Here is a 41,303-nt window from a genome sequence, read left to right as displayed (position 1 = left end):
GGTTCCGGTCCTCGCCTCCTGTCGTGCCGTGTGCGCGGGCCCGCCGGACGGCGGGCCCGTCAGCCGCGCGGGTCCGTCAGAACGGCTCGAAGCCGTCGAACTCCCGCTGCGCCTCGTCCCGTTCGGCGTCCCGGTCCCGGCGCCGCTGGGCGGCCGGGCGGGGTGCCTCGAAGCGGTGGTCCTCGCCGCGGCGGCCGAGCATCTCGGCGCCCGCCGTCATCGACGGCTCCCAGTCGAAGACGACCGCGTTCTCCTCGGGGCCGATGGCCACGCCGTCGCCGCCGCGGGCGCCCGCCTTGACCAGCTTCTCCTCGACACCGAGGCGGTTGAGCCGGTCCGAGAGGTAGCCGACGGCCTCGTCGTTGTTGAAGTCGGTCTGGCGCACCCAGCGCTCGGGCTTCTCGCCCCGCACGCGGAACAGACCGTCCTCCTCGCGGGTGACGGTGAAGCCCGCGTCGTCCACGGCCTTGGGCCGGATGACGATCCGCGTGGCCTCCTCCTTCGGCCGGGCGGCACGCGACTTCGCCACCAGCTCGGCCAGCGCGAAGGACAGCTCCCGCAACCCCATGTGGGCCACCGCCGACGCCTCGAAGACGCGGTAGCCGCGCGCCTCCAGGTCCGGCCGGACCATCTCCGCGAGGTCCTTGCCGTCGGGCACGTCGATCTTGTTGAGGACGACGATCCGGGGCCGGTTGTCGAGGCCGCCGTACTCCCGCAGCTCCGCCTCGATGATGTCCAGGTCGGAGACCGGGTCGCGGTCGGACTCCAGCGTCGCCGTGTCCAGGACGTGCACCAGCACGCTGCACCGCTCCACGTGCCGCAGGAACTCCAGGCCGAGGCCCTTGCCCTGGCTGGCGCCGGGGATGAGGCCGGGGACGTCCGCGATGGTGTAGACGGTCTCGCCGGCCGTCACCACGCCCAGGTTCGGCACGAGCGTCGTGAAGGGGTAGTCGGCGATCTTCGGCTTGGCCGCGCTCAGCACGGAGATCAGTGAGGACTTGCCGGCGCTCGGGTAGCCGACCAGCGCCACGTCCGCGACGGTCTTCAGCTCCAGGTGGATGTCCTGGAGGTCACCGGGCTCGCCGAGCAGCGCGAAGCCGGGGGCCTTGCGCCGCGCCGAGGCCAGCGCCGCGTTGCCGAGGCCGCCCCGGCCGCCCTGTGCGGCGACGTAGGACGTGCCGTGGCCGACCAGGTCGGCGAGGACGTTGCCCGCCCTGTCGAGGACCACGGTGCCGTCGGGGACCGGCAGGACGAGGTCCTGGCCGTCCTTGCCGGAGCGGTTGCCGCCCTCGCCGGGCTTGCCGTTGGTGGCCTTGCGGTGCGGGGAGTGGTGGTAGTCGAGGAGCGTGGTCACCGACTGGTCGACCGTGAGGATCACGTCGCCGCCACGGCCGCCGTTGCCGCCGTCCGGGCCGCCGAGCGGCTTGAACTTCTCACGGTGGACGGAGGCACAGCCGTGGCCTCCGTTACCCGCGGCGACATGCAGCTCGACGCGGTCCACGAAGGTGGTCATGGGATGTGCCTCCAGTTACTACGGGGTTGTCTCTTGGGTAACACGCGAAAGGCGGACCCGCTTCCCGTCCGGGAAGTGAGGTCCGCCTCGCGAAAGCTTCCGATCAGGCGACCGGAACGATGTTCACGACCTTGCGGCCACGGTGGGTGCCGAACTGCACCGCACCGGCCTGGAGGGCGAACAGCGTGTCGTCGCCGCCACGGCCGACGCCCGCACCCGGGTGGAAGTGGGTGCCGCGCTGGCGGACCAGGATCTCGCCCGCGTTGACGGCCTGACCACCGAAGCGCTTCACGCCGAGGCGCTGAGCGTTGGAGTCACGACCGTTACGGGTGGACGATGCGCCCTTCTTGTGTGCCATCTCTCCTCAGTCCCTTACTTCGCAGCCGCGGGGATCTCAGTGACCTTGATCGCCGTGTACTGCTGGCGGTGGCCCTGACGACGGCGGTAGCCGGTCTTGTTCTTGTAGCGCAGAATGTCGATCTTCTGGCCCTTGTGGTGGTCCACGACCTCGGCCTGGACCTTGATGCCGGCCAGCACCCACGGGTCGCTGGTCACAGCGTCGCCGTCGACCACGAGCAGGGTCGAGAGCTCGACCGTGTCGCCGACCTTGGCGGTGGAAATCTTGTCAACCTCAACGATGTCGCCGACAGCAACCTTGTGCTGGCGGCCACCGCTGCGCACGATGGCGTACACGCGGATCTCACTCTCTCGCTCGGGAACGGCACCCCCGCAGTCCAGCCGCCCGGCAGGAAGCCGGAGACGGCCTCTCCCGGTCGTGGCCCATCACGGCCGCATCCGGAAGGAAGAGGTTTACGGGGATGTGACGCGTCAGTCGACACGCCGACGGTCAAGATTACGGGGACACGCGACAGGGGTCAAACCGGGCCCGGCCACCGGCGCGAGGCCCCCGGAGCGGGGCCGGCCGCGGCGGTGCGCGACGGCCCGGCGGGCCCCCGCGCAGGCGTGTGGCCCCGCCCGGGACGGGCGGGGCCACACGTGGTGCGACAGGGACGGGATCAGCCCTCGTCGGTGGCGGCCGTGACCGAGGACGGCGACGCCTGCTCGGCCGCCGCGGTCTTCTTCGACGCCGTCTTCTTGGCCGTGGCCTTCTTGGCGGTCGTCGTCTTCGCCGCCTTCTTGGCCGTGGTCTTCTTGGCGGTCGTCGTCTTCTTGGCCGCGGTCTTCTTGGTGGCGGCCTTCTTCGCCGTCGCCTTCTTGGCCGTCTTGCGCGCCGCCGCCTTCTTGGCCGGGGCGGCCTCCTCCTCGCCGGACGCGTCCGCGGCCGGGGCACCGGCCGCCTCCGTCTCCGGCTCCGCCGGGGCCGACGGGACGACCACGACGGCCGCCTCCTCGGACGCGGTCGAGGTGGTGGGCTTGCGCACGGCGCGACGGCGCGGACGGGCCGGGGCGGCGCTCTCGGCGGCCGGCGCGGCCTCCGGTGCCTCCTCGGCCGGTGCCTCGGCCTGCGGGGCGGCCTGCGGGGCGGCCTGCGGCGCCTGCTCGGCCTGCGGGGTCTCCGGGACCGTCAGCACGGCCGCCTCGGCACCCGCAGGCGAACCGGCCGGTGCGGACACCTTCCGGGTGGCCCGACGGCGCGTACGGCCCTTGGGTGCCGCGTCGTCGACGGCCGGGGCCGCCTCGGTCACGGCCGGGGCCGGGGCGCCGGACATCGCGTCCTCGACGGCCGCGGGCTCGGCCAGCACCTCGGCGGCCGGCTGCTGCACGACGGGGCGCTCGACCTCTTCCGCGGCCGTGACGTCCTGCGCGGTCGGGGCCTCGGCCGCTGCCTGGGCCTCGGCGCGCACGGTCTCGCCCTTCGCCGCCTTCGGGGCGCCCGCCGGGGCGGAGGCCCGCCGGCTCGCCCGGCGCCGGCCACGACCGCGCGTGGCGGCGGCCTCGGCCTCGGCGGCGCTGCTGTACAGCTCCTCGTCCGGGGTGAACTCGGGCGCGGGCAGGGCGACCGGCTCGGCCACCTCAGCGGCGACCTCGGACTCGGACTCGGTGTCCGCCTCCTGCTCCGCCGTCGGCGCCGTCTCGACGCCGGCCACCGCCTCGTGCTCGTGCTCACCGGCGCCCGCACGCGCCCGCTTGCGGCGCTTGCCACCGCCGCCACCGGCGGAGGACGGCTGGTCGAGGTGGACGATGACGCCACGGCCGTTGCAGTGGACGCAGGTCTCCGAGAAGGACTCCAGCAGGCCCTGGCCGACCCGCTTGCGGGTCATCTGGACCAGGCCCAGCGAGGTCACCTCGGCGACCTGGTGCTTGGTCCGGTCCCGGCCCAGGCACTCCAGCAGGCGCCGCAGCACCAGGTCCCGGTTGGACTCGAGCACCATGTCGATGAAGTCGATGACGATGATGCCGCCGAGGTCGCGCAGCCGGAGCTGGCGCACGATCTCCTCGGCCGCCTCCAGGTTGTTCCTGGTGACCGTCTCCTCGAGGTTGCCGCCCTGGCCGGTGAACTTGCCGGTGTTGACGTCGACGACGATCATCGCCTCGGTCCGGTCGATCACCAGCGAACCGCCGCTGGGCAGCCAGACCTTGCGGTCCAGCGCCTTGGCGAGCTGCTCGTCGATCCGGTAGGTGGCGAAGACGTCGACCTCGGAGGTCCACCTGGACAGCCGGTCGGAGAGGTCCGGGGCCACGTGGGACACGTAGCCGTGGATCGTCTGCCAGGCGTCGTCGCCACTGACGACGACCTTGGAGAAGTCCTCGTTGAAGATGTCCCGCACGACCCGGACGGTCATGTCGGGCTCGCCGTACAGCAGCGTCGGCGCGTTGCCGTTCTTGGCCTTCTTCTGGATCTCCTCCCACTGCGCCTGGAGCCGCTCGACGTCGCGGCGCAGCTCGTCCTCGCTGGCGCCCTCGGCGGCGGTGCGCACGATGACGCCCGCGTCCTCGGGGACGATCCGCTTGAGGATGGTCTTGAGCCGGGACCGCTCGGTGTCGGGCAGCTTGCGGCTGATGCCGGTCATCGAGCCCTCGGGCACGTAGACCAGGTAACGGCCGGGGAGGGAGACCTGGCTGGTCAGCCGGGCGCCCTTGTGGCCGATCGGGTCCTTGGTGACCTGCACGAGGACGGACTGCCCGGACTTGAGGGCGGACTCGATGCGGCGGGGGCCGTGGCCCATGCCCAGCGCCTCGAAGTTGACCTCGCCGGCGTACAGGACGGCGTTGCGGCCCTTGCCGATGTCGATGAAGGCGGCCTCCATCGACGGCAGCACGTTCTGCACCTTGCCGAGGTAGACGTTGCCGACGTAGGAGGTGGCCTGCTCCTTGTTGACGTAGTGCTCGACGAGCACCCCGTCCTCGAGGACGCCGATCTGGGTGCGCTCGCCGTGCTGGCGGACGACCATGACGCGCTCGACGGCCTCGCGGCGGGCCAGGAACTCGGCCTCGGTGATGATCGGCACGCGCCGGCGGCCCTGCTCGCGGCCCTCGCGGCGGCGCTGCTTCTTGGCCTCCAGGCGGGTGGAGCCCTTGATGGACTGCACCTCGTCGGACGGCTCGGTGCCCTTCTCCCGCGCGGGACGGGGCTCGCGGACCTTGACGACGGTGCGCTCGGGGTCGTCGGCGGACGTCTCGCCGTCCCCGGAGGCGTCCCCGGCGCGGCGGCGACGGCGACGGCGGCGACGGCTGCTGCTGGAGCCGCCGGTCTCGCCGGTGGCGTCCTCGCCCTCCTCGGCGTCCTCCTCCGCCTGCTCGGCGGTGTCCTCGGCGTCCTGGGCGGCCTGCTCGGCGGCGGTGTGCTCGGTGTCGCCGCCGGCGGAGTCCTCGGCGCCCTCGGCCAGGTCGCCCCGGCGGCGGCGACGGCCGCCCCGGCGGCGACGGCGGCGGGAGCCGTACTCCTCGGAGCCCTCGGCGTCGTCACCGTGGTCGTCGCCGGTCTCGTCGGCCTCGGTCTCGGCCTCGGCGTCGGCCTCCGGCTCCTCGTCGGCGGCGGCGCGGGCGGGCGTGCGGTCCTCGGTGGTCTCCTCCGGGCCCGCGGCGCGGCGCCGGCGGCGGCGACGCGAACCGGCGGCCTCCTCCGGGGTCTCCTCGGCCGGCTCGGCCGGGCGGGCCGCCTGCTCCGGCTCGGCCCCGGCGGCCTCGGCGGCGGCTTCCGCCGCGGCCCGCTCGGGCGTCTGGAACTGGGGCTCCGCGAACACGGGCGCCTGGAACACGGCGACGGCGGGGCGCGCCGGACGCTTCGGGGCGTCCGCCTCGTCGGACGCCGCGGCATCGCGCGCGGGCTCGGCGAAGCCACCGGCGGCCTTGCGGGTGGACCGACGGCGGGCGCGGCGCGGAGCGGCCTCCTCGACGGGGGCGGCGGGCTCGGCCTCCGGTGCGGCGGCCTCGGCGGCGGGGGCGGCCTCGGCCTGCGGCGCGGCGGGCTCGGTCACGGTCTCGGCCGGCTCGGCGGCGGCGGGCTCACCGGCCGGGGCGGACACGCGCCGGGTGGCACGCCGACGCGTACGACGCGGAGCCGCGTCCTCGGCGCTCTCGGCGGCCTCCTCGGGAGCGGCGGCGACCGGCGTGGCCTCGACGGCCTCGGTCTCCGGCTCGGCGGCGGGGGCGGTGGCGGCCGGCGAGGTCACCGTGCGCGTGGCGCGCCGCCGGGTACGGCGGGGAGCGGCGTCCTCGGTGGTCTCGGCGCTCGCGACGGGCTCGGGCTCGGCGGGCGTCTCGGCGGCGGGCGCCACGGGGACGACGGTCTCGGCGGCCTCGGCCGACGTCGGGGACCCGGCGGGCGCGGAGGCGCGGCGCACGGCACGGCGTCGCGGACGGCCCGCGGACACCGGTTCGGCGACGGGCTCGGGCGTGTCGGTCGCCTCGGCGGCGGTCTCCTCCGGCTCCTCGGCCGGGGCGGCCGTCTCGGCCTGCGCGCCGGAGCCGCCGGCCGGGGGTCCCGCCGGGCGGGACGCGGCCCTGCGCCGACGGCGCGGCGGCAGGGTGTCGCTGGGGGTGTTCGGCTCGGAGTCCGTCGAGGACGTCGCGGACTCTGCGGATTCGGTCGGTTCGAGCATGCGGGGGTTTCTCCCGTCAGGCTCCCGGGCGCCGCGCCCGGTCCGGGATCGACCGTGTCGACCGCCGGTGACGTCCGCGGCTCGCGCGATGCGCGGTCGCCGCCGTCCGGGGCGCGGGCGCCGCTCGGGAGCTCTCCGTGTCTTGTATCGCCGGTTCCCTACCCCTTGTCGGGCACGGCCTGGCGAAAGTCTTGTGGTCGGTGCGCTGCCCGACCCAGGTGGCTCCCGAGTTCCAGGGCGGCGCTACGACGCTCGTCCTACGTGGGACCTTCCTTACGCCGGCGCCTTCGCGGCGGCAGCGGCGGCGGCCGATTGCGGCTCGGGCGCTGCTGCCTCGCGGTCGGGCGCGAGCGGGTCGGTCACCGCGCCGGTCTCTTCATCGAACAGCCCCTGCGCCAGCCTGGTCACCGCTGCGGGGACCGGCGGCGCCAGGTCGGCCACGGCGCGAAGACCGGACAGGACGTCGTCGGGTCGTACGGCAGGCGTCACGTGCCGAACAACCAGCCGCAGTATCGCACAGGGCCGGTCGGTCGGCCTATCAGCCGGCGTATCACTGGTGGTGGTCGCGTTCTCGAGGGTCACGACGGCGGAGCGTGCGTCGAAGGTCCGGACGCCGTTCTTGGTCCGGCGCTGGACCTCGACGGTCTCGGCCGAGGTGAAGGCCGCCACGGCGCGCTCGGCGTCGGCGGGCTCCACGCCGTCCAGCCGCAGCTCCCACACGGAGGCCGTCAGCCGGTCGGCGAGCCCGGAGGTCCGGGCCTCGACCGCGTCGATCACGTCGAGCCCGGCGGGCAGCGACTCGTCCAGGAGCAGCCTCAGCCGCTCCGGGTCGCGCGCCTCGGTGAGCGCGATCTCCAGGTATTCCGCTTCACTGCCCGTGCCGGTGGGTGCGGCATTGGCGTACGACACCTTCGGGTGCGGTGTGAACCCCGCCGAGTACGCCATGGGTACCTCGGCGCGGCGCAGCGCACGCTCGAAGGCGCGCTGGAAGTCACGGTGGCTGGTGAACCGGAGGCGGCCGCGCTTGGTGTAACGCAGTCGGATGCGCTGCACCGCGGGTACGGGCGGCGGGCCTTCGGGCTGTCGCTTGCCCAGTGTCGTTCAGTCCTTCGTGAGAGCGGTCGTACTGCTACCAAGAGTACGTGCACGAGCCGCGGATGGTTCCCGCCGGGCCACCGGCCGCTCCTTCACCGGCTCCCCGAACAGTGCCCGCCGCACGTCGGCCCGGGCCCGCCGGACGGATCCGCGGACATCGGCCAGCGCCTTCCGCGCGGCCCGGCCCACACCGCGCGAGGCCTCGGCGACGGGCCGCCAGACCGCGTCCCGCACGACGTGCCCGACCGGTGTCAGGAGGGTCCGGTACACCCACCGCGCCGGGTCCCCGACGAGCAGACGGAAGACGGCCGCGAGGAACCGGCCGACGGCGAGCGAGACATGGCCCGCGATCCGCCAGGCGTGCCCGAGCGCGACCGCGGCCTCCCGTCCGACGACGGCGAGGCCCCGGCCGACGGGCGCCAGCACCCACCGCCACAGGACGACGGCGGGCAGCACCAGCAGGATCCGCGCGGTCCAGTACAGCGCGGTGCCGGCTCCGGTGGCGACCATGCGCAGGCACCAGGCGATCCCCCTGCCGCACCAGGCGAGCGCGTGCCCGACGGGAGTGAGGACCCACGAGTACAGCCAGGTCGCGGGTACGACGAGGAGGTACCGGCCGACCAGGGCGCCGGCGGCGTACAGGCCGCGCCCCACCGCGGCGAGCACCGCGCCCACGCCCCCGGCCACCCACAGGACCGCGTGCCCGGCGGGCGCCAGCACCCACCGGTACAGCCACACCGCCGGTACGACGAGGAGGTACCGCCCGAGCCAGGCGACGCCGCGGGCCGCCGGCACGACGACGTACCTCCACAGGCCGACGGCCGGCCACACGATCAGGGCCCGCCCGAGCAGGGCCAGCGCCCGCCCGAAGGGCCGCAGCACGGTGTCCCGCAGGAAGCGCCCGCCGACGACGAGCGCGTCCCACACCAGGCGGACCGGCACGACCAGGAGCAGGACGACGATCCGGAGCGGGATCCGGATCGCCACGGTGAGACACCCTTCGGCGTCCGATCGCCGGGGCGGCTCCTGCGGGCCGCTGCCGGGGGGCCGTTTCTCGAGGTCCATACCTCTAGGGACACCGAAAGGGCGGGGTTGGATCCCGGTCAGGTCAGATCGCTGCGCGCCCAGGTCCAGCTGCTGCCGCCGTCCGCGCTGTCCCAGACCTTGACCTGCCTGCCGAAGCCCGAGCCCGTGCTCGTGAACGTCCACAGGCCGGTGCGGTTCCCTGTGCCGTCCGCCCGCGTGCCGTAGTCGTACAGCACACCGACATCGGTGCGGCCGTCACCGTCGAAGTCACCGGACACCGGCTTCGAGTTGCCCCACGTCCAGCTCCCGCTGTCCGCGCTGTCCCAGGCCAGGACCGGCTTGCCGAAGCCCGAGCCCGTACTCGTGAACGTCCACAGACCCGTGCGGTTCCCGCCGCCGTCCGCCCGCGTGCCGTAGTCGTACAGCACACCGACGTCGGTGCGGCCGTCACCGTCGAAGTCACCCGACACCGGCTTCGAACTCGCCCACCTCCAACTGCCGCTGTCCGCGCTGTCCCACACCTTGGCCGGCTTGCCGAAGCCCGCACCGTTGCTCGTCAGCGTCCACAGGGCCGTGCGGTTGCCACCGCCGTCCGCCCGCACGCCGTAGTCGTACAGCACACCGACGTCGCCGCGCCCGTCACCGTTGAAGTCACCCGACACCGGCTTCGAACTCGCCCACGTCCAACTGCCGCCGTCCGCGCTGTCCCAGGCCAGGACCGGCTTGCCGAAGCCCGAGCCCGTGCTCGTGAAGGTCAGCAGGCCCGTGCGGTTGCCGCCGCCGTCCGCCCGCGCGCCGTAGTCGTACAGCACACCGACGTCGTCGCGGCCGTCACCGTCGAAGTCCCCGGTGACCACCTCGGAACGGCTCCACGTCCAGCTCCCGCTGTCCGCGCTGTCCCACACCTTGACCGGCTTGCCGAAGCCAGAGCCGGTGCTGGTGAACGTCCACAGGGCCGTGCGGTTGCCGGTGCCGTCCGCCCGCGCGCCGTTGTCGTACAGCACACCGACGTCGGTGCGGCCGTCGCCGTCGAAGTCGCCCGAGAACGCCTTCGAGCGGCTCGCGTTCCAGCTTCCGAAGTCGGCGCTGTCCCACTTCCGTTGCGGCCCGCCGAAGCCCGCGCCCGTGCTGGTGAACGACCACAGCGACGCACTGAAGCCGCCGGTGGCGGTCGCGCCGTTGTCGTACAGCACACCGACATCGCTGCGGCCGTCGCCGTCGAAGTCGGAGGCGGGGGTCCGCACGGCGTGGGCGGTGATCCAGTCGCGCACGTCGTCGACCCGGGCGCCGATGGCGCTGCCTGCGGTCCCCTCCGGGGTGTCGACGCCGAAGCAGCCCACCTGGTTCGACCGGCTGCTGACGGCGACGAGCTCCGGCCGGCCGTCGACGGTACGGACGACCGGGCCGCCGGCGTCGCCCTGGCAGACCGCGGCGCCGCTCTTCCCGCTCAGGCCGAGGTCCCCGCCGTCGACGGAGGACACGGAGAAGGTTCCGGTGTGCGCGACGAGGGGCGCCCACTCGCGCGCCGTACGGCCGTGACCGGCCACGGTGAGGTCCTGGCCGACGGCGGGTGCGGCGCCGGCGACGCCGACCGGGGTCACACCGGTCACGGGCTGCGCGAGACGGGCCAGTACGAGATCGCGGTCGCCGTGGGGAACGAGTTCCACCACGTCACGGGTCTGCCCGCCGCCCACGGTCGCGACGGTCCTCAGCCGGGGCGGTCCGGCCGGGACGGAGAGGTCGGCGGCCGGATCGTCGGCGAAGCAGCTGGCGGCCGTGAGCATCCACTCGGGCGAGATCAGGGAGCCCGAGCAGCCTCGCTGGTGGTCGCCCACCAGCAGCCGGGCGGTGAAGCCGTAGTCGGCTCCCTCCGTGGGGGTGCCGACGACCGAGTGGGCCGGGGCGGCGGTGAGGAGAAGCAGCGGCGCCGCGCCCAGCAGCGCCGCGGCCCTGACCGCGGCGGCGCGCAGGGCGCCGCCGCGTCTTGGACGATTCGGGAGTGAGGCGGTCTCGCGAGGTGACTTCATCGCAGTCGCAGTCCTAGGGATCGGTCCGGCCGGTATGACACACGGCTGCGGTCCGCCGACCGCTCGCCGATGGCCGAAGGACCGCACCCGTGATCATCCAAGGGCGCGCCCCGTGATCCCGCCACAGGCTCAAACAGCGCAAACTGACTGTACGTCACACTTCCACCGTGACGTACGTCACCTCACCTCACCCCGGGGGCGGGGCCCTACTTGACCGTCAGCGGCAGCAGCTTCTTGCCGGTCGGGCCGATCTGGATCTCGGTGTCCATCGCGGGGCACACGCCGCAGTCGAAGCACGGCGTCCAGCGGCAGTCCTCGACCTCGGTCTCGTCGAGGGCGTCCTGCCAGTCCTCCCAGAGCCAGTCCTTGTCCAGGCCCGAGTCGAGGTGGTCCCAGGGCAGGACCTCTTCGTAGGAGCGCTCGCGGGTGGTGTACCAGTCGACGTCCACGCCGAAGGGCTCCAGGGCCTTGCCGGCGCACGCCATCCAGCGGTCGTAGGAGAAGTGCTCGCGCCAGCCGTCGAAGCGGCCGCCGTCGTCGTAGACGGCGCGGATGATCGCGCCGGTGCGACGGTCGCCGCGGGACAGGAGGCCCTCGACGATGCCGGGCTTGCCGTCGTGGTAGCGGAAGCCGATGGAGCGGCCGTACTTCTTGTCGCCGCGGATCTTGTCGCGCAGCTTGGCCAGGCGCTCGTCCGTCTCCTCGGCCGAGAGCTGCGGCGCCCACTGGAAGGGGGTGTGGGGCTTGGGGACGAAGCCGCCGATCGAGACCGTGCAGCGGATGTCGTTGGAGCCGGAGACCTCGCGGCCCTTGGCGATGACGCGGGTGGCCATGTCGGCGATCTGGAGGACGTCGTCGTCGGTCTCGGTCGGCAGGCCGCACATGAAGTACAGCTTCACCTGGCGCCAGCCGTTGCCGTAGGCCGTGGCGACGGTGCGGATCAGGTCCTCCTCCGAGACCATCTTGTTGATGACCTTGCGCATGCGCTCGGAGCCGCCCTCGGGGGCGAAGGTGAGGCCGGAACGGCGGCCGTTCCTCGTCAGTTCGTTGGCCAGGTCGACGTTGAAGGCGTCCACGCGGGTCGACGGGAGGGACAGGCCGATCTTGTCCTCCTCGTAGCGGTCCGCGAGGCCCTTGGCGACGTCGCCGATCTCCGAGTGGTCCGCGGAGGACAGCGACAGCAGGCCGACCTCCTCGAAGCCGGTCGCCTTCAGGCCCTTCTCGACCATCTCGCCGATGCCGGTGATGGAGCGCTCGCGCACCGGGCGGGTGATCATGCCGGCCTGGCAGAAGCGGCAGCCGCGGGTGCAGCCGCGGAAGATCTCCACGGACATCCGCTCGTGGACCGTCTCGGCCAGCGGGACGAGGGGCTGCTTGGGGTAGGGCCACTCGTCGAGGTCCATCACCGTGTGCTTGGAGACGCGCCACGGCACGCCCGAGCGGTTCGGTACGACGCGGGCGATACGGCCGTCGGGCAGGTACTCGACGTCGTAGAAGCCGGGGACGTACACCCCGCCCGTCTTCGCCAGGCGCAGCAGGACTTCCTCGCGGCCGCCGGGGCGGCCCTCGGCCTTCCAGGCGCGGACGACCGCGGTGATCTCCAGGACGGCCTGCTCGCCGTCGCCGATGACGGCGCAGTCGATGAAGTCGGCGATCGGCTCCGGGTTGAACGCGGCGTGTCCGCCGGCCAGGACGATCGGGTCGTCGATGCCGCGGTCCCGGGCCTCCAGCGGGATGCCGGCCAGGTCGAGGGCGGCGAGCATGTTCGTGTAGCCGAGCTCGGTGGAGAAGGAGAGCCCGAACACGTCGAAGGCCTTGACCGGGCGGTGGCTGTCGACGGTGAACTGCGGGACGGAGTGCTCCCGCATCAGCGCCTCGAGGTCCGGCCACACGCTGTAGGTGCGCTCGGCGAGGACGCCCTGCTGTTCGTTCAGTACCTCGTAGAGGATCATGACGCCCTGGTTGGGCAGGCCGACCTCGTACGCGTCCGGGTACATCAGGGCCCAGCGGACGTCACAGCTGTCCCAGGGCTTGACCGTGGAGTTGAGCTCTCCGCCGACGTACTGGATCGGTTTCTGCACGTGCGGGAGCAGAGCTTCGAGCTGCGGAAACACAGACGACACAGACTCGGCGGCTTCGGCAGGCATCTCACGGAACCTTTGTGTGCTGGCAGGGGTGACCATTCAGCGTAACCCGGCCGGACGGGTACCCCGTACGCCCAGGTCCTGTCGTCGAACTCCCGTCGTTCGCCCGAAGGACGGGAGCTCGACGGCGTCAGGTGCGTGCTCTCGCCGCGCGGGGCCTAGAGGACCGCCTTGGCGCGGATCTTGCTCAGGCGCGCGGGCAGCCGCTCCTCGTCGGCCGTGGCCCGCTGCTCCTCCCTGCCGTACAGCAGTCCGTAGGGGAACGTGTCCTCCCCCGCCGCGTGGGCCACGGCGGACAGCTCCGGCAGGGCGCGGCGGGCCATGACGCTGTCCTGGTGGTCGCCGAGCAGCTGGGTGAGCGACTTCATGGACTTGGTCACGGAGCGGGCGGGCCCGCCGAGCGCCGGGGCCGCGGCCTCGGCCGCGTAGCGGGCGCGCTTGGCCTTCTTGCGGGCCTCGTGCAGCGCGACGTCGCGTTCCGGGCCGGGCGGCAGCTCCAGGGCCCCGGTGGCGCGGCGGCGGACCTTGGCCACGTCCTTGCGCAGGGCCGCGGTGAGCACCTTGCGCGGTTTGCGGGTGGCGGCGGGGCGCAGGGGCGGGTCGGCGAGGAGGGTGTCGACGGCGTCGAGGAGCGCGAGGTGGCGGGCGGAGTCGAGGACGGCGACGAGCCGGCCGTGGTCCCGGCGGTGCCGGGCGTCGGCCCAGGCGGCGAGCCGCCGGTGCGCCGGTCCGGTGGGGACGGTGGCCGGCAGTCCGTCGAGGGCGCCGGTCAGCCGCTCGGCCAGGACCTCCTGGTCGCGTTCGGCGCCCAGTTCGGCGGCCAGCCACTTGAGTTCGGCCGCGATCGGGTCGGTGACGGCGCGGTCCAGGACCTCGGGGAAGCTGCGGAAGGTGCCGCGCATCCGGCGGGTGGCCACGCGCATCCGGTGGACCGAGTCGGGGACGTCCCGGCGGACGGCGGGGTCGTGGGCGACGATCGCGTCGCGCTGGGCGCGCAGGTAGGCGAGGACGTGGTCGCCGGCGGTCGCGGGCTCGGCGCGCCCGGCGGCCCGCGGGCGGGCGCCGCCGGTCTCCGCCAGGGCCCGGGCCAGTTTCGACGGTGCCGCCGAGGGCCGGGCGCCGGCCGTGCGCAGCCGCTCCTCGACCTGGTCCAGGAGCGCCGGGTCGCCGCCCTCGGCCAGTTCCACCTCGATCTCGGTCCAGTGGGCGGTGGCGCCCGTCCGGCCGAGCCTTTCGGCGGTGACGGTGTCGCTGACGGCCTCGGCCAGCACCTCGCCGCGGGCGCCGACCAGTCGCCGTGCGTCGCGGGCGGAGCGCAGCCGGACGACGGGCAGCAGGGCGCTGCCGCGGACGCGCGAGCGGACCAGTGCGGCGAGGGCCTCGGGGACGTCGTCGCCGAGGGGTGCCTGGATCTCGTCGCGCACGCCGGGGGCGACGGGCAGCTTCAGGTGCCAGCCGGCGTCGCCGCCGCCGGTGCGCCGGCGCAGGGTGACGCCGTCGGCGGCGAGGCGTTCGTCGGCGGTGTCGTAGTAGGTGGCGTCGAGGTGGGTGACGCCCGCGTCGACCACGTCGGCGACGCCGGGGACGCCGGTGAGGTCGGGCAGCCCGTCGTGGTCCGCCTCGTACTTCCGCTCGATCTCCCGCAGCGTCTTCGTCATGTACGTCGTGTAGCCGCCACCGCGGGGCCGGAAACGGCTCGTCCCGTTCCGGCTCCGGGGGCCGCTATGCCGACATGGGCCGTTGCACGGTGATCGACTGGAGCAGCCCGACCGCTATCCACACGGCGAACATCGAGGAGCCGCCGTACGAGACGAAGGGCAGGGGCAGGCCGGTGACCGGCATGATCCCCAGGGTCATGCCGATGTTCTCGAAGGCCTGGAAGGCGAACCAGGCGACGATGCCGGCGGCGACGACCGTGCCGTACAGGTCGGTGGTGTCCCGGGCGATCCGGCAGGCGCGCCAGAGCACCACGCCGAGCAGGAGGACGATGAGGCCGGCGCCGAGGAAGCCCAGCTCCTCGCCGGCGACGGTGAAGACGAAGTCGGTCTGCTGTTCCGGCACGAAGCGGCCCGTGGTCTGCGAGCCGTGGAAGAGGCCGGAACCGGTGAGGCCGCCCGAGCCGATGGCGATGCGGGCCTGGTTGGTGTTGTAGCCGACGCCGGCGGGGTCGAGCTCGGGGTTGGCGAAGGCGGCGAACCGGGCGATCTGGTAGTCGTCCAGGATGCCGAGCTGCCACACGGCGAGCGCGCCGAGCGTGCCGGTGCCGAGCAGCCCGAAGACCCAGCGGTTGGAGGCGCCCGAGGCGAGCAGCACGCCCAGCACGATGATGACCATGACCATGACGGACCCGAGGTCGGGCATCAGCATCACGATCATCATCGGCACGGTGGCCAGGCCGAGGGCCTGGAGGACGGTCCGGTGGTCGGGATAGGGCCGGTCGCCCGCGTCCACCCGCGCGGCCAGCAGCATCGCCATGCCCAGGATGATCGTGATCTTCACGAACTCGGAGGGCTGGAGGGAGAAGCCGCCCGGGAGCTTGATCCAGGAGTGGGCGCCGTTGATGGTCGAACCGAGCGGCGTGAGCACCAGCAGGATCAGGAACAGGGAGGCGCCGTACAGGACCGGCACGGCCGTGCGCAGGGCGCGGTGGCCGAGCCAGACGGTGGCGACCATCAGGGCGAGCCCGATGCCGGTGTTCAGCAGGTGCCGGGTCAGGAAGTAGTACTGGTCGCCCTGGTTGAGCTCGGTGCGGTTGCGGGTGGCGGAGTAGACGAGCAGGGAGCCGAGCAGGGACAGCGCGACGCCCGCCAGCAGTATCGGCCAGTCGAGCCGCCGGGCGAGGGAGTCGCGGGCGAGCAGGCGGGTCCAGCCGGCCCGCTCGGGGCCGTATCCGGAGACCTGGAAGCTGTTGGCTCCGGTCATGGGCGTGTCCTCCGCTTCCGCCTGCGGGTCTGCCGGTTCCCGGTGTCGGGCGGGTTCACGGTCGCCTGCTGGTTCTGGTCCTGCTGTCCGGCGGGGGCGTCGCCGCCCTCCTCGGTGGCCTTCTCGGTGGGCTGGAGGTCCTTCACCGGGTCCTTGGAGACCTTCGGGGAGGTGATGGTGCCGTCCGCCTTGATCTTCGGCAGGCTCTTGGCCGGCTGGGGCAGCAGCGCCTTCCCGCCGTCGATCGTCCCGTCGTCCGAGACGCCGTACAGGGCGTCGTAGATGTTGCGGACGGCCGGGCCCGAGGCGCCGGAGCCGGTGCCGCCCTGGGAGATCGTCATGACGATCGAGTAGTCCTTGGTGTACGTGGCGAACCACGAGGTGGTCTGCTTGCCGTAGACCTCGGCGGTACCCGTCTTGGCGTGCATCGGGATCTCGTCCTGCGGCCAGCCGCCGAACCGCCAGGCGGCGGTACCGCGGGTGGCGACGCCGGCGAGGGCGTCGTCCATCTTGGCCAGCGTGGCCCTGCTTATGGGCAGTTTGCCGTGCGACGTGGGCCGGATCTCGTCGACCTGCTCGCCGTCGGGGCTGACGACGGCCTTGCCGATGGTCGGGTTCCACAGCGTGCCGCCGTTGGAGATGGCGGCGTAGATGGTGGCCATCTGGATGGGGGTGACGAGGGTGTCGCCCTGGCCGATGGAGTAGTTGATGGAGTCACCGGCGCGCATCTTGTTGCCCTCGAGGCAGTTCTCGTACGAGATCCGCTCGACGTAGGAGCCGTCCTTCTTGCCCGTCTTGCACCAGGCGTCCTTGTTGGCCTCCCAGTAGTCCTGCTTCCACTGGCGGTCGGGGACCCGGCCGGTGACCTCGTTCGGCAGGTCGATGCCGGTCTCCTTGCCGAGGCCGAACTGGTGGGCCGCCTTGTAGAAGTAGTCGTTGGGCTTCTTCGGGTTCATCCCGCCGTCCTTCTTCCACTGCTCGTGCGCGAGCCGGTAGTAGACGGTGTCGCAGGAGAGCTCGAGGGCGCGGCCGATGCTGATCGAGCCGTTGTCGGCGGACTCGAAGTTCTTGAAGACCTGTCCGCCCACGGAGTAGGAGCTGGAGCAGGCGTAGCTGCCGTCGAAGTCGTAGCCGGCCTCGACCGCGGCGGCCGAGGAGACCACCTTGAAGATCGAGCCGGGGGCGGCCTGCCCCTGGGTGGCCCGGTTCAGCAGCGGGTAGTTGGAGTCCTTGCCGGTGAGCTTCTTGTAGTCCTTGGCGGAGATGCCGCCGACCCAGGCGTTCGGGTCGTACGTCGGGTTGGAGGCCATGGCGACGACGCGGCCGGTCTTGGCCTCCATCACCACGACGGCACCGGCGTCGGCCTCGTAGGTGCGGCCGGTGTTGCGGTCCATCTCCTTGCGGGCGGTCTTCATGGCCTCGTTCAGCTCGTACTCGGCGACGCGCTGGACGCGGGAGTCGATGCTGGTGACGAGGTTGGAGCCGGGCACGCCCGAGTCGGACTCGGCCTCGCCGATGACGCGGCCGAGGTTGTCCACCTCGTAGCGGGTGACGCCGGCCTTGCCGCGCAGCGCCTTGTCGTACTGGCGCTCCAGTCCGGAGCGGCCGACCTGGTCCGAGCGCAGGAAGGGCGAGTCGGTGTCCTGGGCCTTCTGGATCTCCTCGTCGGTGACCGGGGAGAGGTACCCGAGGACCTGCGCGGTGTTGGACTTGCCGGGGGCCGTGTAGCGGCGTACGGCCATGGGCTCGGCGGTGATGCCGGGGAAGTCCTCGGCCCGCTCGCGGATCTGCAGGGCCTGCTTGGGGGTGGCCTCGTCGGTGACGGGGATCGGCTGGTAGGGCGAGCCGTTCCAGCAGGGCTGCGGCGTCTTGGCGTCGCACAGCCGGACCTTGTCCATGACCTCCTGGGGCTGCATGCCCAGGACCCCGGCGAGTTTGGTGAGGACCGCCTTGCCGTCGTCCTTCATCTTCAGCAGGTCGGTGCGGGAGGCGGAGACGACGAGCCGGGTCTCGTTGTCGGCGAGCGCCACACCGCGCGCGTCGAGGATGGAGCCGCGGGTGGCGGGCTGGACGACCTGCTGGACGTGGTTGCCCGAGGCCTCCTTGGCGTACTCGTCGCCCTGGCGGATCTGGAGGTACCAGAGCCGGCCGCCGAGGGTGCCGAGGAGGGAGAGGACGAGGATCTGGATGACGACGAGCCGGGTCTGGACGCGTGTGTTCCGCCCGGTCTCCGGAATGTTAGTCACGGGCGCGGCCCATTCCGTCGAGGTTGGTGGGCGACGGGCGGGAGTCGGTCACTGCCTGCCCCTCGCGAAGTGCGTGCTGTCCGTGGTGTGCTGCCGCGTCGTCACAGCCGCTTGACCCCCTTGATGCGTCCGGCCCGGGCCACCCGGGCCCGCGCCGCCTTCACGCGCAGCCCGCGCTGCTGCCCGATGCGCAGTCCGGTGCCCGAGGAGAGCCAGCCGGAGGAGATGTCGGCGGTCTGGGCGCTGGAGCCCGCGTCGGCCAGCGGATCGTTCTCGGCGCGGCGGGCGAGCGCCATGATGCCGGGCACCACGAAGGGCGCGAGCAGCAGGTCGTAGAGCGCCGCCGTGAACAGCAGGTTGGGCAGGCCCACATGGCGGGCGGCGGTGTCGCCGACGAGGGCGCCGACGCCGGCGTAGAGCAGGGTGGTGCCGACGGCGGCGACGACGACCACGACCATCGGGCCGGTGGCCGACCTGAGCCGGCCGTTGTCCGGCTTGGCGAGACCGGCGAGGTACCCGATGACGCACAGCACCAGGGCGTAGCGGCCGGCGGCGTGGTCGGCGGGCGGGGCGAGGTCGGCGAGGAGTCCGGCGCCGAAGCCGACGAGGGCGCCGCCGACGTGGCCGTAGACCAGGGCGAGGCCGAGGACGGTGAGCAGCATCAGGTCGGGGACCGCGCCGGGCAGGTGCAGCCGGGCGAGGACGCTGACCTGGATCACCAGGGCGACGACGACCAGGGAGACGGACAGCAGGATCCGGTTGACGCGCATGGGACGAAAGCTCCTACTGCTCGGTCTGTTCGGACTGCTCGGACTGTGCCTGGCCGTCGGGCGCCCCGGCGGACGGCGTCACGGTCACCGTCACGGTGGGCGTGGGTTTCGGCTGGGGCTTGGCCGGGAGCACCGTGTCGCGCGGGTCCTTCGCCGGGGCCTGGACGACGACGCCGACGATGTCGAGCTTGGTGAAGGAGGCGAACGGCGTGACGTAGAGGGTGCGGGTCAGGTCGCCGCCGGAGGGGTCGACGCGGGTGACGGTGCCGACCGGGACGCCGGGAACGAAGGGCTTGTCGGCCTGGGAGCCGAAGGTGACGAGGCGGTCGCCCTTCTTGACGTCGGCCTTGCCGTTGAGGAGCTCGACGCGCAGCGGGCGGTCGCCCTGCCCGGAGGCGAAGCCCAGCTCGTCGCCGGCCTCCATGCGGGTGCCGACGGTGAAGTCGGGGTCGTTGGCGAGGAGCACGGTGGCGGTGTGGGGACCGACGGTGGTCACGCGCCCGACCAGGCCGTCGCTGTTGAGGACGGTCATGTCGCGCTTGATGCCGTCGTTGGCCCCGGCGTCGATGGTGACGGTCCAGGAGAAGCCCTGGGCCGCTCCTATGGCGATGACCTGGGCGCCCTTGATGCCGTACTGGCCGGCGCCGGCCAGGCCCAGCATCTTGTCGAGCTGCTTGAGGCGGCTGCGGCCGCGTTCGTCGCTGCCGAGCTTCGCCTTGAGGGCCGCGTTCTGCGTCTCCAGTTCGGCGAGCCGGTCGTGCCGGTCGCCGGAGTCGCGGATCGCGGAGACCGCGTTGCCGACCGGGTCGACCGCGGACGACACCCCGTTCTCGATCGGACCGAAGACGGTGGCCGCCGCCTGCCGGGCACCGTCGACCGGTGAGTCCTCCCCACCGCGGATGTCCACCGTGATCAGCGCGAACGCGACGGCGATCAGCAGCACCAGGAGCAGCCGGCTCTCTTTCGTGTCCCTCACGTGCGGCGGCCGTGCCTTCCTCGTCGGAATTCGGGAATTACGTTGCGGTGTTCAGGAATTCGAGGGATCGAAGGCGGACGCCCGTCTCGTCCGGTGCGGGCACTGTGGGCGTCTCATGTCCCTTTGTCTTATGTCTCTATATCAACGATCCGCCGCACGAGAGGAGATCGTCTCGTACGGCGGAACCGAAGTGTTACGTCATCTGCGGGGCTGGGCGTCCAGCACCTGCTGGAGCGCCTCGAACTCCTCGACGCACTTTCCGGAGCCGAGCGCCACGCTGTCCAGCGGGTCCTCGGCGATGTGGATCGGCATGCCGGTCTCCCGGCGCAGCCGCTCGTCGAGACCGCGCAGCAGCGCACCGCCGCCGGTCAGCACGATGCCCCGGTCCATGATGTCGCCGGACAGCTCCGGCGGACACTTGTCGAGGGTCGTCTTGACCGCGTCGACGATCGCGTTGACGGGCTCCTCGATCGCCTTGCGCACTTCGGCGGCCGAGATGACGACGGTCTTGGGCAGTCCGGACACGAGGTCCCGGCCGCGGATTTCGGTGTGCTCGTCGGAGTCGAGGTCGTACGCCGATCCGATCGTGATCTTGATCTGTTCGGCCGTGCGCTCACCCAGCAGAAGGCTGTACTCCTTCTTCACGTGCTGGATGATCGCGTTGTCCAGCTCGTCACCCGCGACGCGGATGGACTGGGCGGTGACGATGCCGCCGAGCGAGATGACCGCGACCTCCGTGGTGCCGCCGCCGATGTCGACCACCATGTTGCCCGTGGCCTCGTGGACCGGCAGGCCGGAGCCGATGGCCGCGGCCATGGGCTCCTCGATGATGTGCACCTGACGGGCGCCGGCCTGGGACGACGCCTCGATGACGGCGCGGCGCTCGACGCCGGTGATGCCCGAGGGCACACAGACGACGACCCGCGGACGAGCCAGATAACGCCGCTTGTGGATCTTCAGGATGAAGTAGCGGAGCATCCGCTCGGTGATCTCGAAGTCGGCGATCACGCCGTCCTTCAGCGGACGCACGGCAACGATGTTGCCGGGCGTGCGCCCGATCATCTTCTTCGCTTCGGCGCCGACCGCCAGGATGCCACCGGTGTTGGTGTTGATCGCGACGACGGACGGCTCGTTGAGTACGATCCCGCGACCCCTGACGTACACCAGCGTGTTGGCGGTCCCGAGGTCGACAGCCATGTCACGGCCGATGAACGACATTGAGTTCCCCATCAGGATTCGACTGGCCTTCCCGGTGGCCTTTGAGGGCTTTTCAGGTCGGCGAGGTGGGCGCAGTGGCGCGTGGAGGCTTCCATCGTAGACGCGCTTTCGCGAACACTGCGCGAGGGTCTTCGCCATTGTCAGCAGATGGCGTATCGCCTCGCTTGTGGAGACGGGCCAACGGTGGCATCCGTTCCCCCGAACAGGCGCGCATATGCCACAGGGCGGTCGCTTTCACGCGACCGCCCCGGTCGGCCCGCGGCCATTCGGCTGACGTACCGTCAGAAAAAAAGTCGTCCGGTGTGTCCGGACCGGGCTCAGACGCGGCCCGGGAAGAAGATCTTCAGCTCGCGTTCGGCCGACTCCTCGGAGTCGGAGGCGTGGATCAGGTTCTCGCGGACGATGACGCCGAAGTCCCCGCGGATGGAACCCGGGGCCGCTGCGATCGGGTCGGTCGGGCCGGCCAGGGCGCGCACGCCCTCGACGACCCGCTCGCCCTCGACGACCAGGGCCACGACCGGGCCGGAGGACATGAACGCGACCAGCGGCTCGTAGAAGGGCTTGCCCTTGTGCTCGCCGTAGTGCTGCTCCAGCGTCTCGGTGTCCAGGGTGCGCAGCTCCAGCGCGGTGATCTGCCAGCCGGCCTTGCGTTCGATACGGCTGATGATCTCGCCGGTCAGGCCACGACGGACGGCGTCGGGCTTGAGGAGGACGAGGGTGCGCTGCGTCACGAGGGCTCCTTGGAATGTACGAGTGTGCGGTTGTAAGCGGTGATGACCGAGGTTACCGGGCGTGTCGCGGCGGCCGTCACGCAGCGTCAGGTGCGGGGGCGTCCGCCTGGGCCGCGAACCTGGCCTTCGCCTCGTCGATCTTGCGCCCGTAGTGCACCGACGCCCACCACAGGGCCGCGAAGACCGCGCCCATGAAGAACATCGTCGGCACGACGAAGCCGGAGGCGATCAGGGCGACCTGCAGGGCCCAGCCGAAGGCGACACCGCCCGGCCGGGTCACCAGCCCGCACAGCACCACGCACAGGAACATCGCGACACCGCTGACCGTCCACACGGTGCCCATGGACAGGTCGGGGTCCTTCATGGCGACCAGTCCGGCGAAGCCGATCAGGAGGAACTCGCCGATCAGGGTCGAAGCACAGAGCGTACGCATGTTTCTCAGCCCTTCCCCAGCAGCAGCCGGGCCTCGCCGACGGTGATGACGGAACCGGTGACCAGCACGCCGCCGCCGGCGAACTCGCCCTCCTCCTCGGCCAGCGTGATCGCGGCCTCCAGGGCGTCCGGCAGCCGCGGCTCGACCTGGACGCGGTCCTCGCCGAACACCTCGACGGCGATCGCCGCCAGCTCGTCGGCGTCCATGGCACGGTGGCTGGAGTTCTGCGTGACGACGACCTCGGCGAAGACCGGCTCGAACGCCTCCAGCAGTCCGCGCACGTTCTTGTCGCCGCTCGCGCCGACCACACCGATGAGCCGGCTGAACTGGAAGGCCTCCCCGACCGCCTCCGCCGTGACCCGGGCGCCCGCCGGATTGTGCGCGGCGTCCAGCACCACGGTGGGCGAGCGCCGCACGACCTCCAGCCGTCCGGGGGACGCGACGGCGGCGAACGCCTTGCGCACGGTGTCGATGTCGAGCGGCTCGGGACGCTGCGCGCCGACGCCGAAGAACGCCTCGACCGCGGCCAGCGCCACCGCCGCGTTGTGCGCCTGGTGGGCGCCGTGCAGGGGCAGGTAGACCTCGGCGTACTCGCCGCCCAGCCCGCGCAGGGTCACCAGCTGTCCGCCGACGGCGACCTGCCGGGCCACGACCCCGAACTCGAGCCCCTCGCGCGCCACCGTGGCGTTCACGTCCACGGCCTTCTTCAGCAGCACCTGGGCCGCGTCCACCGGCTGCTGGGCGAGGATCACGGTGGCGTCCCGCTTGACGATCCCGGCCTTCTCGGTCGCGATCTCCCCGTGCGTCTCGCCGAGCCGGTCGGTGTGGTCCAGGTCGATGGGGGTGACGACGGCGACGTCCCCGTCGATGACGTTGGTGGCGTCCCAGGAGCCGCCCATCCCGACCTCGACGACGGCCACGTCGACGGGTGCGTCGGCGAAGGCGGCGTACGCCATGCCGGTCAGCACCTCGAAGAAGGACAGCCGGTACTCCTGCTGGGCGTCCACCATCTCGACGTACGGCTTGATGTCCTCGTACGTCTCGACGAATCGCTCGGCGGAGATCGGCGCCCCGTCCAGGCTGATCCGCTCGGTGATCGACTGCACGTGCGGCGAGGTGTACCGCCCGGTGCGCAGGTCGAAGGCGCCGAGCAGCGCCTCGATCATGCGGGCGGTGGAGGTCTTGCCGTTGGTCCCGGTGATGTGGATGGAGGGGTACGACCGCTGCGGCTCGCCCAGCACGTCCATCAGCGCGGCGATCCGGGCGACGGACGGCTCCAGCTTGGTCTCGCCCCAGCGGGTCGCCAGCTCCGTCTCGACGCCGCGCAGCGCCGCGTCCACCTCGGGGTCCTCGGGGCGCCCGGGGATGTCGGCCTGCGGGGGGCCGCCCTGGGTGCGCAGGGTGCGGCTGCCGGCCTCGATGACGGCGAGGTCGGGGTCGCGGGTGGTCTCCGCGTCGATGATCTCGTCGAAGGAGTCGAGGGGGTCGGGCTGGTCGTTCTCGCCGGGGTTGTCGCTCACGGGAACAGTCTACGGAGGCCGACCGACAGGGCGCCCATGGAGTGGGGTGGCCCGGGTCTCGCGGCGAGTGCGGGTCGTTCGTGGCCGGTCGCGCAGTTCCCCGCGCCCCTGGGACACGCAGGCCTCCGGCGCGTGCATCGACAGCCGAGCAGCCCGTCCCCACCGTCGCCTCTCATCGCCGTAGCTGCGGGCAGACTTGCCTCCCCCAGGGCCTGAACGGCCTGGTAGGTGCCCCCAGAAACGGCACGGGTGGGCGTGGGGGTCTCCCCGCCCGAGCGAAGCCGAGAGTGGGGGAGGCACCCCGACCGCGCCGGGCCGCGCGACCCACCCGGCCGAAGGCCCCCGGCGCCGACACGGCACCGGGGGCCTTCACCTGCGTACGACCGGCACCTACGCCGACGGCAGCTTCTCCAGCTGCGCCTGGATGCGGGCGATGTCCTCGTCCGCCTTGGCCAGCCGCCCGCGGATCTTGTCCACGACGTGGTCCGGCGCCTTGGCCAGGAACGCCTCGTTGCCGAGCTTCCCGTTGGCCTGCGCCTTCTCCTTCTCCGCGGCGGCCAGGTCCTTCGCGAGCCGCTTCCGCTCCGCCGCGAAGTCGATCACGCCGGACAGGTCCAGCGCGACCTCGGCCCCCGCCACGGGCAGCGTCGCCGTCGCCGTGAAGGAGTCGCCCTCCGGCTGGAGGCGCAGCAGCTGCCTGATGGCCGCCTCGTGCGGCGCGAGAGCCGTACCGTCCAGCGTCAGCCGGGCCGGCACCCGCTGCCCCGGCTGCAGACCCTGGTCGGCGCGGAACCGGCGCACCTCGGTGATCACGGACTGGACCGTCTCGATCTCCCGCTCGGCGTCCGCGTCCCGGAAGCCGCCCGGCGCGTCAGCGCCAGGAACCAGCACAGCGCCCGGCCACTCGGCGACGACGACCGACTCGCCGCCCGTGAGGGTGGTCCACAGCGTCTCGGTGACGAAGGGGACGACCGGGTGCAGCAGCCGCAGCGTGACGTCCAGGACCTCGCCGAGGACCCGCTTGGAGACCTCGGCGGCCTCCCCGCCTGCCTGGAACGTGGTCTTGGACAGCTCGACGTACCAGTCGAAGACCTCGTCCCACGCGAAGTGGAACAGCGCGTCGGACAGCTTGGCGAACTGGAAGTCGTCGTAGTACGCGTCGACCTCGGCGACGACCGAGTTCAGCCGGGACAGGATCCACCGGTCGGCGGCGGACATCGCGGCCGGCTCCGGCAGCGGGCCGTCCACCGTCGCGCCGTTCATCAGCGCGAAGCGCGTCGCGTTCCAGATCTTGTTGGCGAAGTTCCGCGAGCCCTGGACCCAGTCCTCGCCGATCGGCACGTCGACGCCCGGGTTGGCGCCGCGCGCCAGGGTGAAGCGCAGGGCGTCGGAGCCGTACTTGTCCATCCAGTCCAGCGGGTTGACCGCGTTGCCGAAGGACTTCGACATCTTCTTGCCGAACTGGTCGCGAACCATGCCGTGCAGGGCGATGGTGTGGAACGGCGGGGTGCCGTCCATCGCGTAGAGGCCGAACATCATCATCCGGGCGACCCAGAAGAAGAGGATGTCGTAGCCGGTGACCAGGACGGAGTTCGGGTAGAACTTCGCGAGCGACTCGGTCTGTTCGGGCCAGCCCAGGGTGGAGAAGGGCCACAGGCCGGAGGAGAACCAGGTGTCGAGGACGTCGGTGTCCTGGTGCCAGCCCTCGCCGGTCGGCGCCTCGTCGTCCGGTCCGACGCAGACGATCTCACCGTTCGGCCCGTACCAGACGGGGATGCGGTGGCCCCACCACAACTGCCGCGAGATGCACCAGTCGTGGAGGTTGTCGACCCAGTCGAAGTACCGCTTCTCCATCTCCTGCGGGTGGATCCTGACCCGGCCGTCGCGGACGGCGTCGCCGGCCGCCTTCGCCAGCGGGCCGACCTTGACCCACCACTGCATGGACAGGCGCGGCTCGATGGTGGTGCTGCACCGCGAGCAGTGGCCGACGGAGTGGACGTAGGGCCGCTTCTCGGCGACGATCCGGCCCTCGGCGCGCAGCGCGGCGACGATGGCGGAGCGGGCCTCGAGGCGGTCCAGGCCCTGGAAGGGGCCGTGCGCGGTGATGACGGCGTGCTCGTCCATCACGGCGATGGACGGCAGGTCGTGGCGCTGGCCGATCTCGAAGTCGTTCGGGTCGTGGGCCGGGGTCACCTTGACGGCGCCGGTGCCGAACTCGGGGTCGACGTGCTCGTCGGCGACGACCGGGATGGAGCGGTCCGTCAGCGGCAGCTTGATCAGCTTGCCGACGAGGTGCTGGTAGCGCTCGTCCTCGGGATGGACGGCGACGGCCGTGTCACCGAGCATCGTCTCCGCGCGGGTCGTGGCGACGACGATGGTCTCGTCGCCCTCGCCGTACTTCATGGAGACGAGCTCGCCGTCGTCGTCCTGGTAGTTGACCTCGATGTCGGAGATCGCGGTCAGACAGCGCGGGCACCAGTTGATGATGCGCTCGGCGCGGTAGATCAGCTCGTCGTCGTAGAGCCGCTTGAAGATGGTCTGGACGGCCTGGGAGAGGCCCTCGTCCATGGTGAAGCGCTCGCGCGACCACGCGACGCCGTCGCCGAGGCGGCGCATCTGTCCGGAGATCTGGCCGCCGGACTCGCCCTTCCACTTCCAGACCCGCTCGACGAAGGCCTCACGGCCCAGGTCGTGCCGGGACTTGCCCTCCTTCGCGAGCTCCCGCTCGACGACGTTCTGCGTGGCGATGCCGGCGTGGTCCATGCCGGGCTGCCACAGCGTCTCGAACCCCTGCATGCGCTTGCGGCGCGTGAGGGCGTCGATGAGCGTGTGCTCGAAGGCGTGCCCGAGGTGGAGGCTGCCCGTGACGTTCGGCGGGGGGATGACGACGGTGAACGGCGGCTTGTCGCTCGCCGCGTCCGCCTCGAAGTAACCGCGCTCTACCCAGCGCTCGTACAGCGGCCCCTCCACATCGGCCGGCGCGTACTGGGTCGGCAGTTCGGTGTCGGGCGCTGATGGCTGCTGCTGAGCGTTCTCGGTCACGCGCTCAGTTTAAGGGCGTCACGACCGTGTCCCGAAACGCTTTCCTTTGTAACGGTGCGGGGCCCCGGTGACCTGCGCACGCCACGTCTGCGTCAGGATGTCAGCAACACGTAAGCATCTGGAGGGGAACCCAGCCATGAGTCACAACCAGCCGGGCCCGTACGGCGGGCAGCCTCAGCAGCCCGGACCGTACGGCCAGCCGGGGCCGTACGGCCAGCAGCAGCCGCAGGCCCCCCAGCCCGGCTACGGCTACCCCCAGCAGACGCCTCCGGCCCAGCCCGGCTACGGCTACCCGCAGCAGGCCCCTCCCCCGCAGCAGGGCTACGGCTACCCGCAGCAGCCCGGCCAGGGCGGTGTCCCGCCGCAGGCCCCCTACGGCCAGCAGCCCTACGGCATGCCCCAGCCCCCGGCGCCGGGCGGCGGCAAGAAGAAGACGGGCCTGATCATCGGCGCGGTCGCGGTCGTGGCGGCGATCGGCGTGGGCGCGTACTTCGTGATCGGCGGGGGCGGCGGCAGCGGCGCCGGCGACATCGCCGACGACGGCCCCCACAAGCTGACGACTCCGGCCACGGTGCTCGGCGAGTACAAGAAGTCCGAGAGCGACTCCAACACCATGACGGAAAGCGACATGAAGGACGCCGCGAAGTGGGGGGTGAAGGACGCCAAGGACGTCAGCGCCGGGTACGAGGCCAACAACGAGGACAACCCCCTGGCCTCGAAGATGCTCTCCTTCGCCGGCGTCTACGGCACGATCGACGACCCTGAGAAGACCATCGACGCGATGTTCGCGCACATGAAGAAGGAGAGCCAGGCGGGCGGTGACGACGAGGACGTCACCCTGGTCGGCGACCCGAAGGAGTACAAGCCCTCCTCCCTCGACGGCGCCGTCATCAAGTGCCAGGACGCCAAGGTCGACAACTCCGACGGCGGCGCGAACGAGCCGAAGTCGATGACCATGACGTACTGCGTCTGGGGCGACCACAGCACGCTCGGCTTCGTCATGCCGATGAACCTGCTGGACATCGCGGGGGGCAAGAAGGCCGACGCCGCCGAGGCGGCCGAGATCACCGCCAAGCTCCGCAAGGAGGTCCGCGTCAAGGCCTGACGCGGACGCACGGCAACGCGGAAGGGGCCCGGTCGGTCGACCGGGCCCCTTCCGCGTGCGTACGGCGACGGCTACGCCGTCTTCTGCTCGCCCGGGCCGCGGCCGCGGGAGTCGCGGGGGATGAGCGTCGGGTTGACGTTGGAGAGGACCACGTCGGCCGTGATGACGACGCGGGCCACGTCCTTGCGGGACGGCACCTCGTACATGACGCCCTGGAGGACTTCCTCCATGATGGCGCGCAGGCCGCGGGCGCCGGTCTGGCGGAGGATGGCCTGGTCGGCGATGGCCTCGAGGGCCTCGCGCTCGAAGTCCAGCTCGACGCCGTCGAGTTCGAACAGGCGCTGGTACTGCTTCACCAGCGCGTTGCGCGGCTCGACCAGGATCTGGAGCAGGGCCTCGCGGTCGAGGTTGTGGACCGAGGTGATGACCGGGAGGCGGCCGATGAACTCCGGGATCATCCCGAACTTCACCAGGTCCTCCGGCATGACCTGCTCGAACTGGTCCTTGGACTCGATCTCCCGCTTGGAGCGGATCTGCGCGCCGAAGCCGATGCCCTTGGCGCCGGCCCGGCCCTCGATGATCTTCTCCAGGCCCGCGAAGGCACCGCCCACGATGAACAGCACGTTCGTCGTGTCGATCTGGATGAACTCCTGGTGCGGGTGCTTGCGTCCGCCCTGCGGCGGGACCGAGGCCGTGGTGCCCTCGAGGATCTTGAGCAGGGCCTGCTGGACGCCCTCGCCGCTCACGTCGCGCGTGATCGACGGGTTTTCACTCTTCCGCGCGACCTTGTCGATCTCGTCGATGTAGATGATCCCGGTCTCGGCCTTCTTGACGTCGTAGTCCGCGGCCTGGATCAGCTTCAGCAGGATGTTCTCGACGTCCTCGCCGACGTACCCCGCCTCGGTGAGCGCCGTGGCGTCGGCGATCGCGAACGGGACGTTCAGCATGCGGGCGAGGGTCTGGGCGAGGAGGGTCTTGCCGGAGCCCGTGGGGCCCAGCAGGAGGATGTTGGACTTCGCCAGCTCGATGGCGTCCTCGCGGCCCTGCGCGCCGCCGTTCTCGCCGGCCTGGACGCGCTTGTAGTGGTTGTACACCGCGACGGAGAGGGCCTTCTTGGCCGCCTCCTGGCCCACCACGTACCCCTCGAGGAACTCGTAGATCTCGCGGGGCTTGGGGAGCTCCTCCCAGCGCACCTCGCTGGTCTCGGCGAGCTCTTCCTCGATGATCTCGTTGCAGAGATCGATGCACTCGTCGCAGATGTACACACCGGGCCCTGCGATGAGCTTCTTGACCTGCTTCTGGCTCTTCCCGCAGAACGAGCACTTGAGCAGATCGCCGCCGTCACCGATGCGTGCCACGGTGTGCTTCCCCTTCGCCTGGGAGACTCCCAGCCGTCGACGTGACGTCGACGGCCGGCTGACTCCTGGTGCTGCCTTATGTCCGACGGTACCTTGCCGGGCCCCCCGTCCGGGCCCCCCTTGGCACGGTTCGCTTTGACGTGAACCGCGCCAAACCGTGCCAAGGGGCGGCAGACGTTACAGCCTCCGTGCCTAGCGCAGGGAGGAGTTGTCCATCTTCCGGGTGGTGATGATCTGGTCGATCAGGCCGTAGCTCAGCGCGTCCTCGGCCGTGAGGATCTTGTCGCGCTCGATGTCCTCGCGGATCTTCTCCACCGGCGTGGTGGAGTGCTTGGCCAGCATCTCCTCCAGCTGCGCGCGCATCCGCAGGATCTCGTTGGCGGCGATCTCCAGGTCGGAGACCTGACCGCGGCCCGTCTCGCTGTACGGCTGGTGGATCAGGACGCGGGCGTTCGGCAGCGCCATGCGCTTGCCGGGCGTGCCGGCGGCCAGCAGCACGGCCGCGGCGGAGGCCGCCTGGCCCATGCAGACCGTCTGGATGTCCGGCTTGACGTACTGCATCGTGTCGTAGATCGCCGTGAGCGCCGTGAAGGAGCCGCCGGGGCTGTTGATGTACACCGAGATGTCGCGGTCCGGGTCCATCGACTCCAGGCACAGCAGCTGGGCCATGACGTCATTGGCGGAGGCGTCGTCGATCTGCACGCCGAGGAAGATCACGCGCTCCTCGAAGAGCTTCGCGTACGGGTCGTACTCGCGCACGCCCTGCGAGGTGCGCTCGACGAAGCGCGGGATGACGTAGCGGGACTCGGCGGACGGGCCGGTGTACTCGGCGCGCGAGCGGTCGTACAGGCCGCTGCCGGGGAAGTCGTTCACAGTGTCTCCTGGGAAGAGGCTGAGGCGGTCGGCTCGGGGCGGGACGCGGCTCAGGCGCCCGTGCCGCCGCCGCCCGGCATGCCGGCGGCCGTCGCGATGACGTCGTCGATGAGGCCGTACTCCTTGGCCTCGAAGGCGTCGAACCAGCGGTCGCGGTCCGAGTCGCGGGTGATCTGCTCGACCGTCTGGCCGGTGTGCTGGGAGGTGAGCTCGGCCATGCGCTTCTTGGTGTGCAGCAGCCGCTCGGCGTGGATCTTGATGTCCGACGCGGAGCCGGCCAGGCCGGCCGACGGCTGGTGGATCAGGATCTCGGCGTTCGGCAGGGCGAAGCGCTTGCCGGGCGTGCCCGCGCTGAGCAGGAACTGTCCCATCGAGGCCGCGAGGCCCATGGCGATCGTCACCACGTCGTTCTTGATGTACTGCATGGTGTCGTAGATCGCCATGCCGGCCGTGATCGAGCCGCCGGGGCTGTTGATGTAGAGGAAGATGTCCTTGTCCGGGTCGGAGGCAAGGAGCAGCAGCTGCGCGGTGATCTTGTTGGCAATGTCGTCGTCCACGGGCTGCCCGAGGAAGATGATCCGCTCGCCGAGCAGTCGGTTGTAGACCTGGTCGCCGAGGCCACCACCGATGGAGGGCTCGCCGGCGGCTGAGGGCATCAGATTCGTCACGTATCCACCTGCTCGTCTTACGACGGCGCCGGGCCGTCTCACGTTTCCCTGCGGGGCTGGAAGCCGATTCGGAGACTCCCCTGCCCTCGTATTCATGGACCCTAACGCGGGGGGCCTGCGGCGCCATCCCGGTTCTGCGGGTGTTCGCCGGGGGCGTAGAGCTCCGCGGGCGCGGCCGGGGCCCCGCCGTCGTGCCGTGCGCTCGCCGCCGTCCCTGGGCCGTACGGGGCCGGTCGTGCCCCGTGGCGCAACCGCGACGGGCCCCGAGAAGCACATGCGTCTCGGGGCCCGTCGTTACGGCGTACAGGTGCCGTGGGCGGATCAGCCCTCGGTCTTCTCCTCGGCCTTGTCGTCGGCGGACTCGGCGGGTTCGGCGGCGGCCTCGGCGGCCTCCGTCTCCTCCTCCTCGTCGTCCAGGTCGACGATCTCGCCGTTGGTGTCCTTGACCGTGGCCTTCTCGACCACGGCGGCCAGGGCCTTGCCGCGGGCGACCTCGCCGACGAGGAGCGGGACCTGGCCCTGCTCGACGACGGCCTGGGCGAACTGGTCGGGGGACATGCCGGAGGAGGCCGCGCGCCGCATGAGGTGCTCGGTGAGCTCCTCCTGGCTGACGTTGAGCTTCTCCTGCTTGACCAGCTCGTCGAGAACGAACTGGGTCTTGATGCCCTTGACCGCGGCCTCGCGGGTCTCGGTGTCGAACTCCTCGGCGGTCTTGCCCTGGAGCTCCAGGTACTTGTCGAGGGTCAGGCCCATCTGGCCGAGCTGGTGGTGCTCGAGGTTGTGCTTACGGGTGTTGATCTCGTCCTCGAGGAGCTTCTCGGGGACCGGGACCTCGACCAGCTCGAGCAGCTTGTCCAGCACGCGCTCCTGGGCCTGGGTGGCCTGGTCGTACTGCTTCATGTTCGCCAGGCGCTTGCGGCTGTCGGCGCGCAGCTCCTCCAGCGTGTCGAACTCCGACGCGAGCTGGGCGAAGTCGTCGTCCAGCTCGGGCAGCTCCCGCTTGGCGACCTGGGTGACCTTGACGGTGACCTCGGCCTCCTTGCCGGCCGCCGAGCCGCCCTTGAGCTCGGAGGTGAAGGTGGCCTCGCCACCGGCCTCCAGGCCCTTCACGGCGTCGTCGATGCCGTCCAGCAGCTCACCGGAGCCGATGGTGTAGGAGACGCCGTCGGCGACGCCGTCCTCGAGGACCTCGCCGTCGACCTTGGCCTGCAGGTCGATGGTGACCACGTCGCCGTCCTCGGCGGCCCGCTCGACCGGGGAGGTGGAGGCGAAGCGCTCGCGCAGCTGCTCGACCGACTTCTCGACGTCCTCGTCGCTGACCTCGACGGCGTCGACCTCGACCTCGATGCCGGAGTAGTCCGGGATCTCGACGGCCGGGCGGACGTCGACCTCGGCGGTGAAGTTCAGCGTCTCGCCGTCCTTCAGCTCCGTGATGTCGACCTCGGGCTGGCCGAGCGGGTTCAGCTCGGCCTCGTTGACCGCGTCGGTGTAGAACTTCGGAAGCGCGTCGTTGACCGCCTCCTCCAGGACCGCACCGCGGCCGAACCGCTGGTCGATGACCCGGGCCGGGATCTTGCCCTTGCGGAAGCCCTTCACCGTGACCTGCTGGTTGATCTTCTTGTACGCCGCGTCGAGGCTGTCCTTGAGCTCCTCGAAGGGCACCTCGACAGTGAGCCGAACCCGGGTCGGGTTCAGGGTCTCCACGGCGCTCTTCACGGTTCGGTCTCCTTGTGGCTGACTTCTTGGGTTCTGCCGGCGCGGAGAGCGTCCGGCGGATGTTCGCCGCCCGGAGACTTCAGACTCTGAGACACACGGGCGTGCAGCTTGCATAGTAACGGCAGCGACTACACGGCCCAAAAGGCGATCACTCCCGATCGCCACCGGTGATCCGCGGATGGTCCTCCGACGGCCCGCCGTGATGATCGCGGGTGACCGGCCGGTGGATGGTCGGGGTGGCGGGATTTGAACCCACGGCCTTCCGCTCCCAAAGCGGACGCGCTACCAAGCTGCGCCACACCCCGTCTGGTGCGACACGTAGGGTACATGCCCCCGGCCGCCGGGGGCCGTCGTCTTTTCCACGCGGTTTCCCGCGGAGGGGCGCACGCCCGGTGCGGACGGGAAGGGGTGTGCGGGGAGGGGGCACGACCCGCTACGATGCCTCCAGTGCCGCGGTCGCCGACCTGCGGTGCGCACTGCGCGGGCGTAGCTCAATGGTAGAGCCCCAGTCTTCCAAACTGGCTACGCGGGTTCGATTCCCGTCGCCCGCTCCGAGAGGCCTCCGGCCCGGTCCCCCCGAGGGGCCGGGCCGGAGGCCTTTGTGCGCCGGGGGCGCGCCGGGGTGCGCCCTAGAACTGGATGGAGTTGATCGTCTCCGCTATCGAGTTCAGGAACCGCTGGATGTCGTCGGCCATGCCCGTCGAGGCGAGGAAGAAGCCGAAGAGGACCGCGACGATCGCCGGGCCCGCCTTGATGGAGCCTCCTCGCAGCAGCACCACCAGGATGATCGCCAACAGCAGCACCACTGACAGTGAAATGGCCACAACTGATCACACCCTCGGTCGGTCCGCTCTCCCGGCGCACGGTGCCGCGTTCCGCGCACCCCGCAGAACCATCGTGCCACCAACCGGGCCCCGTCATGCGGAAGGTGACGCATCGTCCGCCGGCGATCCGGCCGGCCGTGCTCCCCCGCGCGCGCGGGCACGCCCCGAGGGCACATTCCGTACAGGAATTCGACACGACACTCGCACGGGGAATTCGGGTCGTTTCGTTTCACTGCCCGCACAACACGTCCGCGGGTATGCCGAATTGGCGACGCGGACACATCCGGGTGTCGCGCACGCGCGCCGGCTCCGCGCGGGTGGACGCATTCCAGGGGAGCCCGTCGGCCGATCCTCGCCCCCTTTCGTACCGAAGAGTCATGACAAGGCGGGCCTCCTGGGCGCTCCGTGACGTCCGGTGGCACCGGTAGCTGTGGGACCCGTCACGCAATTGCCAGGTCGACTCCCGCGGAATTCGGGGTAGTCGCGAAGGGCTTCATGGGGCCGAATACGGGAAGGGCGTACGGGGTTTTACGAGATCACTCGCGCGACGCTAGGGTGCCTCAAATGTTCAACGCTGCCTCGTCCCCACCAAACGCAGCGAGGTCGACGACGGGTGCGGCCCCGTCCGGCGCGCGACGCGACGCGTTCTTCGACAACGCCAAGTACCTGGCGATCGTGCTGGTGGCCATGGGCCACTCCTGGGACCCGCTCAACGACGACAGCCGGGTCCTGGAGACGCTGTACACGGTGGTCTACGTCTTCCACATGCCGGCGTTCGTGATCATCTCCGGGTACTTCTCCCGCGGCTTCGACATGCGCCCCGACCGGGTGAGACGGCTGATCACCGGCGTCGCCGTGCCGTACGTCGTCTTCGAGACCGCCTACGCGCTCCTCCAGCGCTTCGCCGGTGACGACCCGCAGCACGCGATCAGCCTGCTGGACCCCTGGTACCTGACGTGGTTCCTGTGCGCGCTGTTCGTCTGGCGCCTGACCACCCCGCTGTGGCGGACGCTCCGCCACCCGCTGCCCGTAGCGCTGGGCATCGCCATGCTCGCCTCGGCGGCGCCGGAGGTCGGTGACGACCTGGACATGCAGCGGCTGCTGCAGTTCCTGCCCTGTTTCGTGCTGGGCCTGTGCCTGAGGCCCGAGCACTTCCGGCTGGTGCGGCGCCGCTCGGTGCGGATCGCGTCGGTACCGGTGTTCGCGGCCGCGCTGCTCGTCGGCTGGTGGGCGTCGCCGCACATGGACCTGGGCTGGGTGTACCGCAACTCCGCCGCCCAGGAGATGGGCGCCCCGTGGTGGACCGGCCCGGTCATGGTGCTCGCCCTCTTCGGCTGCTCGGTGCTGCTGACGGCCTGCTTCTTCTCCTGGGTGCCGGGCCGGCGCACCTGGTTCACGGCGCTGGGCACGGGCACGCTGTACGGCTACCTGCTGCACGGCTTCCTGATCAAGTCCGGCTACTACACCGGCCTGTTCGACCGGCCCGCGCTGCACCGGCCGCTCGGCGAGATCGCCGTGACCGTCCTGGCCGCGGCCGCCGTCACCCTGCTGTGCACCCGGCCCGTACGGCGCGCCTTCCGGTGCGTGATGGAGCCGAGCATGGAGTGGGCGTTCAGGCGGCAGGCCACGGTGCCGGTGCCCGGTCGCGGTGACCGCGCGGAGACGAGCGAGAGGCGCGAGAAGGTCCCGGTCTAGCCGTCCGGCGGCTCAGGCGTCCGCGGCCGGCCGGTCCTGGACCGGCTCCGGTCCGCCCAGCAGGCCGAGGAGCGCGCGCATCCGCGCGTACTTCCCGGTCAGCCGCGTCCGGGTCGCCGCGTCGAGGACCGCCAGCCGCGCCGGGTCCGCGTTGTGCGCCAGGTCCGCCTCCTTGACCAGCAGCGCACCGGGGGTGGCGAGGATCCGCGCGGCGTACGCCTCGGGCGGTTCCCCGGCCCGTTTGGTGACCGCGAGCACGATGTCCCTGGTGCGGGGGCTCAGCGCGGCCTCGCGGAGCCGGTGCTCCGGCAGCGCGTCGTCCTCGACGGCGTCGTGCAGCCAGGCCGCGGCGATCTGCTCGTCGTCGCCGCCGCGCCGCCGGACGCCCTCGGCGACGGCCCGCAGGTGTTCGGCGTACGGGCGCCCGGCCTTGTCGGTCTGTCCGGCGTGGGCGCCGCGGGCGAGTGCCTCGACGTCGGCCAGGGAGAGCGGCCGGGCGGGCTCGGAAGCGGGGGGCGGGGTGGCGGACACGCGACCCAGTGTGTCAGTCGGACGCGGCCGGCGACTGGGCCGTCGGGCCCTCCCGGCAGATCAGCAGGAGCGCGCGGTCGTCGTTGACGTCCTTGGCCACCGCCTCGATCAGGTGCCAGGCGGCGCCGTGGAAACCGCCGGCGACATAGCGGTCGGCCTCGCCGGTGAGGCGGTCGATGCCCTCGGCGATGTCCCGGTCCGAGGTCTCCACCAGACCGTCCGTGAACAGCATCAACACGTCTCCGGGGCGCAGCGAGCCCTTCACCGGGTCGAACTGGGCGCCGTCGTACACGCCCAGCAGCGGCCCGTCGGCGGACTTCTCCTCCCAGCGGCCGGCGCCGGCGCTGAGCTGGAGACCCGGCGGGTGCCCGGCGGAGTACAGCTCGTAGTCGCCGGAGTCGAGGTCCAGGACGAGGTGGATGGAGGTGGCGAAGCCCTCGTCCCAGTCCTGGCGGAGCAGGTAGCCGTTGGCGGCCGGCAGGAAGGCGTGCGGGGGCAGGCTGCCCAGCAGTCCGCCGAAGGCGCCCGACAGCAGCAGGGCGCGGGAGCCCGCGTCCATGCCCTTGCCGGACACGTCGGTGAGGACGACCTCCAGGGTCCGGCCGCCGTTCGTGCGGGCCGCGACCACGAAGTCGCCCGAGAAGGACTGGCCGCCGGCCGGGCGCAGCGCCATCTCCCGGTGCCAGCCCTGCGGCAGCTGGGGCAGCTTGCTCTGCACGCGGATGCGTTCGCGCAGGTCGAAGAGCATGGTGCCGCCGCGCCGCCAGGGCACCCCGACCCGGCTGCGGAACTGGGCGATCAGGAGGCCGAAGAAGCCGCAGGCCGCCACGACCAGGACGACGCCGGGGGTGACCCTGGAGGGGCCCTCGGTGTAGGGGCCCAGCTGCACCGACTCCACGATCAGGGCGGTGGCCGCCGCCGCGTACAGGCCCAGCAGGCTGGCCGGGCGCAGCAGCAGGCCGCCGGCGACGATCGGCAGCACCAGGGCGGCCGGTGCGCACCACACGGAGTTCACCATGGTGGTGGCCGCGATGACGGGGATCATCAGCAGCAGCCCGGCGAGCGCGATCCAGTCCGAGCCGTCGCCGCGGAAGTAGTCGACGGCGGACCGGCGCATGCCGACGCGGGCCCGGTGCCACTGCTTGTTCAACCGGGCCGTGAACGTCTCGGCTTCCGCGCGCCGCTGTCGTCCTGCTGCCATTAGTTCGGGACCCTATCCATCGGACCGGTCGCTTGGCACGGGAGGTCCCACTTGTCCCCCGTCCGGGGCCGGACTTCACAGTGAACTTCACGAACGGCCGTCGCGCCGCAACCTGGCGGAAATTCCCTCGCTCGACCCCAGGGGTCCTGGTAGGCATGGGCCCATGGGCAATGACGGAATCGGCCGGACCGGCGGCAGTGGCGACCTCGGCGGCTCCGGCCCCGTGAGCGGCCCGCGCACGCTGCGGCCGGACGAATGGGACACGTGGTACGGGACGCTGATCCGTGCCTTCGGCGGCGTACCGGAGCCGGCCGAGGAGCTGGCGCTGTACCGGGAGCTGACGCAGTACGACCGCTCCCTGGGGGTCTGGGACGGCGACGAGTGCGTCGGGACGGCGGGCGCCTTCGCGTTCCGGATGACCGTGCCCGGCGGCGCGCGGGTGTCCGCCGCGGGGATCACCATGGTCGGCGTCGCGGCCACGCACCGGCGCCGGGGCGTGCTGACGTCGCTGATGCGGCGGCAGCTGGACGACGTACGGTCCTGGGGCGAGCCGCTGGCCGTGCTGACGGCCTCGGAACCGGCGATCTACGGCCGGTTCGGCTACGGTGCCGCGACCTTCCAGGTGAACGCCGAGATCGAGACGGACCGGGTCCGTCTGTCGGTGCCGGAGGGGACGGACGGCGTACGGCTGCGGTACGCCGCGCCCGCGGACGTCCTCGACCTGTGCGAGGCGGTGTACGCGCGGCTGGTGCCCGGGCGGCCGGGGATGCTGGCCCGGCGGCCCGGGTGGGAGCGGCTGGGGCTGCTGGACCCGGAGAGCGGGCGGGACGGCGCGTCGCCCCTGCAGTGCGTGGTCGCCCGGCGGGACGGGGAGGTCACGGGGTACGCGCGGTTCCGGGTGCGGCCGGACTGGGGGCCCACGGGGCACAACGGCACGGTGGTCCTGGAGGACCTGGCCGGGCTGGATCCGGTCACGCGGGCGGCGTTGTGGCGCTTCCTGTTCGACGTGGACCTGACGACGAGGCTGACCGTGCGCGGGCGGCCGGTCGACGAGGCGTGGCAGTACCAGGTGTCGGACATCCGGCGGTGCCGGCCGCAGTTGCGGGACGCCCTGTACGTGCGGCTGGTGGACGTGGGGGCCGCGCTGTCGGCGCGTACCTACCAGGCGCCGGTGGACGTCGTGTTCGAGGTCGAGGACGCCTTCTGCCCCTGGAACGAGGGCCGTTGGCGGCTGTCGGGGGACGCGAAGGGGGCGTCCTGCGAGCGCACGTCCGACGCGGCGGACGTCGCCCTGTCCGTACGGGAGTTGGGGGCGGCCTACCTCGGGGGTGTGTCGCTGGCCTCGCTGGGCGCGGCCGGGCGGGCGCGGGAACTGCGGTCCGGTGCGCTGGCGGAGGCGTCCGTGGGGTTCGGGTCGGACGTGGCGCCCTGGCTGCCGCACGGTTTCTGACGGGCGGGGGCCCGGCGGGCGGCGGTCAGGTCCGCTGGCAGGTCGGGCACCAGAAGAGGTTGCGGGCGGCGAGGTCCGCGGTGCGGATCGCGTCGCCGCACAGATGGCAGGGCCCGCCGGTCCGGCGGTAGACGTAGACCTCGCCGCCGTGGTCGTCGACGCGGGGCGGGCGGCCCATGGCCTCGGGGGTGTGCTCGGGGCGGACGGTGTCGATGCGGTTGTCGCGGACGCCCTCGCGCATGAGCCCGACGAGGTCGCGCCAGATCGTGTCCCACTCGGCGGGGGTGATGTCCCGGCCGGGGCGGTACGGGTCGATGCCGTGCCGGAAGAGGACCTCGGCGCGGTAGACGTTGCCGACGCCGGCGACGACCTTCTGGTCCATGAGCAGGGCGGCGATGGTGGTGCGGCTGCGGGAGATCCGGGCGTAGGCGGTGCGGGGGTCGTTGCCGTCGCCCGCGGGACGCAGCGGGTCGGGGCCGAGGCGGTCGTGTATCGCCCGCTTCTCGGGGTCCGTGATCAGGGCGCAGGTGGTGGGGCCGCGGAGGTCGGCGTACGCGGTGTCGTTGACCAGGCGGAGGCGGACGGTGTCCGTGGGCGGGGGCGCGGGGGTCGCGCCGAAGGCGACCTTGCCGAAGAGGCCGAGGTGGATGTGGACCCAGTCGGTCCGCTCGGCGCCGAAGCCGAGGAAGAGGTGCTTGCCGTGTGCCTCGGTGCGGGTGGGTCCGGTGCCGGTGAGGAGGGCGGCGGCGTCGGAGAACTTGCCCTGGGGGCTGGTGACGCGCACCGCCGTGCCGGCGAAGGCGGCGGCGTAGTCCTGGGCCAGCCGGTGGATCGTGTGCCCTTCCGGCACGGGGGTTTCCTTTCGTGCTTCGCGCCCACCCGCCCGGCTGGGCCGGCCGGGAAGCGGGACTCGCCCCGGGGAACGCCGAGCGTCCCTCCCCCGGGCTCACTCACCGGGGGAAGGCGGCTCCGGCGTCGTGGTTACTGCTGCGGGTGGTGCGACGGGACGGGCGGGAGGTCGCCCGACGTCTCGTAGGACGTGAGCATGTCGATGCGGCGGATGTGGCGCTCGTCACCGGAGAAGGGCGTGGCGAGGAAGGTCTCGACGAACTTCGTCGCCTCCTCCTGCGTGTGCATGCGGGCGCCGACGGCCACGACGTTGGCGTTGTTGTGCTGGCGGCCGAGGGACGCGGTCTCCTCGCTCCAGGCCAGCGCCGCACGGACGCCCGCGACCTTGTTCGCCGCGATCTGCTCGCCGTTGCCGGAGCCGCCGATCACGATGCCGAGGGCGTCGGGGTCCGCGGCCGTCCGCTCGGCGGCGCGGAGGCAGAAGGGCGGGTAGTCGTCCTGGGCGTCGTAGATGTGCGGGCCGCAGTCGACGGGCTCGTGGCCCGCCGTCTTGAGCCACTCGACGAGGTGGTTCTTGAGTTCGTAGCCCGCATGGTCGGAGCCGAGATACACGCGCATGGGTCGAGTGTGACACGCGGGCCACGGGGAAGCAGCGTCGGGTGTCGGCTGTGAAAAGGGAGCACGGAACCAAGGAACTTCAGGTGGAGCTCAAGTAACGATCCGGAATCAAAGGTTCCCGAATTTGTGCACCTCCGTTTCACTGGTCCGGCTCGTACACCGCTCGTACGGGTGAATGCTCGACCGGCGCAAAGGAAAAACACCCCATGACTTCGCAGCCGACTCTGACAAAGGCCGGGAACGGCCCCGGAGACCCCGGAGAACCCGGGCCCGGGCTCCAGGCCGGACTCAAGAACCGCCACCTTTCGATGATCGCCATTGGCGGTGTCATCGGGGCCGGGCTGTTCGTCGGATCCAGTTCCGGCATCGCCACCGCCGGACCCGGCATTCTGCTGTCGTACGCCCTCGTCGGCACCCTCGTGGTGTTCGTGATGCGCATGCTCGGCGAGATGTCCGCGGCCAATCCGACGTCCGGCTCCTTCTCCGCGCACGCCGACCGGGCGCTCGGCCCCTGGGCCGGTTTCTCGATCGGCTGGCTCTACTGGTTCTTCTGGGTCGTCGTGCTCGCCGTGGAGGCGACCGCCGGGGCCAAGATCCTCGAGGGATGGATACCGGCCGTGCCCCAGTGGGGCTGGGCCCTCATCGTGATGCTGGTGCTGACCGCCACCAACCTCGCCTCGGTCGGTTCCTACGGCGAGTTCGAGTTCTGGTTCGCCGGGATCAAGGTCGTCGCGATCGCCGCGTTCATCGTCGTCGGCGGGCTGGCCGTCTTCGGCGTCCTGCCGGGGGTCGACAGCGACCAGGCGGGGCTGTCCAACCTCACCGCGCACGGCGGCTTCCTGCCGAACGGCCCCGGCGCCGTCCTCACCGGCGTGCTGCTCGTCGTCTTCTCCTTCATGGGCAGCGAGATCCCCACGCTGGCCGCCGGTGAGTCCGAGGACCCGCAGCGGGCCGTGACCAAGGCGACGAACAGCATCATCTGGCGCATCGCCGTCTTCTACCTCGGGTCCATCTTCGTCGTCGTGACCCTGCTGCCGTGGGACTCCCAGTCGATCGTCGACCTGGGCTCCTACGTCGCCGCCCTGGACTCCCTCGGCATCCCGAACGCCGGCCAGGTCATGAACTTCATCGTGCTGACGTCGGTGCTGTCCTGTCTCAACTCCGGGCTGTACACGGCCTCCCGCATGGCCTTCTCGCTCGGCCAGCGCGGGGACGCGCCCAAGGCCTTCGCCCGCACCACCCGGCGCGGGGTGCCGCAGACGGCGATCCTCTCGTCCGTCGTCTTCGGCTTCGTCGCGGTCTTCTTCAACTACAAGTTCCCCGACACGGTCTTCCTCTTCCTGCTCAACTCCTCGGGCGCCGTGGCCCTCTTCGTCTGGCTGGTGATCTGCTTCTCGCAGCTGCGGCTGCGGAGGATCATCCAGGCCGAGGCGCCGGAGAAGCTGGTGGTGCGGATGTGGCTGTACCCGTACCTGACCTGGGTGACCGCCGCGGTGATCGTCTTCGTGCTGGGCTACATGCTGACCGACACCGAGCACGACGGGCGCACGACGGTGCTGCTGACGCTGCTCGTCGCGGCGATCGTGGTCGTCATCGCCGTCGTGAAGCAGCGGCTCGTCGCCCGCCGGAGCTGACGGGCCCCGCCGGACGGCCGGAACGACGAAGAGGCTCGGCGGGGGGGCCAGCGCCCCCGCGCCCCCCGGGGCGGGGTGGCGCGACGGGGGCCCCCCCCGCCCGGCCCCCAACCCC

At 71.7% G+C, this 41,303-nt stretch carries 31 protein-coding genes and 2 tRNA genes; 5 read left to right on the top strand and 28 right to left on the bottom strand.

All coding sequences use genetic code 11. The features are described from left to right. Positions 1-76: 76 nt before the first annotated feature. The 18 genes from obgE to ACFWJB_RS04660 all read right to left on the bottom strand — a co-directional run bounded on the left by obgE (position 77) and on the right by ACFWJB_RS04660 (position 26,666). Positions 77-1,513, bottom strand: coding sequence for a GTPase ObgE (gene obgE, locus ACFWJB_RS04745; RefSeq protein ID WP_385473225.1), 1,437 nt, complete (start codon positions 1,511-1,513; stop codon positions 77-79). A gap of 103 nt (positions 1,514-1,616) precedes the next feature. Next, positions 1,617-1,871, bottom strand: a complete 255-nt coding sequence (gene rpmA, locus ACFWJB_RS04740) for a 50S ribosomal protein L27 (RefSeq protein WP_003976205.1) — start codon at positions 1,869-1,871, stop codon at positions 1,617-1,619. A gap of 14 nt (positions 1,872-1,885) precedes the next feature. Further along, complete coding sequence (rplU, locus tag ACFWJB_RS04735) at positions 1,886-2,206, bottom strand: 50S ribosomal protein L21 (RefSeq protein ID WP_004931419.1); 321 nt, start codon at positions 2,204-2,206, stop codon at positions 1,886-1,888. Between the two features lie 323 nt (positions 2,207-2,529). Beyond that, positions 2,530-6,516 carry an Rne/Rng family ribonuclease gene (locus ACFWJB_RS04730; RefSeq protein ID WP_386920258.1) on the bottom strand — a complete coding sequence of 1,329 codons (3,987 nt, stop codon included), beginning with the start codon at positions 6,514-6,516 and terminating at the stop codon, positions 2,530-2,532. Positions 6,517-6,789: 273 nt separating this feature from the next. Beyond that, positions 6,790-7,569 carry a TIGR03936 family radical SAM-associated protein gene (locus tag ACFWJB_RS04725; protein ID WP_385469673.1) on the bottom strand — a complete coding sequence of 260 codons (780 nt, stop codon included), beginning with the start codon at positions 7,567-7,569 and terminating at the stop codon, positions 6,790-6,792. 48 nt (positions 7,570-7,617) lie between these two features. Continuing rightward, entirely contained in the window at positions 7,618-8,676 is a 1,059-nt protein-coding gene (locus ACFWJB_RS04720) for a hypothetical protein (protein ID WP_386920256.1), read from the bottom strand. 38 nt (positions 8,677-8,714) lie between these two features. Continuing rightward, on the bottom strand, positions 8,715-10,664 hold the full coding sequence (locus tag ACFWJB_RS04715; RefSeq protein ID WP_386920254.1) for a trypsin-like serine protease: 1,950 nt from the start codon (positions 10,662-10,664) through the stop codon (positions 8,715-8,717). Between the two features lie 206 nt (positions 10,665-10,870). Then, positions 10,871-12,811, bottom strand: coding sequence for a TIGR03960 family B12-binding radical SAM protein (locus ACFWJB_RS04710; RefSeq protein ID WP_386920252.1), 1,941 nt, complete (start codon positions 12,809-12,811; stop codon positions 10,871-10,873). Positions 12,812-12,966: 155 nt separating this feature from the next. Further along, positions 12,967-14,466, bottom strand: a complete 1,500-nt coding sequence (locus ACFWJB_RS04705; RefSeq protein WP_386920250.1) for a CHAD domain-containing protein — start codon at positions 14,464-14,466, stop codon at positions 12,967-12,969. Positions 14,467-14,530: 64 nt separating this feature from the next. Beyond that, positions 14,531-15,730 carry a rod shape-determining protein RodA gene (rodA, locus tag ACFWJB_RS04700; protein ID WP_385469683.1) on the bottom strand — a complete coding sequence of 400 codons (1,200 nt, stop codon included), beginning with the start codon at positions 15,728-15,730 and terminating at the stop codon, positions 14,531-14,533. Next, entirely contained in the window at positions 15,727-17,976 is a 2,250-nt protein-coding gene (gene mrdA, locus ACFWJB_RS04695) for a penicillin-binding protein 2 (RefSeq protein WP_386920248.1), read from the bottom strand. Before mrdA ends, rodA begins: the two co-directional genes overlap by 4 nt. Positions 17,977-18,077: 101 nt before the next feature. Continuing rightward, positions 18,078-18,746 carry a rod shape-determining protein MreD gene (gene mreD, locus ACFWJB_RS04690; RefSeq protein WP_385469687.1) on the bottom strand — a complete coding sequence of 223 codons (669 nt, stop codon included), beginning with the start codon at positions 18,744-18,746 and terminating at the stop codon, positions 18,078-18,080. Positions 18,747-18,759: 13 nt separating this feature from the next. Beyond that, the gene (gene mreC, locus ACFWJB_RS04685) at positions 18,760-19,722 is read right to left on the bottom strand and encodes a rod shape-determining protein MreC (RefSeq protein WP_386920246.1); all 963 of its coding nucleotides are present in this window, start codon (positions 19,720-19,722) and stop codon (positions 18,760-18,762) included. Positions 19,723-19,920: 198 nt separating this feature from the next. Then, complete coding sequence (locus ACFWJB_RS04680; RefSeq protein ID WP_030381728.1) at positions 19,921-20,940, bottom strand: rod shape-determining protein; 1,020 nt, start codon at positions 20,938-20,940, stop codon at positions 19,921-19,923. Between the two features lie 317 nt (positions 20,941-21,257). Further along, positions 21,258-21,671, bottom strand: coding sequence for a nucleoside-diphosphate kinase (gene ndk, locus ACFWJB_RS04675; RefSeq protein ID WP_385469691.1), 414 nt, complete (start codon positions 21,669-21,671; stop codon positions 21,258-21,260). A 76-nt stretch (positions 21,672-21,747) separates the two neighbouring features. Further along, positions 21,748-22,104, bottom strand: a complete 357-nt coding sequence (locus ACFWJB_RS04670) for a DUF4233 domain-containing protein (protein ID WP_385469693.1) — start codon at positions 22,102-22,104, stop codon at positions 21,748-21,750. A gap of 5 nt (positions 22,105-22,109) precedes the next feature. Beyond that, positions 22,110-23,624 carry a bifunctional folylpolyglutamate synthase/dihydrofolate synthase gene (locus ACFWJB_RS04665; RefSeq protein WP_385469695.1) on the bottom strand — a complete coding sequence of 505 codons (1,515 nt, stop codon included), beginning with the start codon at positions 23,622-23,624 and terminating at the stop codon, positions 22,110-22,112. A gap of 390 nt (positions 23,625-24,014) precedes the next feature. Beyond that, positions 24,015-26,666, bottom strand: a complete 2,652-nt coding sequence (locus ACFWJB_RS04660) for a valine--tRNA ligase (RefSeq protein WP_385469697.1) — start codon at positions 26,664-26,666, stop codon at positions 24,015-24,017. 136 nt (positions 26,667-26,802) lie between these two features. Between ACFWJB_RS04660 and ACFWJB_RS04655 the strand changes: the two genes are divergently transcribed. Beyond that, positions 26,803-27,771 (top strand): hypothetical protein, encoded by a 969-nt coding sequence (locus ACFWJB_RS04655; protein WP_385469699.1) that lies wholly within the window; start codon positions 26,803-26,805, stop codon positions 27,769-27,771. A gap of 71 nt (positions 27,772-27,842) precedes the next feature. Here the strand turns inward: ACFWJB_RS04655 and clpX are convergent, their stop codons facing one another. The 5 genes from clpX to ACFWJB_RS04630 form a co-directional block, all read right to left on the bottom strand. Further along, positions 27,843-29,129 (bottom strand): ATP-dependent Clp protease ATP-binding subunit ClpX, encoded by a 1,287-nt coding sequence (gene clpX / locus ACFWJB_RS04650; protein WP_161162849.1) that lies wholly within the window; start codon positions 29,127-29,129, stop codon positions 27,843-27,845. Between the two features lie 192 nt (positions 29,130-29,321). Then, positions 29,322-30,002, bottom strand: a complete 681-nt coding sequence (locus ACFWJB_RS04645) for an ATP-dependent Clp protease proteolytic subunit (protein WP_385473292.1) — start codon at positions 30,000-30,002, stop codon at positions 29,322-29,324. A gap of 50 nt (positions 30,003-30,052) precedes the next feature. Further along, entirely contained in the window at positions 30,053-30,658 is a 606-nt protein-coding gene (locus ACFWJB_RS04640) for an ATP-dependent Clp protease proteolytic subunit (protein ID WP_030399935.1), read from the bottom strand. 333 nt (positions 30,659-30,991) lie between these two features. Then, positions 30,992-32,386 carry a trigger factor gene (gene tig, locus ACFWJB_RS04635; RefSeq protein WP_385473295.1) on the bottom strand — a complete coding sequence of 465 codons (1,395 nt, stop codon included), beginning with the start codon at positions 32,384-32,386 and terminating at the stop codon, positions 30,992-30,994. Between the two features lie 228 nt (positions 32,387-32,614). Next, positions 32,615-32,691 (bottom strand) — tRNA-Pro (locus ACFWJB_RS04630). A gap of 175 nt (positions 32,692-32,866) precedes the next feature. Here ACFWJB_RS04630 and ACFWJB_RS04625 point away from each other — a divergent pair. Further along, positions 32,867-32,937, top strand: a tRNA-Gly gene (locus ACFWJB_RS04625). Between the two features lie 78 nt (positions 32,938-33,015). Here ACFWJB_RS04625 and ACFWJB_RS04620 read toward each other — a convergent pair. Further along, positions 33,016-33,210 carry a hypothetical protein gene (locus tag ACFWJB_RS04620; RefSeq protein WP_123999966.1) on the bottom strand — a complete coding sequence of 65 codons (195 nt, stop codon included), beginning with the start codon at positions 33,208-33,210 and terminating at the stop codon, positions 33,016-33,018. A 564-nt stretch (positions 33,211-33,774) separates the two neighbouring features. On the opposite strand from ACFWJB_RS04620, the gene ACFWJB_RS04615 reads away from it, so the two are divergent. Continuing rightward, complete coding sequence (locus ACFWJB_RS04615) at positions 33,775-34,905, top strand: acyltransferase family protein (protein ID WP_386920240.1); 1,131 nt, start codon at positions 33,775-33,777, stop codon at positions 34,903-34,905. Positions 34,906-34,917: 12 nt separating this feature from the next. Here ACFWJB_RS04615 and ACFWJB_RS04610 read toward each other — a convergent pair whose 3' ends face one another. Next, positions 34,918-35,436, bottom strand: a complete 519-nt coding sequence (locus ACFWJB_RS04610; RefSeq protein WP_385472790.1) for an HD domain-containing protein — start codon at positions 35,434-35,436, stop codon at positions 34,918-34,920. Positions 35,437-35,449: 13 nt separating this feature from the next. Then, positions 35,450-36,637, bottom strand: coding sequence for a PP2C family protein-serine/threonine phosphatase (locus ACFWJB_RS04605; protein ID WP_386920238.1), 1,188 nt, complete (start codon positions 36,635-36,637; stop codon positions 35,450-35,452). 163 nt (positions 36,638-36,800) lie between these two features. Between ACFWJB_RS04605 and ACFWJB_RS04600 the strand changes: the two genes are divergently transcribed. Next, a complete protein-coding gene (locus ACFWJB_RS04600) occupies positions 36,801-38,087 on the top strand; it encodes a GNAT family N-acetyltransferase (protein WP_386920236.1) in 1,287 nt (428 codons plus the stop codon). 25 nt (positions 38,088-38,112) lie between these two features. Here ACFWJB_RS04600 and ACFWJB_RS04595 read toward each other — a convergent pair whose 3' ends face one another. Next, positions 38,113-38,937, bottom strand: a complete 825-nt coding sequence (locus tag ACFWJB_RS04595) for an Fpg/Nei family DNA glycosylase (protein ID WP_386920234.1) — start codon at positions 38,935-38,937, stop codon at positions 38,113-38,115. A gap of 131 nt (positions 38,938-39,068) precedes the next feature. Further along, the gene (locus ACFWJB_RS04590; RefSeq protein ID WP_386920232.1) at positions 39,069-39,554 is read right to left on the bottom strand and encodes a ribose-5-phosphate isomerase; all 486 of its coding nucleotides are present in this window, start codon (positions 39,552-39,554) and stop codon (positions 39,069-39,071) included. 206 nt (positions 39,555-39,760) lie between these two features. Between ACFWJB_RS04590 and ACFWJB_RS04585 the strand changes: the two genes are divergently transcribed. Then, the gene (locus tag ACFWJB_RS04585; RefSeq protein ID WP_385472804.1) at positions 39,761-41,188 is read left to right on the top strand and encodes an amino acid permease; all 1,428 of its coding nucleotides are present in this window, start codon (positions 39,761-39,763) and stop codon (positions 41,186-41,188) included. Positions 41,189-41,303: the final 115 nt, after the last annotated feature.

The sequence above is a fragment of the Streptomyces sp. NPDC127100 genome (assembly GCF_042724095.1).
Lineage (GTDB): Bacteria > Actinomycetota > Actinomycetes > Streptomycetales > Streptomycetaceae > Streptomyces.
Note: the sequence above shows the minus strand (reverse complement) of the source record. Positions and strands in the feature narration are given on the sequence as shown.

Coding starts and splice junctions, on each gene's coding strand:
- ACFWJB_RS04655 (WP_385469699.1), top strand. CDS start 26,803: ATGAGTCACAACCAGCCGGGCCCGTACGGCGGGCAGCCTCAGCAGCCC.
- rpmA (WP_003976205.1), bottom strand. CDS start 1,871: ATGGCACACAAGAAGGGCGCATCGTCCACCCGTAACGGTCGTGACTCC.
- ACFWJB_RS04670 (WP_385469693.1), bottom strand. CDS start 22,104: ATGCGTACGCTCTGTGCTTCGACCCTGATCGGCGAGTTCCTCCTGATC.
- mreD (WP_385469687.1), bottom strand. CDS start 18,746: ATGCGCGTCAACCGGATCCTGCTGTCCGTCTCCCTGGTCGTCGTCGCC.
- obgE (WP_385473225.1), bottom strand. CDS start 1,513: ATGACCACCTTCGTGGACCGCGTCGAGCTGCATGTCGCCGCGGGTAAC.
- ACFWJB_RS04615 (WP_386920240.1), top strand. CDS start 33,775: ATGTTCAACGCTGCCTCGTCCCCACCAAACGCAGCGAGGTCGACGACG.
- ACFWJB_RS04605 (WP_386920238.1), bottom strand. CDS start 36,637: ATGGCAGCAGGACGACAGCGGCGCGCGGAAGCCGAGACGTTCACGGCC.
- ACFWJB_RS04585 (WP_385472804.1), top strand. CDS start 39,761: ATGACTTCGCAGCCGACTCTGACAAAGGCCGGGAACGGCCCCGGAGAC.
- ACFWJB_RS04705 (WP_386920250.1), bottom strand. CDS start 14,466: ATGACGAAGACGCTGCGGGAGATCGAGCGGAAGTACGAGGCGGACCAC.
- rodA (WP_385469683.1), bottom strand. CDS start 15,730: ATGACCGGAGCCAACAGCTTCCAGGTCTCCGGATACGGCCCCGAGCGG.
- ACFWJB_RS04730 (WP_386920258.1), bottom strand. CDS start 6,516: ATGCTCGAACCGACCGAATCCGCAGAGTCCGCGACGTCCTCGACGGAC.
- ACFWJB_RS04640 (WP_030399935.1), bottom strand. CDS start 30,658: ATGCCCTCAGCCGCCGGCGAGCCCTCCATCGGTGGTGGCCTCGGCGAC.
- ACFWJB_RS04715 (WP_386920254.1), bottom strand. CDS start 10,664: ATGAAGTCACCTCGCGAGACCGCCTCACTCCCGAATCGTCCAAGACGC.
- ACFWJB_RS04710 (WP_386920252.1), bottom strand. CDS start 12,811: ATGCCTGCCGAAGCCGCCGAGTCTGTGTCGTCTGTGTTTCCGCAGCTC.
- ACFWJB_RS04590 (WP_386920232.1), bottom strand. CDS start 39,554: ATGCGCGTGTATCTCGGCTCCGACCATGCGGGCTACGAACTCAAGAAC.
- ACFWJB_RS04720 (WP_386920256.1), bottom strand. CDS start 8,676: ATGGACCTCGAGAAACGGCCCCCCGGCAGCGGCCCGCAGGAGCCGCCC.
- ACFWJB_RS04600 (WP_386920236.1), top strand. CDS start 36,801: ATGGGCAATGACGGAATCGGCCGGACCGGCGGCAGTGGCGACCTCGGC.
- ACFWJB_RS04680 (WP_030381728.1), bottom strand. CDS start 20,940: ATGTCGTTCATCGGCCGTGACATGGCTGTCGACCTCGGGACCGCCAAC.